Consider the following 54435-nt stretch of genomic DNA (forward strand, 5'->3'; position numbering starts at 1 on the left):
TCCGTCACGCCGTCGCAGACGGCATCGAGTCCACTGTTTGGTAAAGGAGCGCGTTCCCATGGCTGTCGGTCTTGGCCCCCTGTCCACCCTGCACCCGGTCCCCGGTTTCGAACTCGGCATCGCTTCCGCCGGCATCAAGCGACCGGGGCGCAAAGACGTGGTGGTCATGCGCTGCGCCGAAGGCTCCAGCGTGGCCGGGGTGTTCACCCTGAACGCGTTCTGTGCCGCGCCGGTGACCCTGGCCAAGCAGCGTTTCCTCGGTGAGGTGCGCTACCTGCTGACCAATACCGGCAACGCCAACGCCGGTACCGGCGAGGCCGGCCTCGCCGCCGCCGCGCAAACCTGCGCCAAGCTCGCCGAACTGGCCGGGGTCGCCGAGACTTCGGTGCTGCCATATTCCACCGGGGTGATCGGCGAGCCCCTGCCGGTGGCCAAGATCGAGGCGGCGTTGCCTGCGGCCCTGGCCGACCTGGCCGAGGACCGCTGGGCCGAAGCTGCCGCGGGAATCATGACCACCGATACCCTGCCCAAGGGCGCCAGCCGCCAGTTCGTGCACGATGGCGTGACCGTCACCGTCACCGGGATCAGCAAGGGCGCCGGGATGATCAAGCCGAACATGGCGACCATGCTCGGTTATATCGCCACCGACGCCAAGGTCGCCCAGGGCGTGCTGCAGGATCTGTTGCGCGACGCCGCCAACAAGTCCTTCAACCGCATCACCATCGACGGCGATACCTCCACCAACGACTGCTGCATGCTGATCGCCACCGGTCGCGCGGCGCTGCCGGAAGTCACCCAGGCCAGCGGCGCGCTGTTCGCCGCGTTGAAGCAAGCGGTACTGGAGGTTTCCATGGAGCTGGCCCAGGCCATCGTTCGCGACGGCGAGGGCGCGACCAAGTTCGTCACTGTCCAGGTCAACGGCGGCGCCACTCACCAGGAGTGCCTGGATGTCGGCTACGCCGTGGCCCACTCGCCGCTGATCAAGACCGCGCTGTTCGCCTCCGACCCGAACTGGGGACGCATCCTCGCCGCGGTCGGACGTGCCGGCGTGGCCAATCTGGACGTGAGCAAGATCGACGTGTTCCTTGGCGACGTCTGTATCGCCAGCCGTGGCGGCCGGGCGGCCAGTTATACCGAGGAGCAGGGCGCGGCGGTGATGGCCCAGGCCGAGATCGGCATCCGCATCGAACTGGGACGCGGCACCTGCAGCGAGACCATCTGGACCACCGACCTGTCCCACGAATACGTGAAGATCAACGCAGAGTACCGCACCTGAAGCCAGGCATTCCGATCCTTCATCGATGGATGAAAATCGGGAATTTGCCATCGGTCCGTGCGCCTCTTAAGTTCTCTGGTGCATGGCCGTCCGCGTCGGGCGGCCGAAGAGGAGAGGCGCATGGCCCTGACCATCGTGATTGGCAATCGCAATGACTCGTCCTGGTCGCTGCGGGGCTGGCTGGCCCTGCGCATGAGCGGGGCGGCGTTCGACGAGATCCTCGTCCCGCTGGGGCGGCCCGATAGCCGGGAGCGGATCCTGCAATATTCGCCGACCGGCAAGGTGCCCTTGCTGAAAAGCGAGGATGGCGACATCTGGGATTCCCTGGCCATCGCCGAGTACCTCGCCGAGCGCTTCCCCGAGGCCCACCTGTGGCCGCGCGGCGAGGCGGCGCGGGCGCTGGCCCGTTCGGTCTGCGCGGAAATGCACAGCGGTTTCGCCGCGTTGCGCGGCGAGCTGCCGATGGACCTACGGCGCCAGCAGCCATTGGTGGAATTGTCCGAGGCGACACGACAGGATATTCAACGTATCTGCGAAGCCTGGGCGGATTGCCGGCGGCGCTTCGGCCAGGACGGTCCGTTCCTGTTCGGCCACGCCAGCCTGGCGGATGCGTTCTACGCACCGGTGGCGGCGCGTTTCCGCAGTTATGCGGTGGAGTTGCCGGATATCGCCCGGACCTATGTCGAGACGATTTATCAGTGGCCTGCGTTCCGCACCTGGTACGACGCGGCATTGCGCGAGCAGGCCGGTAGTTGATGGCCGTCCGCCGCTTCCGGCGGTGCGTGACGGCAGTAGCGAGGAGATGATCCGTGAAACGAGTACATGTCGCCGCGGCCGTGATTCGTGGCTCCGATGGCCGGGTGCTGATCGCCCGGCGGCCGGAAGACAAGCATCAGGGCGGCCTGTGGGAGTTTCCCGGGGGCAAGGTGGAGGACGGCGAGCCGGTGCGCGCGGCGTTGGCCCGTGAGCTGGAAGAGGAACTGGGCATCCGTGTCGAGCGGGCCCGGCCGCTGATCCAGGTCCGTCACGACTATGCCGACAAGCACGTCCTGCTCGATGTCTGGGAGGTCGACGGGTTTTCCGGCGAAGCCCACGGCGTCGAGGGCCAACCGCTGGCCTGGGTGGAGCCGCGCGAGCTGGCGGACTACGAGTTCCCCGCCGCCAACGCGCCGATCGTCCAGGCCGCGCGCCTGCCGGCGCACTATCTGATCACCCCGGACGGCCTGGAGCCGGGCGAGCTGATCAGCGGCGTACGCAAGGCGGTGGAGGCGGGCATCCGCCTCATCCAGTTGCGCGCGCCGAACATGTTCAGTCCCGAATACCGCGATCTCGCCATCGATATCCAGGGACTCTGCGCCGGCAAGGCGCAACTGATGCTGAAAGGCCCGCTGGAGTGGCTGGGCGACTTCCCGGCTGCCGGTTGGCACCTGACCTCCGCTCAACTGCGCAAATACGCCAGCGCCGGTCGGCCGTTCCCCGAAGGGCGCCTGCTGGCCGCCTCCTGCCACGACGCGGAGGAACTGGCCCTGGCCGCCTCGATGGGAGTGGAGTTCGTCACCCTTTCGCCGGTACAGCCGACCGAGAGCCATCCCGGCGAGCCGGCGCTGGGTTGGGACAAGGCCGCCGAACTGATCGCCGGCTTCAACCAGCCGGTCTACCTGCTGGGTGGCGTCGGTCCGCAGCAAGCCGAGCAGGCTTGGGAGCATGGAGCCCAGGGCGTGGCGGGTATCCGTGCGTTCTGGCCGGGCGGCCTTTGACGGTGGAATGAAGAAAAAAGGAGGCTTCGGCCTCCTTTTTTCGTCTCGATGCCGAGCCCTCGCTCGCCGTCAGTCCGGTTTTGCCGCCGCCTCCCAGAGAATCTCCGCCACGCCCTGGCGCCGAGCGATGGCGCGGGCGGCGACGAACAGCAGGTCGGAGAGCCGGTTCAGGTAGCGCAGGCCGACGCCCTCCAGCGTTTCCTCCTGGTCCAGCGCCTGGCAGCGCCGTTCGGCGCTGCGCGCCAGGCTGCGGCAGACATGGGCCTGGGCGACCAGGCGGGAACCGCCGGGGAGGATGAAATTCTTCAGCGGGCCCAGCTCGTCGTTCCAGCGGTCGATGCAGCTTTCCAGGCGTGCCACTTCCGTCTCGTCCAGGGCCCGATACTCCGGCATCGCCAGCTCCCCGCCGAGGTCGAACAGGCGGTGTTGCACTGGCGCCAGCGCCTGGACGATCTCCTCCAGGCCGGGATGTGCGCCACGCGCTTCCAGCAGCTCGGCAAGGAGCAGGCCCAACTGGCTGTTCAATTCGTCCACCGCGCCGATCGCCTCGATGCGTGGATGGCTCTTGGGCACCCGGCGTCCGCCGGCCAGGCCGGTCTCGCCGCGGTCGCCGGTACGGGTGTAGATCTTCGACAATCGATTGCCCATGGTTTCAACCTTCCTCTTCGTCGCCCCGCCGCAGGCTGCTACCGGGTTGCGGCAGAGCGGGCGGCAGGGCCTTGGCTTGTGCCGGGGCGACCGCTTCGGAGCTTTCCAGCGGCAGGCGGATGCTGAAGCAGGTGCCGCGGCCCAGTTCCGAGCGTACTTCCATCTGGCCCTTGTGATTGTTGGTGATGATGAAATACGAGACGGACAGGCCGAGACCGGTGCCCTGGCCGACTTCCTTGGTGGTGAAGAACGGCTCGAAGATACGCTTGCGCACCAGTTCGGGCATGCCGCTGCCGTTGTCTTCCACCTGGACTTCCGCCCAGGGCGGCGTCAGGCGCGTGCGCAGGACGATCCGACCCTGTTCGCCTTCCTCTTCGTCGTCGCGCTGGTGGATGGCCTGGGCGGCGTTCTTCAGCAGGTTGAGCAGGACCTGCTCGACCTCGTTGGCGATCACCGGCACCGGGCCGAGGTTGGGGTCGAACTCGTGGACGATCTGCAACGACTTGAAGTCGAAGCCTTCGGCCAGGTCGAAGTCGTTGCCGGCGATTTCCACCGCCTGTTCGAGCAGTGCGGGCAGTTCGCAAGCGGTCATCTGCCGGTGGCTGCGGCGGCTGAAGGCGAGCATGTGGGTGACGATCTTCGCTGCCCGCGAGCCGGCGTGCTGGATGCCTTCCAGCAGGCGCGGGATGTCGCGGCCGTCGAGGTAGTGATTGATGTCTTCCAGCGGTACTCCGACCTCGGCCGCCAGCTCGACGTTCTTCGCCAGCTCCGGGGACAGGCGCCGCTTGATGTTCTGCACGTTGTGCAGGATCGCGCCGAGCGGGTTGTTGATCTCGTGGGCCATGCCGGCGGCGAGGCTGCCGACCGAGAGCATCTTCTCCGATTGCACCATCACTTCTTCCAGGCTCAGCCGCTGGGTGATGTCATCGATGCGGATCACCGCGCCGCGGCCGGTGCCGCCCATCAGCGGGTAGAAGGTCAGGGCGTAGTGGCGTGGCGTGTCGATCAGCGCCCAGGTGACCCGTTCGACACGCTCCACGCTGTGCTTCTCGGCAGCCCGGGTGAGCTGCGGAAGGAACGGCTTTAGCGAGGGAAAGGCGAGGAACACCGGCTGGTTGACCGCATCGTCCAGGCTGGTGCCGGAAAGCTGGCTGGCCTCCTGGTTCCACTGCGTGACGTAGAGTTGCTCGTCCACCGCGATCAGCGCCGAAGGCATGGAGTCGATGATGCTGTTGAGGTAGTGCTGGAAACCGGTGAGCTTCTTCTCGATCTTGCTGCGCACCTGCACTTCCAGTTCCAGCTTGCGGTTCGAGCGGCGGGTTTCCTCGGCCAGGCTCTGGGCCTGCTCGACCGCTTCCTGGGCATCGTCGCGGGCGCGCTTGAGCTGCTGCTCGCGGGCCTCGATGCGGGTCAGCATGGTGTTGAACGCGTCGGCCAGGCGGCCGATTTCGTCGCCGTTGCCGCGCTGGGCGCGGAGGGCGTAGTTCTCCTCGCGGGTGACCTGTCGCGACAGTTCCTCGAGATCGCGGATCGGCCGGGTGATCAGGCGGCGTATCTGCTGCGCCACCAGCAGCCAGAGCAGCACGCTGACGCCGAGGATCGCCAGGCTGGCGGTGAGGGTTCCGGTGTAGAACGCGCTCGGCAGTTCGCCGCTGGCCACCAGCAGCAGGTAGCCGGGGCGGGCGTTTTCCTGGGGCAGTTCGATCAGCGCGTTGAGGCGGTACTCGCCGCGCCTCCAGTGCTCCAGGCGGTCCAGGCGGGCCGGCAGCTTGAGGGTGTCGCCGCGTTGCAGGTCGGCTAGCATCAGCCCATTGCTGTCGTACAGGGCCGCGGCGCGCAACGGCTGGTAATCGTTGAGCTGGCGCAGCAGGACCTCGGCGGTCTGCGGCGAACTGAGTGCCGGCTGGCTGAGCGCCGGGTTGGCGATCAGCCGGCCGATGGTCTGCATCGCCTGGGGGGCGACGCTCTCCTGGGAAATCCAGTAGGCGGCGCTGATGAACGCCAGGTTGGCCACCAGCAGCACGGTGGCCAGCAGGATCAGCAGGGCGGCGAGCAGTTTCTGCCCTACGGGCAGGTTGTCGAGGCGCTGGCGCAGGTTCATGGGCTCTGGCGGTCCGCGGCGAAAAGGAATGGCGGGCAGGGTAACGCGCTTTAGCGGTCGGGCAAACCGCGCTGGCGCAGATGGGCCTGGAGGCGGGCGAGCAAGGTTCCCAGGCGCGGCAGCGGTAGTCCCAGGCGCTGCCCATGCTGGCAGGCGTAGCCGAGCAGATAGCCGATTTCCGTGCGCCGGCCGCGGGTGACGTCCTGATGCATCGAGGAATAGTTGGCCGCGGTGGCGTCGATCACCGCCCGGACATCCTCCAGCAGGCTCCTGGCGGCGGCGTCGTAGCCGCTGGCGTGGAGCAACTGGCCGAGTTCGTCGCAAAGCGCGGCGATCTCTTCCGGGTGCTGCCGCAGGCCGCCGTTGCGGCAATCGTGGAGGACGGTCAGCGGGTTGATCGCGCAGTTCAGGGCCAGCTTGCGCCACAGGCGTTCGAGGATGTCGTCGCTCCAGCTGTGCGGGATCCCGGCCTGGGACAGCTGCGTCAGCCAGGCGGGGGCGCTTGTGTCGCGCGGATCGCCGAGCCAGGTGTGCCCCCGGCCGGCGAAGACCACGCGGAAATCGCCATCGCGGAACGCGCCTTCGGTGCTGGAGGCGAACAGGCAGCGGCTGCGCGGCAGGCGGGCGGCGACCGCCTGCTGGCTGCCCAGGCCGTTCTGCAGCAACAGCAGTTCGGCGTTGCCGGCCAGGCGATGGGCCACGCTGGAGGCGGCTTCCTCCGCGTCGTAGGCCTTGCAGGCCAGCAGCAGGCGCTGGATGGGTTGCCCGCCGTCCGGGGTTTCCGCGGCGATCGGGTAGAGGCTGGCCTGGCCGTCTTCCACCAGGCTCAGTCCGCCGGCCTGTTGGTAGCGGCGCAGGCGCTGGCGGTCGCGCAGGATCAGGCGGACGGGCAGGCCGGCGCGCCCGAGGCGCGCGGCCCAGAGGCTGCCGAGGCTACCGGCGCCGAGGATATGCCAGGTCATGGTGGCTACTGCGAATGGCTGATGATAGAGCGAAGTCTAGCGCAGTGCCGGTAGCCGGCAGGTTGCGATCCTGCCGCTGGCATAGGCATCGGGCAACAGGGCCTCGGTGCGCTGCAGCAGTTCGTCGATGCCCAGCGGCAATGCCCCGCTGTCGAGGCCGAGCATGGCGATGCCGGCTTTCAGGCTGATGAAGCCTTCGCTGGTCTTGAAGGCCTTCAGGTTGAGCCCGTCGTGCAGCCGCTTGAAGCTGCTCGACGAGCATTCGTGCAGGTCCTCCACCAAGGTGATCAGGGCGAAATGCTGCTCGTCCAGGCGCACCAGCACGTCCAGCGGCCGGACCAGCTGTTGCAGGCGCCTGGCCACGCCGAGCAGCAGCTCGCGATGGAAGGCCTCGCCGTGCCGCTGGCGCAGGACCGGTGCCTCGGGCATGCCGACCAGCAGGTAGCACAACGCTCCACCGCGGGTTTCCACCTGGCGCAGGCTGTCGGCCAGCTTCTGTCGCAGGTAGCGGGGATTGCCGAGGCCGGTGAGGGTATCCACCAGGTTGCGTTCTTCCATCCGCGCGATGTTTTCGGTGAGCAGGCGGTTTTCCACCAGCAACCGTTGCAGGGTGTTGCACAGGCGGTCGGCTGCGTAGATGCGTGGCACCAGTTGCTCGTTCATCGCGGCCTTGCTGACGAAGTCGTCGACGCCGCGGTCGAAGGCCTCGCCGAGGACGTTCTCGCCTTCCTTGCCGGTGAGCAGGACGATGTAGGTGTAGTGGTTGATGCTTTCGTCCAGTTGGCGGACCCGGGCGGTCAGTTCCAGGCCGTCCATCTCCGGCATCAGCCAGTCGGCCAGGAGCACGCTGACCGGGCGTTGTTCGAGCTGCTGCAGGGCCTCGCTGGCGCTGCTGGCGAAGCGGATGTCCTGGTAGCCGGCCTGGCTGAGGGCGCGGCCGATCATGGCGCTGGAAAACTTGGCGTCGTCGACGACCAGGATGCTGAGATCGGGGTTGGGCATGAACGGACTCGAGAAGAGGATGGGCGCCGGTACGCTGCCGGCAAGGGCCCGGTTCGTCGCGGGAGGCCGGGTCCCGGCCGCGGTCGCGCGCGCCATCGGGAAGAAATCGTGGGTCTCCGCCACACCGGCGGGCATTCGCTCGCGAGGGCTCGGTTATAATGGGCGGGCATTTTTTACCGTCAAGCCAGGCGCGGTTCCGTCTGTGAACCCTGTCGCGCCGTCCATCTGGAGAGATGACATGCCTTCGTTCGACGTGGTGTCCGAACTGGACAAACACGAGTTGACCAACGCCGTGGACAACGCCATCAAGGAACTGGATCGCCGTTTCGACCTGAAAGGCAAATGCAGTTTCGAAGCCAAGGACAAGTCGGTGACCCTCACCGCCGAAGCCGATTTCATGCTCGAGCAGATGCTCGACATCCTGCGTTCCAACCTGGTCAAGCGCAAGGTCGACAGCCAGTGCATGGAGATCAAGGATGCCTACCCGTCGGGCAAGGTGGTCAAGCAGGAAGTGAACTTCCGCGAGGGCATCGACAAGGACCTGGCGAAGAAGATCGTCGGCCTGATCAAGGAGCGCAAGCTCAAGGTCCAGGCCGCCATCCAGGGCGAGCAGGTGCGCGTCACCGGCAAGAAGCGCGACGATCTGCAGGAGGCCATCGCCCTGCTGCGCGGCGAATCCCTCGGCATGCCGCTGCAGTTCACCAACTTCCGCGATTGACGAGGTTTTTCGGAACCTCTCGCCATCCCGGGCATCGCAATAGGGAGTAGCGCCGCCGCGACCTCTCCCGCGTTGTCCGCCCCTGTCGGCGCAGCGTCGGTTCGTCCGCGCTGCGCCGATTCGTATCCAGGCCCGGGAACGTCGGCCCACGGCGTCCGGGCAGGAATCTGCAAGCCCGTTCCGTTTCCGTTGCGGAAGGGAGGGGTGTTTTTTCGAGAAATGGAGGTAATGCATGGAATTGAACTACGACCGACTGGTGCAGCAGACCGAGTCCTGGCTGCCGATCGTGCTGGAGTACAGCGGCAAGGTCGCCCTGGCGCTGCTGACCCTGGCGATCGGCTGGTGGCTGATCAACACCCTGACCGGCCGGGTCGGCGGCCTGCTCGCCAGGCGCAGCGTCGACCGGACCCTGCAGGGCTTCGTCGGCAGCCTGGTGAGCATCGTCCTGAAGATCCTGCTGGTGGTCAGCGTGGCTTCCATGATCGGCATCCAGACCACCAGCTTCGTCGCCGCCATCGGCGCCGCCGGCCTGGCCATCGGCCTGGCCCTGCAGGGCAGCCTGGCTAACTTCGCTGGCGGCGTGCTGATCCTGCTGTTCCGCCCGTTCAAGGTCGGCGACTGGATCGAGGCGCAGGGCGTGGCCGGTACCGTGGATTCGATCCTGATCTTCCACACCGTGCTGCGTAGCGGCGACAACAAGCGGATCATCGTGCCCAACGGGGCGCTGTCCAACGGAACGGTGACCAACTACTCCGCCGAGCCGCTGCGCAAGGTGATCTTCGACGTCGGCATCGACTACGACGCCGACCTGAAGAATGCGCAGAACATTCTCCTGGCCATGGCCGACGACCCGCGGGTTCTGAAGGACCCGGCACCGGTGGCGGTGGTTTCCAATCTCGGCGAAAGCGCGATTACCCTGTCCCTGCGGGTCTGGGTGAAGAACGCCGACTACTGGGACGTGATGTTCATGTTCAACGAAAAGGCCCGCGACGCGCTGGGCAAGGAAGGTATCGGCATTCCCTTCCCGCAGCGGGTGGTCAAGGTTGTGCAGGGCGCGATGGCCGACTGAGGCCCGCACGATCCACGAAAAAGGCCGGCGAATGCCGGCCTTTTTCATTCTTGCCTCAGTGCTGCTCGGCGTTCTGGTGGCCCGGCGCCGGCGTCTCGCTGGACGGCGCGCGGCGCAGCCACAACCAGCCGATCAGCAGCAGGGTGGGAATGCCCATCACCGCGGTGACGTAGAAGAAGTGCTCGTAGCCGAGGCTCTCGACCATGGTTCCGGAGTAGCCGCCGATGAAGCGCGGCAGCAGGAGCATGGTCGAGCTGAGCATGGCGTACTGGGTGGCGGAGAACTTCAGGTTGGTCAGGCTCGACAGGTAGGCGACGAAGGCCGAGGCGGCGAGGCCGCCGCTGAAGTTGTCGAGGGTGATGGTCATCACCAGCATCAGCACGTGCGGCTCGAGCGCCATCACCAGGCTGATCACGTCATGGCTGGGCAGGGCCTCGGCGTGCAGCGGGCCGAGCTGGGCGAGCATGGCGAACAGCAGGTTGGTGGCAGCCGAAGCGGCACCGCCGATGAACAGGATGGAGAGGATGCTGAAGCGGGCGATCAGCACCCCGCCGGCGGCGGCGCCGATCAGGGTCATGAGTACGCCGAAGACCTTGCTGACACTGGCGATGACTTCCTTGGAGAAGCCCATGTCGATGTAGAAGACCCCGGCCATCACCCCCATCACCGTGTCCGACAGGCGATAGGTGGAGATCAGGCCGAGCAGCAGCAGGGCCTGCCAGCGATAGCGCTGGACGAACTCGGTGATCGGCGTCAGCACCGGGGCCATCAGCAGGCGTCCGGGTGCCGACAGGCAGGACGCGGCGATCAGCAGGAACAGCGTGCCGCGCGGCCAGGCACCGGAGTAGTAGGCGCGGCACATGGCGGTGACGGTGACGAGGAGGATGATCAGCACCATCACCGAGACCGCCTGGTGGACGAAATCGAACAGCGGCACTTCCTTGCCGCGCGCCGCCACCAGCAGCGGCCTGCGCACGGTGGCGAGCAGTTCGCGGACCGGGCGGATCTGCTGGCGTCCCCACGGCGACAGGCAGATCCCCATGAGCAGCGCGTAGAGGCCGGCGCGCGGCCAGGCGCGGTCGAGGAGGGCGGTGATCATCGCCGGCAGCGAGATCAGCAGGATCAGCAGCAGGAGCACCGAGAGCAGTTGGTGGTTGAAGTCGAAACGCGACGGGTTGACGTGGATCGGCACGTCCACCGCCGGCTCGCGGATCAGCAGGCTGGTGACCAGCCCGGGCAGGATCAGCAGGGCGAACAACGCATAGGTCAGGCCCCAGGCCGACTGGCTGTAGTTGAGGCTGGTGGAGCCGAACCATTCGGCGAGAATCAGCGCGCCGGCGCTGGCCAGCAGGATTGCCGCGCGGTAGCCGGTCATGTAGCAGGCAGCGAGGGCGGCCTGGCGGCTATCCTCGGCGATTTCCAGGCGGTAGGCGTCGATCGCGATGTCCTGGGTGGCGGAGGCGAACGCCACCAGCAGGGCCAGGCCGATCAGCCAGGGCAGGTGGCTCTGCGGATTGCACAGGGCCATGCCGAGCAGTCCCAGGGCGATCAGCACCTGCGAGAACACCAGCCAGGAACGGCGCCGGCCGAGACGGCCGACGAAGGGCAGGCGCCACTGGTCGAGCATCGGCGACCAGACCCACTTGAAGGCGTACACCAGCCCCAGCCAACTGGCGAAACCGATGGTATCCCGCGCCACGCCGGCTTCGCGCAGCCACACCGACAGGGTGTTGAACACCAGCATGGTCGGCAGGCCGGCGGCGAAGCCGAGCAGCAGGAGGGCCAGGCTGGCGGGAGACTTGTAGGCGACCAGGGCCTCTCGCCAGGATTGCTGAGTCATGGGGTAACCGTTCCGCAAAAAATAACGCGCACTCTAACCGCTCTACTTCGCTGTAAGCCAGCCATGCCGACGTATGTCCACCCTGTCGTTGTGCAGGAGAACGCCTTCCTCGCGCAAGCGTGCGCGCTGTTCGCGACCGCCGGGACTGTCCGCCGGCAGACTGATGCGACCGCCGGCGCCGAGAACCCGATGCCAGGGCAGGCGGGTATCCACCGGCAACTGGCTGAGCGTCCTGCCGACCCAGCGGGCGGCGCGGCCTAGGCCGGCCAGTTCGGCCAGTTGCCCGTAGCTGACCACCTGCCCCGGCGGCACCTGCGCCAGCACCAGGTACAGGGCCTCGCGGCGCGCCTGGGCACTTGCCGGGTCGCTGCCGGCCCAGGCATGCTCATCGGTTTTCCCTTTCCTGTCCGCCTTGTGAACGCCCATGTCGCTCAGAGCCCTCTGTTCAATCGTCGTGATGCTCCTGGCCGGCCCCGCGCTGGCCGACACCGTATGGCTGGACAACGGCGACCGCCTGTCCGGCGAGATCGTGCTGATGGACGGCGGCAAGCTGGCGCTGAAGACCCGTTATGCCGGCCAGGTGCTGATCGATTGGAAGGATATCGACACCATCAGTTCCGACAAACCCCTGCTGATCAAGCAGCAGGGCGTATCCGGGCAGCGTAGCCGAACCCTGGAGGCGGCGGGCAAGGGCATGGTGCGGATCGTCGATGGCGGCAGCCATACCGTCCCGCTGGCCAGTATTCGCCAGATGGTGCCGCCGCGACCGCTGGTGGAGGACCTGGTCTGGGAGGGCAATCTCGACGTCAAGCTGGATAGCAAGCGCAACGACAGCGACAAGGACGAATGGAAGCTCAAGGGTGATACCCGGCTTCGCCACGGTGCCTGGCGCCACGTGCTGGCGGGGGAAGTGGAGCGGGAAAAGAAGGACGGGCGCAAGGTCGAGGACAACTGGGAGCTGGACTACGACCTCGATCGCTTCTTCGACGAACACTGGTTCTGGCGCGGCAGCTATTCGCAGAAGCACGATGCGATCGACAACCTGGAGCGCCAGAGCGCGCTGGGAACCGGCCCCGGCTACCAGTTCTGGGACGACGAACTCGGGCGTTTCGACCTGGTCGCCGAGATCAGTCGCTGGCAACTGGAGTGGCGCGATCAGCCGCGCGAGGATTTCACCTCCTATTCGCTGGAGTGGGACTACAAGCGGCTGCTCGCCGGCACCCGGCTGGAGCTGTACAGCAAGGGAACCGTGCTGGTTCCCGGCATCGAGCGGATCGACTACCTGCTCGACAGCGAATACGGCCTGCGCTATCGCCTGAACAGTTGGGCGCGTCTTTCGTTCCTCTATGAACTGGACCAGTTGCGCACCGAGGGGGGCACCCAGTCCGACCGGCACTACCTGATCGGGGTCGGCGTCGGCTGGTGACGCGGCTCACCTTTCGGTCGATCCGGCTGAACTTTACCGCCCGTGCCCCGGTCCTTGCTCTGCCGCCCGGCATTTGGATAATGCCGGCCTCTTCGAACCCAACTCAGTTGATTTGTGCTCATGTTGTCGAGAATCCTGCTGTGCCTCGCTGCCCTTGCAAGTTCCACCTCAGCCCTTGCCGATACGGTCTGGATGAAGAACGGTGACCGCCTTACCGGCAAGATCACCCTGTTCGACGGCGGCAAGCTGCTGCTGAAGACCGACTATGGCGGCGACATCACGCTCAAGTGGGACAAGATCTCCACCTTCGAGAGCGAGCAGAACCTGCTGGTCAAGCAGGATGCCGAGACCGGCGAGCATTCCAAGGGCATCAGGGCCGCCGGGCCGGGCCAGGTGACCCTGGTCAATGGCGAGCCGAAGACCGTGGAGCTGGCCAGCATCCAGCAGATGATGCCACCCAAGCCGATCCTCCAGGACTGGGTATGGAACGGCAACGTCGATTTCTCGCTGGACCGCAAGCAGGCCGAGAACGATGTGTCCGACTACGACATCGATTTCAAGACCAACGCCCGCCACGGACTCTGGCGCCACAACGTGCAGGGCGAGTACAACCGCGAGAAGAAGAACGGCCTGGTCAGCACCGACAATTATTCCGGCCAGTACGCGCTGGACCGCTTCATCGACGACCACTGGTTCTGGCAGGGCCAGGTCGCCTACAAGCGCGACATGATCGAGGACCTGGCGAAGAAGCGTACCGTCGGTACCGGCCCTGGCTACCAGTTCTGGGACAACGAGCTGGGCGCGTTCTCCATTGCCACCCTGGTCAACCGCAACGACTACGAGTTCGCCGACGGCGAGAAGGAACACTTCTATTCGTCGAGCTTCAAGTGGGACTACAACCGCTACCTGCTGGCCAAGCAGTTCGAGCTGTTCACCAACGGCGAGGTCAGCAAGCCGCTGCAATCCGGCCTGGACTACGAGCTGCAGACCGAGGCGGGGATCCGCTACAAGCTGACCAGTTGGGCTTCGCTGAGCATGAAGGCGGAATGGGACAAGTTCAGCGGCAACGACGGCAACGTCAACCAGCGCCGCTATACCTTCGGCCTCGGGGTCGGCTGGTAAGCCGGCCTGCACGAAAAAGCCCCGCGATAGCGGGGCTTTTTCCTTGCCGGGCCGGGGCCTACAGGCGCAGGCCGCCGTCCAGTTCGAGAACGCGGCCGGTGTAGTAGTCGTTCTCGAAGATGTAGGCCACCGAGTGGGCGATCTCCACCGGCTTGCCCATGCGCTTCAGAGGGATGCCGGCGGTCATCTTCTCCAGCGCCTCGGGTTTCATCCCGGCGGTCATCTCGGTCTCGATGAAGCCCGGCGCCACGCCGGCCACGCGGATGCCGTAGCGCGCCAGTTCCTTCGCCCAGACCACGGTATCCGCGGCGACCCCGGCCTTGGCTGCCGAGTAGTTGGCCTGGCCCATGTTGCCGGCGCGGGAGATCGAGGAAATGTTGACGATCGCGCCTTCGTTCTTCAGCTCGATCATCTTCGCCGCCACTTCGCGGGTGCAAAGGAACACACCGGTGAGGTTGACGTCGATCACCGATTGCCATTGGGCCAGGCTCATCTTGCTCAACTGGCCGTCCTTGACCTTGATGGTCAGGCCGTCGCGGAGGATGCCGGCGTTGTTGACCAGGCCGTTGATCGCGCCGAAGTCGCTGGCGACCTGGGCCACCATGTGGGTAACCTGTTCCTCGTCCGCCACGTTGCACACGTAGGCGCGAGCGTCGCCGCCGGCGGCCTTGCAGGCAGCGACGGCTTCGTCGAGACGTTCGCGGTTGAGATCGACCAGGGCCAGCCTGGCGCCCTTGCCGGCGAGATATTCGCCCATTGCCCGACCGAGCCCCTGGCAGCCGCCGGTGATGATGATGACCTTGTCTTTCAATTGCATTGCTTGGAACCCCACGAGCAGTTTCTGGAAGCGGACCTTGCCGGCACCTGCGAACGTACTTTGATATGCCCGTCCGTTTACGACGGATTCTATGCAAGGAGTCATAAATTGAGCGTTGAAGCTGCAAAGAATGCCCGAGAATTGCTGCTCAAGGAATACCGTGCGGTCCTTTCCACCCACTCGAAGAAATGGCCGGGCTTTCCCTTCGGCTCGGTGGTTCCCTATTGCCTGGATGCCGAAGGCCGGCCGCTGATCCTGATCAGCCGGATCGCCCAGCACACCCACAACCTGCAGGCGGACCCGCGCTGCTCGATGCTGGTAGGCGAGCGCGGCGCCGAGGATATCCAGGCTGTCGGCCGCCTCACCCTGCTGGCCGAGGCGCGGCAATTGGCGGAGGAGGAGGTCGCCGCGGCGGCCGAGCGCTATTACCGCTATTTCCCCGAGTCCGCCGACTACCATCGGGTCCACGATTTCGATTTCTGGGTGCTGCAGCCGGTCCAGTGGCGTTTCATCGGCGGTTTCGGCGCGATCCACTGGCTGGCCGCCGAGCGCGTGCCGCTGGCCAATCCGTTCGCCGGAGAAGCCGAGCGCGGCATGGTCGAGCACATGAACAACGACCACGCCGCCGCCATCGCCCACTATGTGGAACTGGCCGGACTGCCGGCGCATGCCGCGGCGCAGCTGGCGGGAATTGATACAGAAGGTTTCCACCTGCGCATCGGCCAGGGCCTGCACTGGCTGCCGTTCCCCGCCGCCTGCGGCAACCCCGGGGCCGTGCGCCAGGCGCTGGTGCAACTGGCCAGGGCCGAGCGCTGGCCGACCGTCGAGCCGGAGCAGGGTTGAATTCTTCCCCGGCTGGCGCCAACTACTGGTGGTACCGGGGGCAAACGGGCCCCGCCAAGGACTCTGAAATGCGCGCTTTCCTCTTTCTGCTGTTGCTCTTCCCGCTGGTCGAGCTGGCCGTCCTGATCAAGGTCGGCAGTGTCATCGGGGTCGGCTGGACCCTGTTCCTGATCGTCGCCAGCGCCTTCATCGGTGCCGCATTGTTGCGCGTGGCCGGTGTGGCCACCGCCTGGCGCGCCCGCGAACGACTGGCCCGTGGCGAACTGCCGGAGCAGGAAATGCTCGAAGGCCTGTTGATCGCCGTCGGCGGCGGCCTGCTGATGCTGCCGGGTTTCATCAGCGACATCTTCGGCATCCTCTGCCTGATTCCTTTCACCCGTCGCCTGATGCTCGGCGGCCTGCGCCGCCGCGTCGAACAGCAGGCGCTGCGCCGGCGCGCCTTCGCCGACGACCTGAACGCCCGCTACGGACAGGGTCCGTCGCGGCCGAACGTCATCGAGGGCGAGTACGAGCGCCGCGACGATTCGCGCAACTGAAAAAAATTTTCACTGCATGCCCTTGAAATGGCTTGTGGCGACCTTATGTAACGGTCACCGCAAGGTCCCTGCCACAAGGGCAGGCTGTCTTACGCGGCTCGCGCGTCGAGTCGCAACCCGGCAACGCCGGCTTCAACAAAACCCGCCGGACTTCGATCCGGCCGTTGGAAACCACTGTTTGGGAGAGTTACGACTATGAAGCTTCGTCCTCTGCATGATCGCGTCGTTATCCGTCGCAGCGAGGAAGAGACCAAGACCGCAGGCGGCATCGTGCTGCCGGGTTCCGCCGCCGAGAAGCCGAACCGCGGTGAAGTGGTAGCCGTAGGTACCGGTCGTGTACTGGACAACGGCGAAGTGCGCGCTCTGGCAGTGAAGGTGGGCGACAAGGTGGTCTTCGGGCCTTACTCCGGCAGCAACGCCATCAAGGTCGATGGCGAGGAACTGCTGGTGATGGGCGAGTCCGAAATCCTCGCCGTCCTGGAAGACTGATCGGTCTCACCACTCCGTTTTCACCGAATTCGATTTAGAGGAAAGAGAACATGGCTGCCAAAGAAGTTAAGTTCGGCGATTCCGCTCGCAAGAAAATGCTGGTCGGCGTGAACGTGCTGGCCGATGCCGTCAAGGCCACCCTCGGCCCGAAAGGCCGCAACGTGGTTCTGGACAAGTCCTTCGGCGCTCCGACCATCACCAAGGATGGCGTTTCCGTCGCCAAGGAAATCGAGCTGAAAGACAAGTTCGAGAACATGGGCGCGCAACTGGTGAAAGACGTTGCCTCCAAGGCCAACGATGCTGCCGGTGACGGCACCACCACCGCGACCGTCCTGGCCCAGGCCATCGTCAACGAAGGCCTGAAGGCCGTTGCCGCCGGCATGAACCCGATGGACCTGAAGCGTGGCATCGACAAGGCCACCGTGGCCATCGTCGCCCAGCTGAAAGAGCTGGCCAAGCCCTGCGCCGACACCAAGGCCATCGCCCAGGTAGGCACCATCTCCGCCAACTCCGACGAGTCCATCGGCCAGATCATTGCCGAAGCCATGGAAAAAGTCGGTAAAGAAGGCGTGATCACCGTCGAGGAAGGCTCGGGCCTGGAAAACGAACTGTCCGTCGTCGAAGGCATGCAGTTCGATCGCGGCTACCTGTCCCCCTACTTCGTGAACAAGCCGGACACCATGGCTGCCGAGCTGGATAGCCCGCTGCTGCTGCTGGTCGACAAGAAGATCTCCAACATCCGCGAAATGCTGCCGGTGCTGGAAGCCGTCGCCAAGGCCGGCCGTCCGCTGCTGATCGTCGCCGAGGACGTCGAGGGCGAAGCCCTGGCCACCCTGGTGGTGAACAACATGCGTGGCATCGTCAAGGTCGCGGCTGTCAAGGCTCCGGGCTTCGGCGATCGCCGCAAGGCCATGCTGCAGGACATCGCCATCCTCACCGGCGGTACCGTGATCAGCGAAGAAGTCGGCCTGAGCCTGGAAGGCGCTACCCTGGAGCACCTGGGCAACGCCAAGCGCGTCGTGATCAACAAGGAAAACACCACCATCATCGATGGCGCCGGTGTGCAGGCTGATATCGAAGCCCGCGTCCTGCAGATCCGCAAGCAGATCGAGGAAACCACTTCCGACTACGACCGCGAGAAGCTGCAAGAGCGCCTGGCCAAGCTGGCCGGCGGTGTTGCCGTGATCAAGGTAGGCGCTGCCACCGAAGTCGAGATGAAAGAGAAGAAAGCCCGCGTCGAAGACGCCCTGCACGCTACCCGTGCAGCGGTGGAAGAGGGCGTGGTTCCCGGCGGCGGCGTAGCCCTGGTTCGTGCCCTGCAAGCCATCGAAGGCCTGAAGGGTGACAACGAGGAGCAGAACGTCGGTATCGCCCTGCTGCGTCGCGCCGTCGAATCGCCGCTGCGCCAGATCGTGGCCAACGCCGGCGACGAGCCGAGCGTAGTGGTCGACAAGGTCAAGCAGGGTTCCGGCAACTACGGCTTCAACGCTGCTACCGGCGTGTACGGCGACATGATCGAGATGGGCATCCTGGACCCGGCCAAGGTCACTCGTTCCGCTCTGCAGGCTGCGGCCTCCATCGGCGGTCTGATGATCACCACCGAAGCCATGGTTGCCGAGATCGTGGAAGACAAGCCGGCCATGGGCGGCATGCCTGACATGGGCGGCATGGGCGGCATGGGCGGCATGATGTAAGCCGACCGGCCCCTGTGGTTGGAAAAGCCCCGCTTCGGCGGGGCTTTTTTATTCCTCAGTGCGGGCAGTCCTGGCGGTAGCCCGGCAGCTCCCTTGCCGCCGGTTCGCAGGCCAGGCGCAGTGCCTGCTTCAGGTCGTCGGGCAGAGTGGCGCGGCTGATCGGCCGCCAGTGCATGCGTTCGCCGAAATAGCGCGCCCAGTGGAATTCGATGAAATAGCTCTGCCGATCCTTGTCGAAGGCGTTCTCGTCCTCGGCGTAGCCGGCCAGGGCGCGGTAGGGATCGTCGCCAAGCCCGGCGAGAGCGTCCGGCAGGGCCTCGGGCGGGATCTCCGCGCCACGCGCATCGTGCAGCCAGACCCAGTGGTTTTCCTGCATCTTCTCCCAGAAGTCGCTGGCCTGGGGTAGCCGGCCGATCACCTTCACCGGCACGCCCTGTTTCGGGTCCAGGCGCCAGAGCGCGCTACTCAGGTGATGGCGATCGGTGAGGTAGAAGCGGCCGCCGGGGCCGATCACCACCGGAATCTCCTTCTTGCGCAAGTAGCGCTCGAGAGCCTTGGGCTTCTTCCCGGCGAGCTTGGCCTGGTCATCCTCGACCTGCAGCAGGCCGACATTCTGCTGGGTCGGGTGGAGAGCCGCGAGCGGCAGCTCGCACCAGCTACCGACAGAGGTTTGCGGCGAGCAATCCTCGGCCTGGGCGGTGGCGGACAGGAACAGGCAGCAAAGCAGCAGGGCTGGGCGCATGGGGGACTCCGGCGAAGGAAGGGGAAAGGTTCCCTAGACTGGCACGCTTCGGGCGATCCGGCGTACTCCGGCCTTTGATAGGTGCCTCGCTTTGTGCCAATCTTGCCGACAGGAGATGGCATTCCTCCTTCAACCGCCCCTGGGGCTGATGATGCCTACGCATGAACCTGGAAAGGCGCGTAGGCGCTCGCCTGCCGCCTGTCCGAATCGCTCCTACAAGGACAGGACTATGTGGAAATCCATTCTCGCCATCGCCCTCGGCGCCGCCCTGGGGGCGTTGCTGCGCTGGTTCCTCGGGCTAAAGCTGAACAGCCTGCTGCCCAGCATTCCCCCCGGCACGCTGCTGGCCAACCTGGTCGGCGGCTATGTCATCGGCGCGGCGATTGCCTATTTCGCCCAGGCGCCGGGCATCGCTCCGGAATGGCGGCTACTTATCATCACCGGGTTCTGCGGCGGCCTGACCACTTTCTCCACCTTTTCCGCCGAGGTCGTCAGCCTGCTTCAGGAGGGCCGCCTGGGCTGGGCCGCCGGGGCCATCGCGACGCACGTCAGCGGCTCGTTGCTGATGACTCTGCTGGGGTTGTTCTCGATGAACTGGATGCTGGGCAAATAGCGCAGCGGGAGGACCGACCATGCAAGGCTATCAACTGACCTTCATCACCCAGCAGGGGCGCTGCCACCAGGGCCAGCCGATCTGCGACTGGCTGCTGCAAGAGGCGCGCCGCCTGGGCGTGCGCGGTGCCACCGCGTTGGCTGCCAGCGAAGGCTTCGGCCAGAGCGGCCGGCTGCATTCGATGCATTTCTTCGAGCTGGCCGACCAGCCGCAGGAAATCCTCATGGCGGTCGATCCCGAGCAGGCAGAACGGCTGTTCGAGTCGATCCGCCAGGCCGGCGTGCGGCTGTTCTACATGAAGGTGCCCATCGAGTTCGGCGTGCTGGGAGCGGACGAACCGTCTCCCTGAACGCGGTTTTCGTCGGCGCCGCCGTTGCGCTGTCCTCGCTTCTCCGGTCGGTAGAGCATCAGGCGGTACAGGCCGAGGCAGATCAGCCAGTCGAACAGCATCGTCCACAGGTTGTGCGAGAGGAAGTGCGCACCTTGCAGCATGCGCGACAGCGACAGCAGGCAGCCCATGGCGAAGGCGAAGGCCAGGGCGTAGCGCGCCAGCCTGGGCTTGCGGTCGCGCAGGGCGAAGAACAGCGCGAACAGGACGAATCCGGACGATGCGTGCCCGCCCGGCCAGCAGCGTCCGGGGTGCTCGGTCGGCGGCCGCGGGCTGAGCAGCGAACTGTAGGTTTCCTCGCCGCCGAACTGCGCCAGGCTCCAGGGGCACTGCACGGCGGTGAGCGCCTTGAGCGGAGTGACTATGCTGGCTGCAAGGCTCATGGCGAGGAACGCATAGGCCAGCGGCCTGCTCAGTGCGCGCCATGGCCGGTGGAACAGTCCGGCGATGGAGACCAGCAGGCCGAGGACGCTGATGGCGATCACCAGTTGCTTGACCCGGTCGTGCAGGATGTTCTCCAGGAACCAGCTGTGCCGGCCGATGAAGCCGGCGCCCGGCTCGTACATCAGGTTGGCCAGGGCGAGGTCGAGGGTCACCGGCTCGAAGGCCAGCAGCAGTGCCGCCAGGCCCAGCGGCAGGGCGAGGAACAGCCAGGGGTTGAACGGACGGGAAGGGGAATGGACGGCGGCCTGGGTCATGCGATCTCCAACGCTGGCGTTGACGTTCTCTTGACTTCGACGCTGGTTAAATCCACCGCCGGGGTTCGTGCGCATCCGCAAAGCCGCTATGATCGGCGGCCATGGAAGACGCCATGCAGTCTCTGGTGGCGAGCGTAGAGCCGGTGTGAATCGCCGGTGAAGAATCCGTAAATGCGCGAGAGGCGCTCGATCGGTCTTCCTGCGAAGGAGTGGGACATGCGAATACTGGTGGTCGAAGACAACCGCGACATCCTGGCCAACCTGGCCGATTACCTGTCGCTCAAGGGCTATACCGTGGATTGCGCGCAGGACGGGCTGTCCGGCCTGCACCTGGCGGCCACCGAGCACTACGATCTGATCGTGCTCGACGTGATGCTGCCGGGAATCGACGGCTATGCCCTGTGCCGGCGCCTGCGCGAAGACGCACGGCGCGACACCCCGGTGATCATGCTCACCGCCCGCGACCAGTTGGACGACCGCCTGCAGGGGTTTCGTTCCGGCGCCGACGATTACCTGGTCAAGCCCTTCGCCCTTTCCGAACTTTCCGCACGCATCGAGGCGGTGCTGCGTCGCGCCCAGGGTGGCGGCCGCCGCGAGCTGAGCGTGGCCGATCTGAGCTATGACCTGGACACCCTGGAGGTCAAGCGCGCGGGCAAGTCGCTCAAGCTCAACCCGATCGGCCTCAAGCTGCTCGCCGTGCTGATGCAGAAGAGCCCCCATGTGGTGCGCCGGGATGCCCTGGAAGAAGCGGTCTGGGGCGACGACTGCCCGGACAGCGACAGCCTGCGCAGCCACGTCCATCAACTCCGTCAGGTGATCGACAAGCCATTCTCCGTGGCCTTGCTGCATACGGTGCATGGCGTTGGCTACCGCCTGGCGGAGGAGCCGAATGGAGTATAAGCAGAGCCTCGCCCGCCGGATCGTCATCGCCTTCATGTTGATGACGGTCGCTGTGGGAGGACTGTTCTCCGCCGGCATCGTCGGCGTGGTCCACATCATCGAGGAGCGCCTGATTTCCCGCGACCTGGGCGGCGAACTGGAGCGCATCCTGCGCGACGACCTGGCCCAGGGACGCAACCCGGTGCTCGATCCCGGCATGCGCTTCTTCATCAGCGACGGCCAGGGCTCCTACGCCATGCCGCCGGCGCTGGACCAACTGGATGTCGGTTTCCACGAAGTGTTCGAGGGCGACTTGTCGTTCCATGCGCTGGTGCGCGATATCGATGGTCGCCGTTTCGTCCTGCTGCAGGACCAGAGCGATTTCGAAGCGCGCGAGCAGGTGCTCTACGCCTCGGTGCTGACCGGCTACGTGCTGAGCATCGCCCTGGCCGGCCTGCTTGGCTGGATGCTCGCGCGCAAGGTGATGGAGCCGGTGGTGCGCCTGGCGCGCCAGGTGCGGCATCGCGAACAGTTACTCGGTCTGGCGCCGCCGTTGGCGCCGGACTACGCCAACGACGAGGTCGGCGAGCTGGCCGCTTCCTTCGACGAGACCCTTGGCCGCCTGCGCGACGCGCTCAAGCGCGAGCAATTGTTCACCAGCGACGTCAGTCATGAGTTGCGTACGCCGTTGATGGTCATCGCCACCTCGTGCGAACTGCTGGCCGAAGAACCCAGCCTCGGCCCGCGCGCCCGTGGCCAACTGGAGCGGATGACCAAGGCCACCGAGGAGATGCGCGACCTGGTGCAAACCTTCCTGTTGCTGGCGCGTGCGCAGAAGGGCGAGGAAAGCCTGGCGCCCCACGGTAGCCTGGAGAGCATCGCCGACGACCTGGTCCAGGTCTGGCGCGAACAGGTCGAGGCGCGAGGACTGACCCTGCACTACCGCAACGAAGGTGCCTGCGCCGGCCAGTTCAACGCGCCACTGCTGCGCGCGGTGATGGGCAACCTGTTACGCAACGCGACCCACTACACCGATGCCGGGAGCATCACGCTGACCCTCGACGAGCATGGTTTCAGCGTCGAGGACACCGGGGCGGGCGTCCCGGAAGAACAACGCGAACGCATCTTCATGCCCTTCGTTCGCGGCAGTTCCAGCTCCGGGCGCGGCGAAGGCCTTGGCCTCGGGCTCTCGCTGGTGAAGCGGATCTGCGCGGCCGAGGGCTGGAGCGTAACCCTCAGCGCGGTGGAGCCGCACGGCTGCCGGTTCGAAGTTTTACTCGATGTTGCTTGACGAAAAATTCACCACCCCTTGACCCGAGCTTGACGGCTGGATTCATACCGTTCGTCTCATGAATCCTGGAGTTCCCGTCATGAACAATCCGCCTGTCGACCTCGACTTTTCTCACAAGTATGATCGCGAGCATGCTGAGGCCTACCTGAAGAAGCATCAGGACGGCCTCGCCCGGAAACTTTCCCACCGGCGCGACGTCCAACTCGCCCGGCACGCGCTGAAGCTCGCAGGGCAGCCCAACCTGGTGCTCGACCTGCCCTGCGGCGCCGGACGCTTCTGGCCGCTGCTGGCGGAAAAGGACAACCGGGTGATCATCGGCGCCGACAATTCCGCGGACATGCTGGCGGTCGCCTGCGCCGGCCAGCCGGACGGTGTGGTGAAACGGGTACGGCCCTTGCAGACTTCCGCTTTCGCCATCGACCTGCCGGACAGCTCGGTGGACAATATCTTCTGCATGCGGCTGCTCCACCACATCGGCGAGGCGGATGATCGACGCGTCCTGCTCCGCGAGTTTCACCGGGTCACGCGGGACAGCGTGATTCTTTCCCTCTGGGTCGATGGCAATTTCAAGGCCTGGAAGCGTAGGCGCATGGAGGCACGGCGGGTAGCGAACGGGGAACAGACCGGCTACCAGAACCGCTTCGTGTTACCAGCCGAAACGGTCGAGCGCGAGTTCCGCGACGCCGGCTTCGTCGTCCAGAAGCATCTCGATTTCATCCCGCTGTATCACATGTGGCGGGTCTATATCTTGCGAAAGGAATAACGATGGCTCCCGATCTGGCATCCCTGCAACGTATCTCCGGCGACTCCGCCATCGACCAGTGGTTGCAGGTACCCGGCAGCTGGGTCGAGGAGCCCAACGAGCGGCGCGGCGGGGCCAGCGGCGTGCAGCGGGTGTACACCGGCGATGGACGGCTGCTCTATCGCAAGCAGCAGACCGGCCACGTCTACCGCGACTGGCAGCGCCCTTTCGGCTATCCCACCGCCATGCGCGAGCGCGATGCGCTACGGGCCTTCGAGTCGCTTGGTATTCGCGTGCCGCGCCTGGTCTATTCCGGCTGCCGCAAAGTCGACGGACAGTGGCAGGCGCTACTGGTGACCGAAGCCCTGGAGGGTTTCTCCAGCCTCGACGAGTGCTATGCGCGCGGTGACCAGGACCGCTGGGGCGAAGCGAAGCACCAAAGAATTCTGCAACAAATCGGCGCTACCATTGCCCGGATGAATCTCGCCCACTGGCAGCACGGTTGTCTCTATCCGAAGCACATCTTCGTCCGCGTCGAGGGCGAGGCCATCGAAGTAGCGCTGATCGACCTGGAGAAGAGCCGCCGCCGCCTTACGGTGAACAAGGCGTCCCAGCACGACCTGAAGCAGTTGAAGCGCCGTTCGTCGTGGACTGGCGCGCAGTGGCAAGCCTTCATCTATGGTTACCAGACGGCGTTTGGCAGCGCCATCAAAGGGTTGCAGACATGAAACTAGAAATCACTCGAGGTTTGTTGCTGGTCGGCGCTCTCGCCGTGGCTACAGCCGCGGCTGCCGCCTGGCACGAACCCGCGCCGAACGTGGTGCAGATGAGCGGCGGTCATGAGTACTGCCCGACGCCTTCGGCGCTCAAGGCCGAGCGGCCGACGCGCCAGGAGGTCCAGCCGAACAAGGACATCCTGCTGCTGATGTTCGGTCTTTCCCAGGGGGGAGCCAGCCTGTCGCGCTGAGTCTCCTTGTCGAAAAAGCCCCGCCTTGGCGGGGCTTTTTCATGGGCGATGAGATCGTCGGAGGCATGGGCCGAATAAGGACCAGGCCTCATGCGCCACCTTGCCGCAGCGCGCCAGGCTTGCTCTAGGCGACCTGGAACACGTGCTTGAGGTAGTGGATGAAGTCAGGGTCCCGGCATTGCGCCTTGCCGGGCGTATCGGAGATCTTCGCCACCGGATGGCCGTTGCAGGCGCTCATCTTCACCACGATGTTCATCGGCTCGACGCCCGGCAGGTCGCAGGTGAAATGCGTGCCTATGCCGAAGCTGACGTTGATCCGGCCCTGCAACGCGCGATAGATCTTCAGGGCCCGCGGCAGGTCGAGGCCGTCGGAGAACACCAGGGTCTTGGTCAGCGGGTCGATGCCCAGCTTGAGGTAGTGGGCGATGGTCTTTTCCGCCCACAGCAACGGGTCGCCCGAGTCGTGGCGGAGGCCGTCGAAGAGCTTGGCGAAATAGAGGTCGAAGTCGCGCAGGAAGGCATCGGTGGTGATGCAGTCGGTCAGCGCGATGCCGAGCAGCCCACGGTATTCGCGGACCCAGCAGTCCAACGCGGCACTCTGGCTGTCGATCAGGCGCGGACCGAGCTGCTGGTGGGCCATCAGCCATTCGTGGGCCATGGTGCCGAGGGGCTTGAGGTCGAGCTTGCGTGCCAGGTGGACGTTGCTGGTGCCGACGAAGCAGCCCGGAAAGTCCTCCTTCAGACCGCTCACCACCGCCNGGGGCTTGAGGTCGAGCTTGCGTGCCAGGTGGACGTTGCTGGTGCCGACGAAGCAGCCCGGAAAGTCCTCCTTCAGACCGCTCACCACCGCCTCGTGGACCCGATAGGAGAAGCGGCGGCGGGTACCGAAGTCGGCCATCTTGAAGCCGGCCAGTTCCTCGGCGCTGGCCTCCCGGCGCAGCCAATCGAACTTTTCCTGCAGGCGTTCGCGCGCCTGCTCGACGGTGGCGGCCGGGTAGCGGGCGCGGTTGCGCACCTCGCTGATCATCGCCAGCAGCGGCACTTCGAAGAGGATCACGTGCAGCCAGGGGCCTTTCAGGCGCAGGAAGAATTCGTCGTTCTCGATGCCGGTCTGCACGTAGCGCGGGTTGAAGCGGAACAACCCGAGGAAGCGGATGAAGTCCGGCGCGAGGAAGGGAATCCGTTCGAGGAAGGCCAGTTGCTCGTCGCTGATCGCCAGGCCCGCCAGGTATTCCAGTTGTTCGCGGATGGCCGGCAGGTACAGGCGCAGGTCTTCCTGGTTGCGGCAGCGGAACTCCCACTCCACCTCGGCGTTGGGATAGTTGTGCAGCACCGCCTGCATCATGGTCAGCTTGTAGAAGTCGGTATCCAGCAGGTTCTGCACGATACGTTCGGAAAAAGCGCTCTCGGCCATGCTCGTCTCACCACTGCGTTTCAGCGGGCAGTCTACTGGAGGCGGCTGCCGGCGGACATAGGATCGCGCCCGGAGGGCTGTGGGATGGGGCGACAGCACCGGCGGACAGCGCTGTTGTCGCTATCCGCCGTTTCCGATCAGTGTGCGTTTGCCGCTTGCGTCACGCCTGGCGGAGCATCCGGCCTGGCCACCAGGGTGTAGATGCACGGCAGGACGAACAGGGTGAACAGGGTGCCCACCGACATGCCGGTAGCGATCACGATGCCGATGTCGAAGCGACTGACCGCCCCGGCGCCGGTGGCGAGGATCAGCGGGATCACCCCGAGCACCATCGCCGCGGTGGTCATCAGTACTGGCCGCAGGCGGATCGCGGCGGCCTGCTCGATGGCCTCGCGACGCTCCAGCCCCTGTTCGTGGCGCAACTGGTTGGCGAACTCGACGATCAGGATGCCGTGTTTGCTGATCAGGCCGATCAGTGTCACCAGGCCGACCTGGGTATAGATGTTCAGGCTCGACACGCCGAGGAACAGCGGTATCAGCGCACCGCAGATCGACAGCGGCACGGTGACCATGATCACCAGCGGATCGCGGAAGCTTTCGAACTGTGCGGCGAGGACCAGGAAGATGATCGCCAGGGCCAGTCCGAAGGTGACCAGCAATGCGCTGCCTTCCTGCACGTATTGCCGGGAAGCGCCGGCGTAGTCGACGGCGAAGCCGCGCGGGGCTTCCTCGCGGGCGATCTGCTGAACTGTCTCGATGGCCTCGCCCATGCTGACGATGGGGAAGCCGGAGATGATCGCCGAGTTGAGCTGCTGGAACTGGTTCAGTTGCCGCGGCCGTGCCCGTTCGTGGGTCTCGATCAGGGTCGAGAGGGCGACCAGTTGGCCGTTGCGGCTCTTCACGTAGTAGCTGCCGAGCCAGCCGGGATTGTCGCGATAGGGGCGTTCGACCTGGGCGATGACCTTGTAGCTGCGCCCGTCGATGGTGAAGCGGTTGATCTCGCCCTCGCCGAGCAGGCTGGCCAGCGCCACCCCCAGGTCCTGCATGGAGACGCCCATCTGCGCGGCCTTCTCGCGGTCGATGTCGACCACCAGCTCGGGTTTGTCGAACGCCAGGTCGAGATCGAGGAAGGCGAACTTGCCGGACTCGCTGGCGCGCTGCTTCACCCGTTGCGCCACTTGCAGCAGCGACTCGTAGTCGTTGGCGGTGTTGAGCACGAACTGGAATGGCAGGCCCTCGCCGGTGCCCGGTAGCGACGGCAGGTTGAAGGCGAAGATCTGCACGCCGGGAATCTCGTTGAGCTTCGCCTGCACCGCATGGAGCAATTCCATCTGGCTCTTTTCGCGTTCGTCCCAGGGCTTGAGCAGCATGCCGCCGATGCCGGCCTGGACGCCGTTGTAGCCGTTGATCTGGAACGCCGAGTAATACTCCGGGAAGCTGCGGAAGATGCCTTCGAACTCGGCGGTGTAGCGATTCAGGTAGTCGAGGTTGGCGGTTTGCGGCGAGTTGGTCATGAGGAACACGATGCCCTGGTCCTCTTCCGGCGCCAGCTCCTTCTTGGTGAACATCAGCAGCACCGGGATCAGCGCCAGTACCAGCACGGCGAACACCAGGACCACCGGACGGGTGTCCAGGGTGCCGTGGAGGGCGCGCTGGTAGCGTCGCTTCAGGCCCTCGAAGATCAGGTCGAGGCGATGTGCCAGGCCCGAGGGATTCTCCTCGTGGCGCAACAGGCGCGAGCACATCATCGGCGACAGGGTCAGGGCGACGATCCCGGAAATGATCACCGCGCCGGCCAGGGTGAAGGCGAACTCCTTGAACAGGGCGCCGGTGAGGCCGGTGAGGAAGCCGATCGGCGCGTAGACCGCGGCGAGGGTGATGGTCATGCTGACCACCGGTACAGCGATCTCCCGCGCGCCCTCCAGGGCAGCCTCGAAGGGCGGCTTGCCCTCCTCGATGTGGCGGTGGATGTTTTCCACCACCACGATTGCGTCGTCCACCACCAGGCCGATGGCCAGGACCATCGCCAGCAGGGTCAGCAGGTTGATCGAGTAGCCCATGGCCTGCATGAAGAACAATACGCCGATCATCGACAGCGGAATGGTCACCACCGGGATCAGTACCGAACGGAACGCGCCGAGGAACAGGAACACCACCACGATGACGATCAGCACCGCCTCGCCGAGGGTCTTCACCACTTCATCGATGGAGGCCTGAATGAAGCGCGTGGCGTCGTAGGCGATGGACACCTTGAGGTTGGGCGGCAATTGCTCTTCCAGTTCGGGCATCTTCGCCCGCACTTCCTTGATCACGTCCAGCGGGTTGGCGCTGGGCGTGCCCTTGATGCCGATGTAGACCGAGGGAATCCCATTGAACGAACTGATCGCGTCGTAGCTGGCGGCGCCCAGTTCGACCCGTGCGACATCACCCATCAGCACCCGGCGGTCGCCGTCGGTCTTCACCGGGATGGCGGCGAAGGCCTGGGGCGACTTGAGGTCGGTGGAAGCATTGACGCTGGTGACCACCAACTGGCCCTTCACCTCGCCGGCGGCGGCGAGGAAGTTGTACTGCTGCACCGCCTGGTTGATCTCGCCGGCGGTGACGCCGAACGCGGCCATCTTCACCGGGTCCAGCCACAGGCGCATGGCGAACACCTGGTTGCCGAGGATCTCCGCCTCGGCGATACCGGGCAGGGTCGCCAGCTTGGGCTGGATCACCCGCGACAGGTAGTCGGTGATCTGCGGGTTGTTCATCTGCTCGCTGTAGAAGCTGATGTACATCAGCGCCGAGGCGTCCGCGGCCTCCTTCTGCAGCACCGGGTCCTCGGCGTCCGGCGGCAGTTGGCTCTTCACTTCGTTGGACTTGGCCAGCAGCTCGGTGACCAGGCGATCGGTATTGGCGCCGATCCGCGCGTAGATGGAGATGGTCGAATAGTTCTGCCGGCTCACCGAGGTCATGTAGTCGATGCCTTCGGCGCTGGCCAGGCTCTGCTGCAGCGGTTGGGTGATGTAGCCCTGGATGGTCTCCGCGTTGGCTCCGGCGTAGAGCGTGGTCACCGTGATCAGCGCGTTCTCCATTTGCGGATACTCGCGGATCACCAGCTTGCTGAAGGCCTGCATGCCGAGCAGGACGATCAGCAGGCTGACCACGCTCGCCAGGACCGGACGACGGATGAACGGATCGGTAAAAGCCATGTTTCAGTCCCTTGGCAAGCCTTCCGCCTTGGAGCGGGAAGGCGCGCGACTCAGTGCTCTTGCTGGAGGTCCCGCTCGGCGACGATGGCCACCGCGGCGCCGTTGTCGAGCTTCAGTTGCCCGGAAGTCACTACCTGCTCGCCGCCCTCCAGGCCTTCGAGCACCACCGCCAGGCCTTCGCGGCGTTCGCCGATCCTGACGAAGCGGCGCTCGACGACCCGTTGCGGCTGGCCCTTGTCATCCTTCGACACCTGGCCCTGCTCGTCCTTCTTCTGCCCGACGACGTAGATCGAGTCGCCGTAGAGGGTGAAGGTGATCGCCGTCTCCGGCACCACGACGCGTTGTTCCTCGCCAGGCAACATCACCTCGAGGTTGGCGAACATGCCCGGCAGCAGCTTGCCGTCCGGGTTCTCCAGGGCGGCGCGGACCTGCAGGTTGCGGGTCTCGTTGTCGACCTTGGGGTTGATGGCGGCGATCTCGGCGTCGAACACCTGGCCGGGGTAGGCGGCGACCCGGACCTTCACCAACTGGCCGCGGCTGAGCAGGGGGAAGTCCTGCTCGGGCAGGTGGAAATCCAGGAGCAGGGTGGAAAGGTCCTGCAAGGTGGCGATCGGCGTCCCGGGCGAGACGTAGTCGCCGACGTCCACCTGGCGGATGCCGATGGTCCCGGCGAAGGGCGCGAGCACGCGCTTCTTCGCCAGCGCCGCCTTCAGCTCGGCGACGGTGGCGCTGGTCTTGGCCCACTGCGCGGCGAGACGGTCGAATTCGCTTTTCGAGATGGCCTTGCTGCCGATCAGTTCGCGGCCGCGCTGGTACTCGGCCCTGGCCAGGCCGAGATCGGCCTCGGCAGTGCGCAGGGTGGCTTCCTCGACGTCGCTTTCCAGCTGGATCAGCGGTTGGTCCAGCTTCACCTGGTCGCCGGAAAGGAACAGTACGTCGCGTACCGTGCCGGAGACTTCGGCGGTGAGGGTCACGCCCTGGAATGCCTTGAGGCTGCCGATGGCTGGCAGGCGGCTCTGCCAGGGACGCTTTTCGGCCAGGCTGGCGGTCACGCTGATCGGCGGTTTCGGTGCGCTGAAAAGGGCGATCTGCTGACGGATGGAGTAGACCTTGTAGCCGGCGAGAATCGCCACCACGGCGATCACCGCGGCGAGCATGATCAACATGCGGCGGAGCAACATAATCCTGGTCCCTGGTATGCCGAGAGCGCCCCGTTTCGGGGCGAATCCGACACATTACGTGCAGCTTTCAAGGCTTGTCAAAGCACAGGATTGGCGAAAGATTTCAAGCGTGTTGCAGGTCGCTTCCGACTTTCGCGGACCGGTATGGCGAGAGGTTGATGCCGCGCTCTCAGGCCAGGTGCAAGTGGTTGTCCCAGAGGCCGGCAGGCAGCTCCAGCGGTTGCGCGGCAATGCGCTCGCCCTGGCAGTCGTAGAAGCGGCAACGGCCCTGTCCGGACGTGACGACGAAGCCGTTCTTCACCGCGCCCACGCCGGCGCAGTCCGGCAACGGCGCGTCGAGGCGTACGGCACCGCTGTCCAGGTCCCAGATGAAGAAACGGTTGCCGCGCGGGGCGGTCAGGGCCACCAGGCGCAGGTCGTCGTGGATCGCCACGCTGGCGGTGTACTGGGCCATCGCCAGGCGCTGCTCCTCGGCCACCGGGAAGGCTTCGAAGGGACAGCCGGGGCGCTTGATCGCCAGCAGGTCGGCATGTTCGTGGGCATCGCCCATGAACTGCTGGCCGGCGACGATGGTGCCGTCGCGACCGATCGCCAGGTGGCGGACGCTGTTCATCTGCTGCGCCAGGGTTTCCTTGGACAGCAGGTTGCCGTCGCGGCGCATCAGCACCAGGCTGGGCTCCATGGCGTCGAGGTTCATCTCGACCCGGCTTTCCGCCTCGGTGCGAATGCCGCCGTTGGCCACTACCAGGGTCTCGCCGTCGGGCATCCAGGAAACCTGGTGCGGCCCGAGGCCGTGAGTAGATATCTCGCCGCTGTGCTGCAGTCGCTCGCCGTCGAAACGGTAGACGCCGAGCACGCCGCGACCGGGATCGGTAGTGTCGTTCTCGGTGGCGTAGAGCCATTCGCCGCTCTGGTGGAACACGCCGTGGCCGTAGAAGTGGCGGTCTTTCTGCGAGACCAGGGTCTGCAGCAGGCGACCGTCGTTCAGGTCGATCAGGTAGCTTTCGGTGCCTGGCCGGCGGGCGACGAACAGCGCCAGCGGCAGGCTCGGGTGCTGGACGATGTCGTGGCAGCGCTGGGCCACGCGGGTGGCGAACTGGCACTTGCCGTCCAGGCGGTAGCCCACCGCGTAATGCTGGCCATCGGCGTCGTCGCGCGCCGACAGCACCAGCGGTTGGCTACCCTGGCGGCTGAAGCTCCAGCCGCCGAAGGACAAGGCGCCGAGCAGCAGGCTGCCCAGGCCGATCACATGACGTCGCAGCATGGTGCCGACCTCAGTCGCCATCGTTGGCGTTGAAGCCCAGTTGCACGCCGAGGGCGCGGGCCAGGTCGCCTTCGTGCAGGCGGTGGACCACGTTCAGGCTGTCATAGAGGGCGTTGAGCTGGTTGCGCCCGTCTTCGCTGGCGAGCAGTTCGGAGAGCGGTTTCTGTTCCAGCGCCGCCAGCTTCGCGTGGCTGTCGGCGTAGGCGGCGTCGATCTTGCCGGCCAGGGCCTTCTGTTCGGCCGGCAGCAGGGTCTTCAGGCCCTTGCCGTCGATACCTTCCCAGAGCGCCTGGGCGCCGCTCAGGCTGGCGTCCAGGCTGGCCAGCGAGGCGTTGCTGCGCCAGGCCTCGGCCTGGTAGGGCTGGGGAATGCCCTTGCTCTGCCGGCCCAGCGGAGTACCGAGTTTCTTCTTCAGCATGTCCAGGGCGGTGACCTGGACCCGCAGCAGCTCGGCGATCGCCTCGTGGGCGTCGGCGTAGCGGTCGTTGGGGAACTTGCTCATCTGGGTGAGCATGCCGCCGTCGTTTTTCCAGCGCGCCAGGATGTCCTGGGCCAGTTGCTGCTGGTGGGTGCCGATGGCTTCCAGCAACGGGCAATAGCGGGCCTTGGTGGCGGCGTCGGCGAGGTCGATCTTGCTGTCGAAGAGGATGTATTCGTAGGCGGAGAGCCCCTGCACCACCACGCTGGCCTTGGCCAGGGCCGTGGCGTCGACCTGCGGGTTGTTCTTCAGCAACTGTTCGACCTGGCGCCCGACCAGATCCTTCTTGTCCGGCCAGAACTGCACCTGCCAGGCGCGGTTGCCCTCGGCCAGCGGGCCGATCAGCAGCGGTTGCAGCTCGGCCCAGGCCTTCTGCGCGGCGTGGAACGCGTCGCGGGCCTTGGCCAGGTCTTCCTTGCCCTGGCAGTAGGCCAGGGCGCTGCTGGCCAGGGCCTGGTCGGCCTCCACCCAGCGACTGTAGGTCGGCAGGATCACCTGTTGCGCCAGGGCGGCACTGGTGACGGCCTGCGGGTCTTGCGGCGAACAGGCGCCGAGGGCGATGGCGAGGCTGGTCAAGAGCAGTCGTGGGCGGAACATGTGGGCTCCTCAGAGTGAATTCAGGAAGGCCAGCAGGGCGCTGCGCTGGTCGGCGTCGAAGCCGAGCACGTGCCGCTTGGCCGCTTCGGCTTCGCCGCCGTGCCAGAGGATCGCCTCCAGCAGATTGCGGGCGCGCCCGTCGTGGAGGAACTGGGTGTGGCCGTTGACCGTTTCGGTCAGGCCGATGCCCCATAGCGGCGGGGTTCGCCAGTCCCGCCCGCTGGCGAGAAATTCCGGGCGATTGTCCGCCAAGCCGTCGCCCATGTCATGCAGCAACAGGTCGGAATAGGGACGAATCCGTTGGTTGGCCAGCTCCGGCTCGCTGGCGTCGGAACCGGTAGTGAAGGCGGGAACGTGGCAGGCCACGCAGTTGGCCTGGGCGAACAGACGCTTGCCGGCCAGCACCTGCGGGTCGTCCACCTTGCGCCGCGCCGGGACCGCCAGGTTGCGGCTGTAGAACAGCACCTGGGCGAAGATGTTGTCGCTGACTTCCGGCTCGCCGCCGTCGGGCGCCCGGCGGCACTCGACCTGGGCGGCGCTGCAGTCGTCGTGGGGCAGCAGGCTGCTGGTCAGGCCCATGTCGTTGGCGAAGGCGTGCGCGTTCTGCTGCGGGATATCCGGCTGGCCGGCCTTCCAGCCGAAGCGGCCGAGCGCGGTGCGCTGCCGTGCGGCATCCCAGACCTGGTTGGCGCGCCCGCGGATACCGTCGCCGTTGCGGTCGTCCGGATCGGCATTGGCCAGGATCGCCTCTTCGGGAATCGCCTCGAGCAGGCCGAGGCCGATCATCGGCGGGGCGACGCGGGCGGAAAACATCGTCTGCGGATGCATCGGCCCATAGCCGAGCTGGCTGATACGCAGGATCGGCTTGCGCAGTTCGACCTCGGTGCCGTCCTCGAACCTCACCTTCAGTGGCTCGTAGTCCACCCGCACCTTGCCTTCCGGGGCGACGCCGGGAATGCCGACGTCCTGCAACTGGCCGCCGTAGGTCGGCTCGGGAATCACCCCCTGGTGCAACAGGGTCTTGCCGTCCGCAGGGCCGGCCGGGATCGACAGGCGTACCAGCATCGACACCGCGCTGACCGCGTCCGCTCCCGGCGGGTGGCCGCGACCGTCCTTCACATGGCAGTTCTGGCAGGCGTTGGTATTGAACAGCGGCCCCAGACCGTCGCGCGCGGTGGTGGAGGAAGGGGCGATGACCCAGGGGTTGCGGAAGAAACTGTTGCCCACGCTGAAGTCCAGGCGCCGGCTCGGGGCGAGGTTGGCGGAGGGTAGAGAGAAGGCGTTGCGGTCGCTTTGCAGCACCGTGGTCGCGCCCCCGGACAGGTGTTCGCCGGGCTCGGCGCGCAGCGGTTCGTCGTCGGCGCCGCATCCGCCCAGAAGGAGCGCCGTCAGGAGACAGGCGAGCGGCATGGAAGGTGACGGCAACGACATCGGCGAACATCCCGGACTGCGTAGAAACAGCCCGCAAGCTTACCAGTTGGAGCTAATCAAAATAAGAGGGATTTGCGTTTGTAAAGGCCCGTGAAGTCCGCTTTCGAGGCCCTGAAACGCAGCGTGCGGCCATGGGCCGCACGCTGTTGGCGCAGGAAGGAATCAGAACTCGTGGTCGGCGTTGTCCGGCTTCAGGTCCTGGATACCCAGCTTGCCCGCGGCCTGCTCGATGGCGCCGGTCTGCTTGACCAGGGCGGCGATGGCGTCGCGGATCTTCTGCTGGCCGTCCTTGTTGTCCGGAGCGATCATCTGGTCGAAGTGCACGCCATCCTTCTCGGCGCTGTCGACGATGGCCTGCAGCTTGGCCTCGGTGTCGGCCAGGTCGGCCTTCAGGGTGTCGTTGGCGGCGGCGTCGGCCTTGGCGACCAGGTCGGCCAGGCTCGGGCCCTTGACCACGCTGCCGTCGATGCGCTTGTACTCGCCGAGGTAGATGTTGCGGATGCTCTTGCCGTTGAAGAACAGGGTGTGGTGGGTGTCGTCGCTGAAGCAGTCGTGCTCGTCTTCGGTGGAGTTGGCCTCCAGCGCGACCTTCATGCGCTCGCCGGCCAGTTCGCCGAGGGACAGGCTGCCCATGCCGAAGAACATCTTGCGCAGGCCGGTATCCACCGGTTCGGCCTCCAGCTTGGCGCGGTAGTTGTCGGCGACGCCGGCTTTCCACTGTCCGGCCATGTATTCGAGGTCGCTGACCAGCAGGTCGGTGACGGCCTTCAGGTAGGCGGCGCGACGGTCGCAATGGCCGCCGGTGCAGTCCTTGCCCTGGGCATAGTCGGTGGCCGGACGATTGCCGGCGCCGGGACCGGTGCCGTTCAGGTCCTGGCCCCAGAGGAGGAACTCGATGGCGTGGTAGCCGGTGGCGACGTTGGCTTCGGAACCGCCCAGCTCGTTCAGGCTGGCCAGTTTCTCGCCGGTGATTTCCTTGACGTCGATCTTGTCTTCGCCGACCTGGATCTCGGTGTTGGCGACGATGTTGGCGGTGGCGCCGGGGTTGCCCAGGGCGTGCTGGTAGTCCTTGGCGACATAGTCGATCAGGCCTTCGTCCAGCGGCCAGGCGTTAACCTGTCCTTCCCAGTCGTCGATGATCGCGTTGCCGAAGCGGAAGGCTTCGCTCTGGGAGTAAGGGGTACGAGCGGCGAACCAGGCTTCCTTGGCGGCTTTCAGGGTCTCCGCGTCAGGCTTGGCGAGGAACGCGTCGATGGCTTTCTGCAGGTCCTTGGCGGTGCTCAGGGCATCGGCGAAGGTGGCTTCGGCGAGGTCCGCGTAGTTCTTGATCACTGCCTTGGCGGCGGCCTCGTCGACCTTGGCGGCCGGGGCGGCGGCGGGCGCGGCGGGCTGCGTGCTGGCCGCCGGTGTTGCGGGCGCTTCGGCTTTCTTGTCGTCGCCGCAGCCGGCGAGGGAGATGGCGAGGGCCAGCAGACTGGCGGTGGCCAGGGGCATACGAGTCATGGCGGATTCCTTTGCTTTATTGGTGGCGTGCCGAAGCGGCGTGCGCTTGTCGGAAACACCCGCGAGGGCGTTAAAAAACCGCCACATAATGCGAAAGATTTGCATTTTTGAAAAGGGCGCAGCGTGATCGCTGTCGTGCCTGGACATGTCGGGCGCAGCTAGAATGCCAGTATCTTCGTCCGGAGCTCCGTCCATGAGTCTGACCGCTATCGCTTTCTGGGTTGTCCTGCTGCTGCTCGCCGGCTACGCGGTGGTGCTCTACAACGGCCTGGTACGGCTGAAGCACGCCGTGGGCAAGGCCTGGGCCAACATCGACGTGCTCCTCAAGCAGCGCCATGACGAGCTGCCGAAGCTGGTCGAGGCCTGCAAGCAATACATGCAGCACGAGCGCGCCACCCTGGAGCGGGTCATCGCCGCCCGCAACGCCGTCGCCAGCGCCCGCGAGCGCGCCGACGTGAATGCCCTGGGCAAGGCCGAGAGCGGCCTGCGCGCCGGCCTGGGGCAGCTCTTCGCGCTGGCCGAGAACTACCCGCAGCTCAAGGCCAACGAAAGTTTCCAGTTCCTTTCCCAGCGCATCAGCGGCCTGGAGAACGGGATCGCCGATCGCCGCGAGCTGTACAACGAGGCGGTGAACCTGAACAACGTGCGCATCGAGCAATTTCCCGACCTGCTGATCGCTCGTGTCGCTGGCTTCAAGGCCGCCGAGCTGTTGCAGTTCAGCGAGGCGGAGAAGGTCGACGTCGATCTCAAGGCCCTGTTCGGCTGAGATGGACTTCGACCTGCGCTGGCTGTTCATCGCCGCCAGCCTGGGGCTCTGCGCCTGGGCCGGCTGGCAGTTCGTGCACCGCCTTGCCCGGGCGCGTCTGCTCGGCGACGTACCGACCTCGCGGATCCGTTCGGCGGCGCAGGGTTTCGTCGAACTCTACGGGGTGCTCGAGGAGGGCCCGGAAGGCCCGCTGCAGGCTCCCTTGACTGGCAAGCCGTGCCTGTGGTGGCGCTACCGCATCGAAGTCGAGGAAAAGCGCAGCGGCCGCGAGAAGGCCTGGCGCACCGTCGACAAAGGTGCCAGCGAGTCGCCATTCGGCTTGCGCGATGCCACCGATGCCTGCCTGGTCGACCCACGCGGCGCCGAGGTGCGACCCTTGACCCAGCAGCGCTGGGAGGCTTTTCGCGAAGCACCGATCGATACCCTGCGACTGCTGGAGAGCTTCGGCACCCTGGTCGGCGGAGAGCGGCTCTACCGCTACACCGAGGAGCGCCTGCATGCCGGCGAGCCGCTCTATGCGCTGGGCGAATTCCGCAGCAGCGGTGGCGGTCGCCAGGGACTCGATGCCGAACGGGAGCAGGGTGCGGTGATCCGTGAATGGAAGGGCGATTTCCACGGCCTGCTGGCGCGCTTCGACAGCGACGGCAACGGCGAGCTGGACGAGCGCGAATGGAACCGGGTGCGCCTGGCGGCACGGCTGGAGGCCGAGGATCGGCATCGGGCAAGCAGCGCCGCGCCGACCCGCCACCGGCTCGGCAAGCCGGGGGAGGCGCATCCCTTCATTCTCTCCAGCCAGGGCGAGGACGATCTCGCCGTGCAACTGCGCCGCCAGGCGGCGGGGGCCGCGTTGCTCTGCCTGGGCAGCGCGCTATTGGCGGGCTGGCTGTTCAGCCGCCTGTTCTGATCAGGGCCGTTCGCTGCTGGTGGCCTGGCTCAGGCGTCGCGCCTGCTTGAGGTACTGGGTCAGTTCCCTGGCCGGCAGCGGCTTGCTGTACAGGTAGCCCTGACCTTCGTTGCAACCTTCGGCGATGATGTACGCCTCCTGCTCGGCGGTTTCCACGCCCTCGGCAATCACCTGCATGCCCAGGCTCTTGCCGAGCTGGATGATGGCGCGAACGATGGTCGCGTCGTCCTCGTCCTGCAGCAGGTCCTGGACGAAACTCTTGTCGATCTTGATCTTGTCCAGCGGCAGGCTCTTCAGGTAGCTCAGCGAGGAATAGCCGGTGCCGAAATCGTCGATGGCGATCAGCGCGCCGGCGCGGCGCAGGCTGAGGAGGTGCTGGGCGGCAGTGGAGATGTCCTCCATCAGGCCGGTCTCGGTGACTTCCAGCTCCAGGCTGCGCGCCGGCAGGCGGTAGACCTGCAGCAGGTTGCTGACCACCCGTGGCAGGGCGTTGTGGTGGAGCTGCACGGTGGAAAGATTGACCGCCATGCGCAGGTCGTCGAAGCCCTGGTCGTGCCATTCGCGCAACTGCCGGCAGGCCTGGTCGAGCACCCACTCGCCGATGCTGAAGATGCTGCCGTTCTGTTCCGCCAGCGGGATGAACAGGTCCGGCGGGACGAAGCCGTGCAACGGATGTTGCCAGCGCAGCAGTGCCTCGACGCCGACCACGCGGTGGTCGCGGTAGTCCACCTGCGGCTGGTAGACGAGGTGCAGCTCGTGGCGCTGCAGGGCGTCGCGCAGGTCCTTTTCCAGTTCCCGGCGGCGACGCATTTCGCTGTCCACGCTGGCGATGTAGAACTGGTAGCGGTTGCGCGAGCGGGTCTTGGCCAGGGTCATGGTCTGCTCGGCCTTCTGCAGCAGTTTCTCCGTGGTCTCGCCGTCCTCGGGGAACAGGGTGATACCGATGGTGGCGCGCAGGCGCACCTCGTGCTGGTCGATCTCGAACGGCGCTTCCAGGCCGTCGAGGATGCTCTGCGCCAGTTCGGCCGCCTCGTAGGGTTGCTCGATGTCGGCCTGGACCAGGGCGAACTGGTCGCCGCCCAGGCGCGCCAGCGAACCGAGCCGCGCGCTGTGCCCGCGCAGGCGGTCGGCGAGGGCGATCAGCAGCTGGTCGCCGAGCTGGTAGGTGTACTGCTCGTTGATCCCCTTGAAATCGTCGAGGCCCAGGCACAGCACTGCCACCCGGCGCTGCTGGCGGCCGGCGCCGTCGAGGATCTGGTCGAGTTGCTGTTGCAGCAACTGGCGGTTCGGCAGGCCGGTGAGGAAGTCGTACTGGGAAATGCGCAGCAGGTTGTCTTCGGCCTCGCGACGCAGGTGGCTGTTGCTTTCGATCGAGGCGAGCAACTGGTTGGCGGTGGTCACCCAGAGCCCCAGCTCGTTGCGTTCGTGCCCCTTGAGCAGCGGCAACTGGTGCTGGCTGGGGCGGTCGGGATTGATGCTGACCAGGTGTTCGATGATCTTCGACAGCGGCTTGGTCAGCATCCAGTGGTAGACCAGGAACAGCACCAGGCCCATGGCCAGGGCGCGGAGAATGCCGGAGATGAAGATGATTTCCGAAGTGGTGACGAAGTTCTCGCCGTAGGGCGCGGTGTCCAGGGTGATCTTCAGGTCGCCGTAGTATTCGCTATAGGGCGGGCGGCCGATCAGTCGAATGCTGAAGGTGCGTTCCTGGCCGAGGATCGGGTCGGTCAGCCAGCGCGTCGGCAGGTCCAGCAGCGGCCTGGATTTCTCCGCCAGCATCGGCTCGCCGGGATGGCCGATGCTCGCCTGGCGCACCGCCTCGTGCTGGAACAGGCCTTCGAGGACCTGCATCGCCATTTCCCGGTCGAGGCTGTAGACCGCCTGGGTGGAAGGGTCGCGGACCATCGCGAGGATGCGTTGGGCGTCGCTGCTCACCGCCTGCTTGGCCTTGTAGGCGTCGAAGACGATCTGCGCGCAACTGAGCACTACGCCAACGGCCAGCGCCGCCAGTAGCACGACACGCAGCAGCTTGAGCGAGAGGCTGTGTCGGGAGTCCAGTTTCAAGGGGCCTTCCTTGTTCGTCGCCAGGGCGAAAGACAAGCCGGTAGGAAGAGCTTGTTTACCTCAAGAGGCTATCACGAGCGAAGGTCTACCAGTTCCTGAGGGTAGACGATGGCTCCTGGACCGCAGATTAAAACGAAAAAGCCCGGCGAATGCCGGGCTTTTTCGTGGTTCTGATCAGACTCAGGCAGCGAAATTCTTCGCTACGAAGTCCCAGTTGACCAGGTTCCAGAACGCCTCGACGTACTTCGGACGCAGGTTGCGGTAGTCGATGTAGTAGGCGTGTTCCCAGACGTCGCAGGTCAGCAGCGGGGTGTCGCCGCTGGTCAGCGGGTTGCCGGCACCGATGGTGCTGGCCAGGGCCAGGGAGCCGTCGGCCTTCTTCACCAGCCAGCCCCAGCCGGAACCGAAGGTGCCGACGGAAGTCTTGGTGAACTCTTCCTTGAACTTGTCGAAGGAGCCGAAGGCGGCGTTGATGGCGTCGGCCAGGGCGCCGGTGGGCTGGCCACCGCCGTTCGGGCTCAGGCAGTTCCAGTAGAAGGTGTGGTTCCACACCTGGGCGGCGTTGTTGAAGATGCCGCCGGAGGAGCTCTTGACGATCTCTTCGAGGCTCTTGCCTTCGAACTCGGTGCCCGGGATCAGGTTGTTCAGGTTCACCACGTAGGTGTTGTGGTGCTTGTCGTGGTGGTATTCCAGGGTTTCTGCGGAAATGTGCGGCTCAAGGGCGTTCTTTTCGTAAGGCAGCGGCGGCAATTCGAAAGCCATGGTGTCTCTCCTATTCTTCCTCAGGTCAGGACTGGCGCGGCTAGCGCGCGACCGGTTCACGGGGCCGGTCCGATGCCTGTCCGGGAGCCCGTCCTGGATCCCCGGGGGGACGTTCGGCGGAGCGCTCCGGAAAGGGCGCCGGGTGCGACTCGGAGCCTAGGCTCCCAGTGCCGCGAACTCCGGATCATAGCACTCGTGTCGGGGCATATCCACGCAGCAACTGTAGGGGCAAAGGCCGGCGGCGGCGCGCTGCGACGGGCTTCTGCAAGCTCGCCGGCGAACACCGCCGCATTCTCTCTGGACTGCCTGGCGGCGCGAGGGTTCGCTCGGGAAGACGGAAACCGCGTTATCCCCGGAACAGCAGTTGCGCGGCCATGCCCAGCATCATGGCCGCCACCATCAGGTCGAGCAGGCGCCAGGTGGCCGGGCGCGCCAGCCAGGGGGCCAGCCACGCCGCGCCGAGGGCGAGGGCGAAGAACCACATCAGCGAGGCGCTGGCCGCGCCGAGGGCATAGGCGCCCGGCGCGGCCTGCTGGGCGCCGAGCGAACCGATCAGAAGTACGGTATCGAGATAGACGTGGGGGTTGAGCAGGGTGACCGCCAGTGCCGCCAGAAGCACCGCCTTGCGCGAGCGTGGCCCGGTTTCCGCGACGTTGCCGAGAGCGTCCGGGCGCAACGCGCGAAGCAGCGCCTTGAGCCCATACCAGGTCAGGAAGGCGATCCCGCCCCAGCGGGCGATGGCCAGCAGCGTCGGGTTTTCCAGCAGCAGCTTGGCCAGGCCGAACACGCCGAGGCTGACCAGCACCGCGTCGCAGAACACGCAGAGCGCGGCCACCGAGAGGTGATGCTCGCGGCGCAGGCTCTGCGCGAGGACGAAGGCATTCTGCGCGCCGATGGCGATGATCAGGCCGGCAGCCACCAGGATGCCGTTGAGATAGCTCTGCCACATGTCAGTGTGCCTCCGCCGCCAGCCGCTGGAGCACGGCGAGGGCGCGCCGGCCCTCGTCGCGGGCGACGAACAGGTGGTCGTGGAAATAGCCGGCCATCACGTTGCAACTGATCCCGGCTTCGGCCAGCGCCGTGGCGAAGGCGGCGGTCAGGCCCACCGCCGCCAGCGAGGAGTGCACCGTCAGGGTGATCCAGGCCGCCACGTATTCGTAGGGCAGGCCCAGGCGTTCGGCCTGCCGGCGTTCGAGCACCAGGGTCAGGCCCTCGCGCTCGCGGAAGCTGGCGAGCGGCTCGGCGCCGTTCGGCAGCGCGCCATCGGCGCAGGTACAGAACACATAGTCGCCGGGATTGAGTTCGGGAGTGAGCGTGCGCAGCAGGGTGCGCAGCGAGGTTTCGCCAGCCATGGTCGGTCCGCGTCGGGTGAATCGGAAAAGTGCTGGCGAGTGTGGCCGCGGGCGGTTTATAAGGAAAACGAATCCTGCTGATCTCTCATTAGGAAAACTGATTTTGTTCGACTACAAGTTGCTCGCCGCGCTGGCCGCGGTGGTGGAGCAGGGCGGTTTCGAGCGCGCCGCACAGGCGCTGGGGCTGTCGCAATCGGCGGTATCGCAGCGGATCAAGCTGCTCGAGGCGCGGGTCGGCCAGCCGGTCCTGGTGCGCGAGACGCCGCCGCATCCCACCGATCTCGGGCGCCGCCTGCTCAACCATGTGCAGCAGGTGCGGCTGCTGGAGGGCGACCTGCAGCGCTGGGTGCCGAACCTGGATGAAGGCGGTGCCCCGGAGCGCCTGCGCATCGCTCTCAACGCCGATAGCCTGGCGACCTGGTGGGCCGCCGCGGTGGGCGATTTCTGCGCCGAGCGGCGGGTGCTGCTGGACCTTGTGGTGGAGGACCAGGAGGTCGGGCTCAAGCGCATGCGCGCGGGCGAAGTGGCGGGCTGCGTGTGCGGTAGCGCGCGGCCGGTGGCCGGCGCGCGTTCGCTGCTGCTCGGAGCCATGCGTTATCGCGGCCTGGCCAGCCCGGATTTCATTGCCCGGCACTTTCCCCGCGGGGTCGAGGCGGCCGCCCTGGCCGGCGTGCCGGCGATCGTGTTCGGCCCGGACGACCTGCTGCAACACCGCTTTCTCAAGGACCTCGGCGTCGAGGGCGGTTTCATCCACCACCTCTGCCCATCCTCGGAAGGTTTCGTCCGCCTCACCGCCGGCGGTCTCGGCTGGGGCCTGGTGCCGGAGCGCCAGGTGCAAGGCGAGCTGGCGCGCGGCGAACTGGTCGAGCTGCTGCCCGGCCAGGTCATCGACGTACCGTTGTACTGGCACTACTGGCGCAACGGCGGCGAACTGCTCGCGTCGCTCACCGAGCACCTGCTCGCCCGCGCCGGCGACGGCTTGGTGCGGGTGTCAGGTTGATCAGCCGATGACGGTGATTCGTCCGGAGCCGGGCAACGATTCGACGCAGCGCGCGCCGAGCAACCGCGATGGCGTGAAGTAACCGCCGGGACCCTGGTAGTCCAGCAGGTGGCGCACTGCCAGGAGCACGCCGTGCAGGGTCAGGTCGTACACGTTGGCCGTCTCCAGGCGCGCCGTGCGGCGTTCGCCGCGGGCGTTGCGCGCCTCGCCCCAGACCCAGGTGCGCAGGCGCTCGCGGGCCGCCTGGTCGGGGCCGGCGATGCGTTTGTCGACCTGCCCCTTGAGCCAGTCCTGGACCCGTTGCCGACCGAGCAGCGGACGCAGCGGATCAATCAGGCGCATGCCCAGGGCCAGCAGCGGCGGCGCCGGCAGGTAGACCTCGATGTCCGGGATGCCGGTGCTGTAGTAGGCGGTGGCCACGTCGCCCCAGGGAATCGTCACGGCGTGCCGCAGGCCGCGGCCGAAATCGATGTCGCGGCGCTTGTAGCCCAGCGGCACGTCGCGCAGGCGGCCATTCTCGCGGATCTTGCCGCCGAACTTGAGGCCTTCGACGCTGGTCTTCGCGGTTCCCGTCGACAGCCCGCTGCCGGTGTCGAAGCCCAGCGCCAGCCGTTGCGCGTCCGGCAGCGCCTCCTTCAGGCAGGCGGCCAGGCAATCGGTGGGGATCACATCGAAGCCCACGCCCGGGCAGACCACGATGCCGGCCTCGCGGGCCTCGGCGTCGCCGGCGTGGGCCTGCTCGAACACCGCGATCTCTCCAGTGATATCCACGTAGTGGGTGCCGGCGGCACGGCAGGCGGCGATCATCGGCGTGCTGGTGGCGGAGAACGGACCGGCGCAATGGGCCACCACCTTCACCTGGTCCAGGGCTTCGCGGCAGGCCTGCGGATCCCCCAGGTCGAAGACCCGGCACTCCAGCCCGAGCTGGCTGCCGAGCGCGTGCAGGGCGGCCGGGTTGCGTCCGCCGAGGAGCGGCGTCAGGCCCTCGCGCTGCGCCTGTTCGGCGACCAGCCGGCCGGTGTAGCCGTTGGCGCCGTAGATCATCCAGTGACTGGCCATGGTGTGTCTCCCAGCGTGCAGGTGGCTTTCAGGTTAGACCTTGTAGCGCGCAGCGCCGCTTCTGTCGCCCAACGCAAGTCGTGCCGGCGGCCCGCAAGGTCGTTGTTCTGGCATGCTGTGCCAGTGGTGGCGCGGCTCCGGGTTGCTAGAGTCGCGGCACAAGAAGGACAACGGGAGAAACGCAATGCGGATTCTGGTAACGGGGGCGACGGGCTTCATCGGCGGGCGTTTCGCTCGCTTCGCCCTGGAGCAGGGCCTGTCGGTACGGGTCAGCGGTCGTCGTGCGGACGCGGTGGAGCATCTGGTGGCGCGGGGCGCCGAGTTCGTTCCCGGCGACCTCGCCGACCCGGCGCTGGTCCTGCGCCTCTGCGAGGATGTCGAGGCGGTGGTGCATTGTGCCGGCGCGGTCGGAGTCTGGGGGCCGCGCGAACGCTTCCTGGCGGCCAACGTCGGGCTTGCCGAGAGCGTCGTCGAGGCCTGTATGCGGCAAAAGGTGCGGCGCCTGGTGCATCTGTCGTCGCCGTCGATCTATTTCGACGGGCGCGACCACCTGGACCTGAACGAAGAGTACGTACCCCGGCGTTTTTCCGACCATTACGGGGCGACCAAGTACCAGGCCGAGCAACTGGTGCTCAGCGCCCGCGACCTGGGCCTGGAAGTGTTGGCGCTGCGTCCGCGCTTCGTGGTCGGCGCCGGCGACACCAGCATCTTCCCGCGAATGATCCAGGCCCACCGCAAGGGACGCCTGCGGATCCTCGGCAACGGCCTGAACCGGGTCGACTTCACCAGCGTGCACAATCTCAACGACGCGCTGTTCAGTTGCCTGCTGGCCGGCGAGCCGGCGCTGGGCAAGGTCTACAACATCAGCAACGGGCAGCCGGTACCGTTCTGGGATGCGGTCAACTACGTGATGCGCCAGCTCGACCTGCCGCCGGTCGGCGGTCACCTGCCGTATGCCGTCGGCTATGGCCTGGCGGCGCTCAACGAAGGCGTCTGCCGGATCCTGCCGGGGCGCCCGGAGCCGGTGCTGTTCCGCCTGGGCATGGCGGTGATGGCGAAGAACTTCACCCTGGACATCAACCGCGCCCGCGAATACCTCGACTACGACCCGCGGGTCAGCCTGTGGACCGCGCTCGACGAGTTCTGCGCCTGGTGGCGCGCCCAGGGACTCTGATCAGCCGCGTAGCGGGCCGGCGTATTGTCGGCTCGGCGCCTGCGCGGGCAACAGGGAAGGTTCCGCCGGCGGCAGCGCAACCCCGCTGAGCCTGCCGAGGCGCTGTCCCAGCTCCCGCGTCGTCGCATCGCCGGAGCGGGCGCAGGCCGCCTGCATCGCGGCGATCGCATCGCGTTGCTGGAAGTGGATATCCAGCGCCTGTTCCTCGCGCAGGCGTCGGCGCACGGCGCGCATGCAATCCAGCAAGGATTTGTTCAACTCCATGCATCCTCCGGCTCTCGAATCTGCCCGGCAAAGCCCAGGCAAGCGACGTGCCATGCGGGCCGCGGACCAGCGCCGGCGTGCGAGGCGGGGAACCGCTGGCGGCCTGCGGCGGTCTGTGCCGGACAGCGTTCGCTCCGTCTTGGGGCGCACGGCTTCGCGGTGGAGCGCCCCGGTCCGGCAATTTGCTTCGAGCAGACGCTGAAGGGGCGGGGCCGAACCGATATAATGCGCCATTCGGCCCTTTCTCCAGGCCTCCGGCAGGATGCCGTTCCCCTTCACAGGTTTTCACCATGCGTAACGATGCTTTCGACGAACTCGACGATGTGCCCAGCCTGACCACCGATGCTGCCGACCGTGATGAATTCGGCCACCACCCGCGGCACGTCTACGAACCGGAGCAGCGCCGGGTCGTCGACACCAAGGAGCGCCGTCCGGCCTCTACCGGCCCGCTCTGGGCCCTGCTCGGGGCGATGCTGATCGCCCTCGCCGGGGTGGGTTGGTGGAGCCACCAGCAAATCAGCCTGATGGAACAGCAGTTGGTGGCGACCCAGGAAAGCTTCGTGAGGATCAGCGAGGAAGCCGCCGGGCGCCTTGACGACATTCGCGGCAAGGTGGTCGCCAGCGAGTCCAGCGTCACCAGCGAACGCGAGGCGCTGCGCCTGCAGGTCAAGCAACTGCAGGAGAAACTCGGCAGCCAGGAACGCCAGCAGGCCGATGTGAGCAACCAGTTCGGCGGCCAGGGCAAACGCCTCGATCAACTGGCCAGCGATCTCAAGGCCCAGCAGGAAAGCGCGGCGCAACTGGTCGCGCAACTGGACGGCAAGCTGCAGACACTGGCCGCCGAACAGGAGAAGCTGAAAGCCCTGCAGGTCGAACTGGGCAAGACCAACGAGCAACTCAAGGCCCTCGGCGGCGATGTCGCGGCGCTGAAGAAGCAGGGCAACCCGAGCCAGACGATCAAGGGTATCCAGGACGACCTGCTGGTGCTGCGCAGCCAGCTCGACAACCGCCCGGCCCAGGGCGGCAATACCGCCGAGTTCGACGCCTTCCGCACCCAGGTGATGCGCAACATCAACACCCTCCAGGCCCAGGTGCAGAACCTGCAGCAGCAGCTCAATACCCGCTGACCCCTTGCGCCGCCAGCCGCCCCGTCGCACCGGGCGCTGGCGGCGACAGTTCGCCGCGCCCGGCGAAAATCCCCGCTTCCATTGCTCTGGATCAGCGAATCCGCTGCTCCTCCGCTCCGATACTGCGTCCTTAAGCGAGCCTTAAGTGAGAGTCGTTTAGATTCTCGGTCACCGGCCAGGAAGGCCATTGGTCCCTTCCTCTGCCTGGAATCCGCCATGAGCGCATTGCAACCGTCCCGTTCCTACCGCATCACCGGTTATTCCCCCGCCATCAGCAATGGCTATCGCCAACGCCTGTTCTCCATGGGGCTTCTGCCCGGCGCGGCGCTGCGCGTGGTGCGCATCGCCCCGCTGGGCGACCCGATCCAGGTCGAGACCCGCCAGACCAGCCTGGCGCTGCGGCGCAAGGACCTCGCCCTGCTGACCCTCGTCCCGCTCGACTGACCCCGCCCGGAATCCCCATGACCGCATTGACCCTCGGCCTGATCGGCAATCCCAACTCCGGCAAGACCACCCTGTTCAACCAGCTCACCGGCTCGCGCCAGCGGGTCGGCAACTGGGCCGGCGTCACCGTGGAGCGCAAGGAGGGTGCGTTCCACACCGCCCGCCACGCGGTACGCCTGGTCGACCTGCCCGGCACCTATTCGCTGACCAGCGTTTCCGCCCAGGCCTCGCTGGACGAGCAGATCGCCTGCCGCTACATCGCCAGCGGCGAAGTCGACGTGCTGGTCAACGTGGTGGATGCGGCGAACCTGGAGCGCAACCTGTACCTCACGGTGCAGTTGCGGGAGATGGGCATCCCCTGCATCGTCGCGCTGAACATGCTCGACATCGCCCGTAGCCAGCGCATCCGCATCGATATCGACGGTCTGGCGCGGCGTCTCGGTTGCCCGGTGGTGCCGCTGGTGTCCACCCGCGCCGATGGCATCGACGAGCTGAAGGCGGCCATCGACGAGTTGCAGGTCCCGCAGGCGGCGCTGGCGGTGGACTACCCGCCGGCCATCCAGGCGCAGGTCGGCTACCTCCTGGAAACGCGCGCTCCGGCGGCCTCGGCCATCGAGCCGCGCTGGCTGGCGTTGCAGGCGCTGGAAGGCGACATCTTCAACGGCCCGGCGCTGGGCTTGCCGCCCGCCACCCTGGAACAGGCACGCCGGGGCTGCGGCGAGGAGCCCGAGCTGGCGATCGTCGATGCGCGCTACCGGCTGATCGGCGAGATCTGCGCGGCGGTCTGCGACCACCAGCAGGCGCAGCCGCACCGGCTGACCCAATGGCTCGACCGGATCGTCCTGAATCGCTGGCTGGGCCTGCCGATCTTCCTGCTGGTGATGTACCTGATGTTCTTCTTCGCCATCAACATCGGCGGGGCGCTGCAACCGATCTTCGACAAGGGCTCGTCGGCGATCTTCATCGATGGCATCCAGTGGCTGGGCATTCGCTTCGGCCTGCCCGACTGGCTCACGGCGTTCCTCGCCCAGGGCATCGGCGGCGGGGTCAACACGGTGCTGCCGCTGGTACCGCAGATCGGCTTGATGTACCTGTTCCTCTCGCTGCTCGAGGATTCCGGCTACATGGCCCGCGCGGCCTTCGTCATGGACCGCCTGATGCAGGCGCTGGGCCTGCCGGGCAAGTCGTTCGTGCCGCTGATCGTCGGCTTCGGCTGCAACGTGCCGTCGATCATGGGCGCGCGGACCCTGGACGCGCAGCGCGAGCGGCTGATTACCATCATGATGGCGCCGTTCATGTCCTGCGGCGCGCGCCTGGCGATCTTCGCCGTGTTCGCCGGGGCCTTCTTCGGCCAGGGCGGCGCGCTGGTGATCTTCTCCCTGTACCTGCTCGGCATCGTCGTGGCGATCCTCACCGGGCTGCTGCTCAAGCACACCCTGATGCGCGGCGAGGCCTCGCCGTTCGTCATGGAACTGCCGCTGTACCATGTGCCACACCTTAAGAGCCTGCTGCTGCAGACCTGGTCGCGCCTGCGCGGCTTCGTGGTGCGGGCCGGCAAGGTGATCATCCTGGTCAGCCTGGTGATCGGCGGCCTGAACAGCATCACCCTCGACGGCAAGCCGGTGCAGGGCGACATCGGCCATTCCGCCCTGGCCAGCGTCAGCCAGCGTCTCACTCCGCTGCTGGCGCCGCTCGGGGTGCAGCCGGACAACTGGCAGGCCACCGTCGGCCTGGTCACCGGGGCGATGGCCAAGGAAGTGGTGGTCGGCACCCTGAACACCCTCTACACCGCCGAGCAGATCCAGGGCGAGGCCTTCGACTACGAAGGCTACGACCTGCCCGGGCAACTGCGCGACGCCCTGGTCGAGACCTGGGACGGCCTGGTCGATACCTTCAGCCTCAGCGTGCTGGCCAACCCGGTGGAGGCGAGCATGGCCGACGGCGACATGGAGACCGGCTCGATGGGCACCATGGCGAGCAAGTTCGGCAGCCCCATCGCGGCCTACAGCTACCTGGTCTTCGTCCTGCTCTACGTGCCCTGCGTGACCGCCATGGGCGCGATCGCCCGGGAAAGCAGCAAGGGCTGGATGGCTTTCTCGGTGCTCTGGGGGCTGAACGTCGCCTACTCGCTGGCGACCCTCTGCTACCAGGTCGCCACCTTCGCCGCGCACCCCGAGCGTAGCGTCCTGACCATCGCCGTGGTGCTGCTCTTCAACCTGATCCTGATGACCTGCCTGCGTCTGTTCGGCCGTGAGCAGGTACTGCAACTGCCAGGCCGAATGGCCGATGCCCCGAGCGGGCAGGGAGGATGTCACTGATGGCGACACTCATGCAGATCCGCGCCGCCCTGGAAGACGGCCAGGCGCGTGGGCTGAAACAGCTCAGCCGCCAGGTGGACGCGCCGCCGGCGCTGGTGGAGGCGATCCTGGAGCGGCTGATCGCGCTCGGCAAGGTCGAGCGGGTGGCTGCGCAAAGCTCGGGCGGTTGCGGCGGCGGTTGCAAGGGCTGCGCCCAGCGCGATCCGTGCGCGGAGCCGGAGCCGTATTTCCGCCTGCGCTAGACGGGCGAAGCACAGAGCCCGCCACGGCAAGCGTGGCGGGCTCTTCCTGGCTGGCGCGATCAGGCCAGGGTCGGATAGTCCAGGTAGCCTTCGGTACCGCCGGTATAGAAGGTTTCCGGGCGCGGCGGGTTCAGTTCGGCGCCCTGGCGCAGGCGTTCGACCAGGTCCGGGTTGGCGATGAAGGGGACGCCGAAGGCCACCGCATCGGCGTCGCCCTTGGCCAGGATGGCGTTGGCGCTGTCGAGGGTGAACTTTTCGTTGGCGATGTAGGGTCCGCCGAAGGCTTTCTTCAGGGCTACGCCGATGCTGTCGTCGGCCTGCGCTTCGCGGGCGCAGATGAAGGCGATGCCGCGCTTGCCCAGCTCACGGGCGACATGGCTGAAGGTTTCCAGGCGGTTGGAATCGCCCATGTCGTGGGAGTCGGCACGCGGCGCCAGGTGTACGCCGACGCGCTGGGCGCCCCATACGGAGATCGCCGCGTCGGTGACTTCCAGCAGCAGGCGCGCGCGGTTCTCGATGGAGCCGCCGTAGCGGTCGGTGCGCTTGTTGGTGCTGTCCTGGAGGAACTGGTCGAGCAGGTAGCCGTTGGCGCCGTGGATCTCCACGCCGTCGAAGCCGGCGGCCTTGGCCCGCTCGGCGCCCTGGCGGTAGGCCTCGACGATGTCGGCGATCTCCTCGGTGTCCAGCGCGCGCGGGGTGACGTAGGGACGCTTCGGGCGCACCAGGCTGACGTGCCCCTCGGCGGCGATGGCGCTCGGCGCCACCGGCAGCTCGCCATTCAGGTAGAGCGGATCGGAAATCCGCCCGACGTGCCAGAGTTGCAGGAAGATGCGCCCGCCGGCGGCGTGCACCGCCTTGGTCACGTTGCTCCAGCCACGGACCTGGTCATCGGACCAGATGCCGGGGGTGTCGGGATAGCCTACGCCCATCGGCGTGACCGCGGTGGCCTCGCTGAGGATCAGGCCGGCATCGGCGCGCTGGGCGTAGTACTCGGCCATCAGGGCGTTGGGCACGCGGCCTTCATCGGCGCGGCAGCGGGTCAGCGGCGCCATGACGATGCGGTTGGGCAGCTCGAGGTCGCCGAGCATGATGGGATCGAACAGAGTAGCCATGGAACATCCTCCACTAGGGAATAGACGGACAGGGGATCAATCGAGGACCGGCTGCGCCTGGGCGCGGCCGTTTCCGGAAAAGGCGATCAGGGTGGCCAGCAGCGCCAGCGCGGCCAGCGCGGCGGCGGCCAGCGGCACGCGGGTCAGGCCCAGGCCGTGGTCGATGACGCTGCCGCCGACCCAGGCGCCGAGCGCGTTACCGACGTTGAACGCGCCGATGTTCAGGGTCGCCACCAGGTTCGGCGCGGCATGCCCGACGCGGACCACGTTGACCTGCAGCGCGGGCACCGCGGCGAAGGCGGCGGCGGCCCAGAAGAACAGGGTGATCTCCGCCGGCAGCAGGGCCTGGCTGGTCCAGCTGAACAGCGCCGAGACCAGCGCCATGGCGGCGAACACCGCGGCCATGGTGGTGCCCAGGCGCCAGTCGGCGAGGCGGCCGCCGATCACGTTGCCGACGGTCAGGCCGACGCCGATCAGCAGCAGGGTCCAGGTCACGCCGCGCGGGCTGACCCCGGTGACTTCGCCGAGCAGCGGCGCGACGTAGGTGAACAGGGCGAACATCGAGGCGGCGAACAGCACGGTGGTGCCCAGGGCCAGCCACAGCGACGGGTTCTTCAGCGCGGACATTTCCTGGCGCAGGTCGACCTTCTCTTCCTCGCGGTCGTTTGGCAGCACCCTGGCCAGGCCGACGAAGGCGACCACGCCGATCAGGGTCACCACCCAGAAGGTCGCGCGCCAGCCGGCTTCCTGGCCGAGCGCGGTACCCAGCGGCACGCCGAGCACGTTGGCCAGGGTCAGGCCGGTGAACATCAGGGCCACGGCGGAAGCGCGGCGGTTCGGCGCCACCAGGCTGGCGGCGACCACCGAGCCGATGCCGAAGAAGGCGCCATGGCAGAGCGCGGTGACGATCCGCGCCAGCATCAGCAGGCCGTAGTTGGCGGCCACCGCGCAGAGCAGGTTGCCGACGATGAAGATGCCCATCAGCGCGAGCAGGGCTTTCTTGCGTTCCAGGCGGGCGGTGGCCATGGCCATCAGCGGGGCGCCGAAGGCCACGGCGAAGGCGTAGCCGCTGATCAGCCAGCCGGCGCTGGGAATGGATACCCGCAGGTCGCCGGCGACCTGCGGCAGCAGGCCCATGATGACGAATTCGGTGGTACCGATGGCAAAGGCGGATAAAGCGAGGACGAGAAGAGACGCCGGCATCGGTCGAGCTCCTGGACTGCGAGGTGGTGGGGGGGAAGCGAGTGCTGCTTACAGCTCGTCGCCGAGTTGGTCGAGGAAGGCCTGGATGGTCTCCTCGTTGCGCTTGAAGAAATTCCACTGGCCGACCCGGCGGCTGGTCACCAGACCGGCGCGTTGCAGGGTGGCCAGGTGTACCGACACGGTGGACTGGGAGAGACCGGTACGCTGGTCGAACTTGCCGGCGCAGACGCCGATCTCGAACGGGTGGTCCTGCTCGACGAAGTACTTCTCCGGTTCCTTCAGCCAGCGCAGCATGTCGCGTCGCACCGGGTGGGAGAGAGCCTTGATGATTTCGTCGATGTCCAGTGGCATGGCGGTGGTCCGTTGGCCGTCCATATCGGGTTGGGACGAACTATATATCGGTGTGGGACGATATGGGGATCGATTGCGACGATAGTCGCTATCGACAGGGCTGATGACGATGATCGAAACGACCGTTCCGTCCCTGGGGTAAGCTAGCCCGCATGAACTACCTCGCGCATCTCCACCTCGGCGGCCCGCAACCGGCCCAACTGCTCGGCAGCCTGTACGGCGACTTCGTCAAGGGCCGCCTGCAGGGACAATGGCCGGTCGAGATCGAGCGGGCCATCCAGTTGCACCGGCGCATCGACGCCTTCACCGACAGCCACCCACTGGTGCATGCGGCCAAGCGGCGCTTCCCGCTGGAGCGCCGGCGTTTCGCCGGCGTCCTGCTGGACGTGTTCTTCGACCACTGCCTGGCGCGCGACTGGAACGACTACGCCGACGAACCGCTGCCGCAGTTCGTCGAGCGGGTCTACGGCACCCTGCGCACCGCCTCGCCGCTGCCGGAGCGCCTGGCGCGCATCGCGCCGCGGATGGCGGCCCAGGACTGGTTGGGCAGCTACCGCGAGTTCGCGGTCTTGCGCGAAGTGCTGGGCGGTATGTCGCGGAGGCTGTCGCGACCGCACCTGCTGGACGGCTCCTGGGAAGAACTGGCCCAGCGCTACGATGACCTGAGCGCGGATTTCCGCGCCTTCTACCCGCAACTCCAGGCTTTCGCCCTGAGCCAGCGCTGAGCCTGGCGCAGCGGCCATTGGCCCGGCCGGCGGAATCACCTATCAATTGTTTCAGTCCGAAGCATCCGCTTGATGCACATCAACCGGCAGCGGTCGCGTCGATCGTTCAATGGGGCCGACGTTCAACGCTCTGCCAATGGAGGTGGAAGATGAAACGAATCCTGGTGGCGACCGACCTGTCCTCGCGTTCCGAGCTGGCGGTCATGCGCGCCGCGGCGCTGGCCAAGGCGAGGAATGCCGAACTGACCGTGCTGAACGTGCTCGACGACGACCAGCCGCCGGTGCTGATCGCGCCGCAACGGCTGGCCATCGCCAACCTGCTGGAAGTGAACGGACAGGCCCTGAAGGAGCGCCTCGGCGTCGAGTCCAAGGCGATCGTGCGGGTCGGCGATCCGGTGGTGGTGATCAACGCGGTGGCCGAGGAGATCGGTGCCGACCTGCTGGTGATGGGCGCGCACCGGCACACGCCGCTGCGCGACCTGTTCATCGGCACCACCCTGGAGCGGGTGGTACGCAATGCGAAGATCCCGGTGCTGCGCGCGGCCGGTGCGCCGGAAGAGGAGTACCGCCGGGTGCTGCTGGCGCTGGACTTCTCGCCGACCTCGACGCGCGCGGTGCAGATGGCCGGCCAGCTCGGCTTCCTCGACGCCGCCAGCCTCACCGCGCTGCATGCCTTCGAGCCGTTCGCCAAGGGCATGATGCGTTATTCGGGGATCAAGGAAGACCGCGTCGAGCATTACGTCGACCAGGAGGAACTCAAGGCCAACGTCGAGCTGCGCGACTACGTCGCCGGCCTGGGGCTGGGCCGCGAGGACATCCAGTTGCGCGTCGGCGAAGGCTTGCCGATCAACGTGATCATGACCGAGGTACGCCGCCAGGCGCCGCAGTTGACGGTGCTCGGCACCCAGGGCCTGACCGGCTTCCGCCGCGCGCTGATCGGCAGCGTGGCCGAGGCGGCCCTCGGCGACCTGCCGTGCGACGTGCTGGCGGTGCCGCCCAAGCGCGACTAGGCGGCGCGCCGGGTTTGCGTAGGGGCGGCAGTGCCGAACAGCGCCAGGCGCACCGCCTGCTGGGCCTGGCGGGCCAGTTCGGCGCGGTCCAGGCCCTGGCTGGGGATCGGTTCCAGCAGCTGGATATGCACGCTGCCGCGCTCGCCGCGCAGCAGGCGGCCGAGGTGGCTGAGCAGGTCGTCGTCGCCGATGAACGGCGCCAGCGCATCGGGCACGCCGTCGCGGCGGTAGCTGATCGCCACCGGCTGCACCGCCACGCCGGCTTCCAGGGCGCTGGCCATCAGGCGACCGTGGAAGGTGCGCAGGCTTTCGCCGTTGGTGGTGGTGCCTTCCGGGAAGATCAGCAGGTTGCGCCCACGGTGCAGTTGTTCGGCCAATTGCTGGTTGATCAGCCGGCTGTCGCCCGAGCCGCGGCGGATGAACAGGGTGCCGGCCTTTTCCGCCAGCCAGCCGGCCAGCGGCCAGGCACGCACCTCGGCCTTGGACAGGAAGGTCAGCGGCGCCAGGGCGCCGAGCAGTGGGATATCGGTCCAGGACACATGGTTGGCTACCCACAGCATGGGTTGCCGGGGCGCTTCGCCGCTGACCCTGACCTCGAAGGGCAGGGCCGCGCAGAGGCGCGCCAGCCACCAGCGGGTCAGGCGCTGGCGCAGCGGCGTGACGTCGGCGCCGGGCAGCCGCTCGCGCAGGCTGACCCAAGCGGCCAGGCCCAGTCCGAGCGCGACCAGCCCGAGCAGGCGGGCGCTGCGCAGCAGCAGGCGCAGCCGCGCCATCAGACCGCCGCCTTGAAGTGGCGGGCGTAGCGCGGGCAGAGTTCGTCGCGCTTGAGCAGGATGAACACGTCGGCGACCTGGAAATCCGGGTCCCAGCAGGGCT

55 protein-coding genes and 1 riboswitch (1 of these 56 running past the window's edge) are annotated in these 54435 nt (G+C 66.5%); of the genes, 28 read left to right on the top strand and 27 right to left on the bottom strand.

Annotated features, from left to right (window positions below):
* Positions 1-58: 58 nt before the first annotated feature.
* The 3 genes from argJ to LT948_RS19140 all read left to right on the top strand — a co-directional run bounded on the left by argJ (position 59) and on the right by LT948_RS19140 (position 3033).
* Positions 59-1276: a bifunctional glutamate N-acetyltransferase/amino-acid acetyltransferase ArgJ gene (gene argJ / locus LT948_RS19130; RefSeq protein WP_003110156.1), complete on the top strand. Its 1218-nt coding sequence runs from the start codon at positions 59-61 to the stop codon at positions 1274-1276.
* A gap of 120 nt (positions 1277-1396) precedes the next feature.
* A complete protein-coding gene (locus LT948_RS19135) occupies positions 1397-2032 on the top strand; it encodes a glutathione S-transferase family protein (RefSeq protein ID WP_003110157.1) in 636 nt (211 codons plus the stop codon).
* 53 nt (positions 2033-2085) lie between these two features.
* Positions 2086-3033, top strand: a complete 948-nt coding sequence (locus tag LT948_RS19140) for a Nudix family hydrolase (protein WP_003110158.1) — start codon at positions 2086-2088, stop codon at positions 3031-3033.
* Between the two features lie 69 nt (positions 3034-3102).
* On the opposite strand, the gene LT948_RS19145 is transcribed toward LT948_RS19140, so the two are convergent.
* The 4 genes from LT948_RS19145 to LT948_RS19160 are packed head-to-tail and all read right to left on the bottom strand — an operon-like array spanning position 3103 to position 7881.
* Positions 3103-3681, bottom strand: a complete 579-nt coding sequence (locus tag LT948_RS19145; RefSeq protein ID WP_003094089.1) for a cob(I)yrinic acid a,c-diamide adenosyltransferase — start codon at positions 3679-3681, stop codon at positions 3103-3105.
* A gap of 4 nt (positions 3682-3685) precedes the next feature.
* Entirely contained in the window at positions 3686-5782 is a 2097-nt protein-coding gene (locus tag LT948_RS19150; protein WP_003106517.1) for a sensor histidine kinase, read from the bottom strand.
* Positions 5783-5832: 50 nt separating this feature from the next.
* Complete coding sequence (locus LT948_RS19155) at positions 5833-6744, bottom strand: putative 2-dehydropantoate 2-reductase (protein WP_023092847.1); 912 nt, start codon at positions 6742-6744, stop codon at positions 5833-5835.
* 36 nt (positions 6745-6780) lie between these two features.
* Positions 6781-7881 carry a GGDEF domain-containing response regulator gene (locus LT948_RS19160; RefSeq protein WP_073657113.1) on the bottom strand — a complete coding sequence of 367 codons (1101 nt, stop codon included), beginning with the start codon at positions 7879-7881 and terminating at the stop codon, positions 6781-6783.
* A 103-nt stretch (positions 7882-7984) separates the two neighbouring features.
* Here LT948_RS19160 and LT948_RS19165 point away from each other — a divergent pair, with 103 nt between their 5' ends.
* Positions 7985-8464, top strand: coding sequence for a YajQ family cyclic di-GMP-binding protein (locus LT948_RS19165; RefSeq protein WP_003094081.1), 480 nt, complete (start codon positions 7985-7987; stop codon positions 8462-8464).
* 232 nt (positions 8465-8696) lie between these two features.
* The gene (locus LT948_RS19170) at positions 8697-9533 is read left to right on the top strand and encodes a mechanosensitive ion channel family protein (protein ID WP_003094078.1); all 837 of its coding nucleotides are present in this window, start codon (positions 8697-8699) and stop codon (positions 9531-9533) included.
* A gap of 55 nt (positions 9534-9588) precedes the next feature.
* Here LT948_RS19170 and ampG read toward each other — a convergent pair whose 3' ends face one another.
* Both ampG and LT948_RS19180 read right to left on the bottom strand, forming a co-directional pair.
* The gene (gene ampG / locus LT948_RS19175) at positions 9589-11373 is read right to left on the bottom strand and encodes an MFS transporter AmpG (RefSeq protein ID WP_003094076.1); all 1785 of its coding nucleotides are present in this window, start codon (positions 11371-11373) and stop codon (positions 9589-9591) included.
* 42 nt (positions 11374-11415) lie between these two features.
* Positions 11416-11799: an MGMT family protein gene (locus LT948_RS19180; protein ID WP_003112757.1), complete on the bottom strand. Its 384-nt coding sequence runs from the start codon at positions 11797-11799 to the stop codon at positions 11416-11418.
* Between LT948_RS19180 and LT948_RS19185 the strand changes: the two genes are divergently transcribed.
* On the top strand, positions 11798-12799 hold the full coding sequence (locus LT948_RS19185) for a DUF481 domain-containing protein (protein WP_003120893.1): 1002 nt from the start codon (positions 11798-11800) through the stop codon (positions 12797-12799). The genes LT948_RS19180 and LT948_RS19185 overlap by 2 nt on opposite strands.
* A 114-nt stretch (positions 12800-12913) precedes the next feature.
* The gene (locus LT948_RS19190; protein WP_003134709.1) at positions 12914-13921 is read left to right on the top strand and encodes a DUF481 domain-containing protein; all 1008 of its coding nucleotides are present in this window, start codon (positions 12914-12916) and stop codon (positions 13919-13921) included.
* A 58-nt stretch (positions 13922-13979) separates the two neighbouring features.
* On the opposite strand, the gene LT948_RS19195 is transcribed toward LT948_RS19190, so the two are convergent.
* Positions 13980-14738, bottom strand: a complete 759-nt coding sequence (locus LT948_RS19195; protein WP_003094072.1) for an SDR family oxidoreductase — start codon at positions 14736-14738, stop codon at positions 13980-13982.
* A 108-nt stretch (positions 14739-14846) separates the two neighbouring features.
* Here LT948_RS19195 and LT948_RS19200 point away from each other — a divergent pair, with 108 nt between their 5' ends.
* From LT948_RS19200 to groL, 4 genes are all read left to right on the top strand, one after another.
* A complete protein-coding gene (locus LT948_RS19200) occupies positions 14847-15581 on the top strand; it encodes a HugZ family pyridoxamine 5'-phosphate oxidase (RefSeq protein WP_003094069.1) in 735 nt (244 codons plus the stop codon).
* A gap of 68 nt (positions 15582-15649) precedes the next feature.
* The gene (locus LT948_RS19205) at positions 15650-16117 is read left to right on the top strand and encodes an FxsA family protein (RefSeq protein WP_003094066.1); all 468 of its coding nucleotides are present in this window, start codon (positions 15650-15652) and stop codon (positions 16115-16117) included.
* 195 nt (positions 16118-16312) lie between these two features.
* Complete coding sequence (locus tag LT948_RS19210) at positions 16313-16606, top strand: co-chaperone GroES (RefSeq protein ID WP_003094064.1); 294 nt, start codon at positions 16313-16315, stop codon at positions 16604-16606.
* A gap of 50 nt (positions 16607-16656) precedes the next feature.
* Positions 16657-18300, top strand: a complete 1644-nt coding sequence (gene groL / locus LT948_RS19215; protein WP_003094059.1) for a chaperonin GroEL — start codon at positions 16657-16659, stop codon at positions 18298-18300.
* Between the two features lie 55 nt (positions 18301-18355).
* Here the strand turns inward: groL and LT948_RS19220 are convergent, their stop codons facing one another.
* Entirely contained in the window at positions 18356-19042 is a 687-nt protein-coding gene (locus LT948_RS19220; RefSeq protein ID WP_023092845.1) for a ParB-like protein, read from the bottom strand.
* Positions 19043-19144: 102 nt separating this feature from the next.
* Positions 19145-19207: riboswitch (Fluoride riboswitch) on the top strand.
* Positions 19208-19271: 64 nt separating this feature from the next.
* On the opposite strand from LT948_RS19220, the gene crcB reads away from it, so the two are divergent.
* A complete protein-coding gene (crcB, locus tag LT948_RS19225; RefSeq protein WP_003094051.1) occupies positions 19272-19655 on the top strand; it encodes a fluoride efflux transporter CrcB in 384 nt (127 codons plus the stop codon).
* A 19-nt stretch (positions 19656-19674) separates the two neighbouring features.
* The gene (locus tag LT948_RS19230) at positions 19675-20004 is read left to right on the top strand and encodes a DUF190 domain-containing protein (protein ID WP_003094048.1); all 330 of its coding nucleotides are present in this window, start codon (positions 19675-19677) and stop codon (positions 20002-20004) included.
* Here LT948_RS19230 and LT948_RS19235 read toward each other — a convergent pair.
* Positions 19947-20741, bottom strand: coding sequence for a phosphatase PAP2 family protein (locus LT948_RS19235; protein ID WP_023126540.1), 795 nt, complete (start codon positions 20739-20741; stop codon positions 19947-19949). The genes LT948_RS19230 and LT948_RS19235 overlap by 58 nt on opposite strands.
* Positions 20742-20957: 216 nt before the next feature.
* Between LT948_RS19235 and LT948_RS19240 the strand changes: the two genes are divergently transcribed.
* From LT948_RS19240 to LT948_RS19260, 5 genes are all read left to right on the top strand, one after another.
* Positions 20958-21641, top strand: a complete 684-nt coding sequence (locus LT948_RS19240; protein ID WP_003094039.1) for a response regulator transcription factor — start codon at positions 20958-20960, stop codon at positions 21639-21641.
* Positions 21631-22911, top strand: coding sequence for a sensor histidine kinase (locus tag LT948_RS19245; RefSeq protein WP_003094037.1), 1281 nt, complete (start codon positions 21631-21633; stop codon positions 22909-22911). The genes LT948_RS19240 and LT948_RS19245 overlap by 11 nt, the downstream gene beginning before the upstream one ends.
* Before the next feature lie 79 nt (positions 22912-22990).
* Positions 22991-23674 (top strand): class I SAM-dependent methyltransferase, encoded by a 684-nt coding sequence (locus LT948_RS19250; RefSeq protein WP_003094031.1) that lies wholly within the window; start codon positions 22991-22993, stop codon positions 23672-23674.
* 2 nt (positions 23675-23676) lie between these two features.
* Entirely contained in the window at positions 23677-24381 is a 705-nt protein-coding gene (locus tag LT948_RS19255; protein WP_003094029.1) for a lipopolysaccharide kinase InaA family protein, read from the top strand.
* Complete coding sequence (locus tag LT948_RS19260; protein WP_003102660.1) at positions 24378-24620, top strand: hypothetical protein; 243 nt, start codon at positions 24378-24380, stop codon at positions 24618-24620. Before LT948_RS19255 ends, LT948_RS19260 begins: the two co-directional genes overlap by 4 nt.
* 124 nt (positions 24621-24744) lie before the next feature.
* On the opposite strand, the gene pncB is transcribed toward LT948_RS19260, so the two are convergent.
* From pncB to LT948_RS19295, 7 genes are all read right to left on the bottom strand, one after another.
* The gene (pncB, locus tag LT948_RS19265; RefSeq protein ID WP_232197111.1) at positions 24745-26034 is read right to left on the bottom strand and encodes a nicotinate phosphoribosyltransferase; all 1290 of its coding nucleotides are present in this window, start codon (positions 26032-26034) and stop codon (positions 24745-24747) included.
* A gap of 137 nt (positions 26035-26171) precedes the next feature.
* Positions 26172-29228, bottom strand: a complete 3057-nt coding sequence (gene mexW, locus LT948_RS19270; RefSeq protein ID WP_003110732.1) for a multidrug efflux RND transporter permease subunit MexW — start codon at positions 29226-29228, stop codon at positions 26172-26174.
* 50 nt (positions 29229-29278) lie between these two features.
* Complete coding sequence (gene mexV, locus LT948_RS19275; RefSeq protein ID WP_003102651.1) at positions 29279-30409, bottom strand: multidrug efflux RND transporter periplasmic adaptor subunit MexV; 1131 nt, start codon at positions 30407-30409, stop codon at positions 29279-29281.
* Positions 30410-30578: 169 nt separating this feature from the next.
* Positions 30579-31673, bottom strand: coding sequence for a DUF1513 domain-containing protein (locus tag LT948_RS19280; RefSeq protein WP_033956643.1), 1095 nt, complete (start codon positions 31671-31673; stop codon positions 30579-30581).
* A 10-nt stretch (positions 31674-31683) separates the two neighbouring features.
* The gene (locus LT948_RS19285; protein ID WP_023100210.1) at positions 31684-32748 is read right to left on the bottom strand and encodes an imelysin family protein; all 1065 of its coding nucleotides are present in this window, start codon (positions 32746-32748) and stop codon (positions 31684-31686) included.
* A 9-nt stretch (positions 32749-32757) separates the two neighbouring features.
* On the bottom strand, positions 32758-34179 hold the full coding sequence (locus LT948_RS19290; protein ID WP_003102642.1) for a di-heme oxidoreductase family protein: 1422 nt from the start codon (positions 34177-34179) through the stop codon (positions 32758-32760).
* Between the two features lie 162 nt (positions 34180-34341).
* On the bottom strand, positions 34342-35682 hold the full coding sequence (locus LT948_RS19295; protein WP_003112765.1) for an imelysin family protein: 1341 nt from the start codon (positions 35680-35682) through the stop codon (positions 34342-34344).
* Positions 35683-35875: 193 nt separating this feature from the next.
* Here LT948_RS19295 and LT948_RS19300 point away from each other — a divergent pair, with 193 nt between their 5' ends.
* Positions 35876-36448 carry a LemA family protein gene (locus LT948_RS19300; protein WP_003134692.1) on the top strand — a complete coding sequence of 191 codons (573 nt, stop codon included), beginning with the start codon at positions 35876-35878 and terminating at the stop codon, positions 36446-36448.
* A gap of 1 nt (position 36449) precedes the next feature.
* On the top strand, positions 36450-37352 hold the full coding sequence (locus LT948_RS19305; protein WP_009315955.1) for a GIDE domain-containing protein: 903 nt from the start codon (positions 36450-36452) through the stop codon (positions 37350-37352).
* Here the strand turns inward: LT948_RS19305 and bifA are convergent, their stop codons facing one another.
* The 4 genes from bifA to LT948_RS19325 form a co-directional block, all read right to left on the bottom strand.
* On the bottom strand, positions 37353-39416 hold the full coding sequence (bifA, locus tag LT948_RS19310) for a cyclic-di-GMP phosphodiesterase BifA (protein ID WP_003094007.1): 2064 nt from the start codon (positions 39414-39416) through the stop codon (positions 37353-37355).
* Positions 39417-39596: 180 nt separating this feature from the next.
* On the bottom strand, positions 39597-40178 hold the full coding sequence (sodB, locus tag LT948_RS19315; protein WP_003094005.1) for a superoxide dismutase [Fe]: 582 nt from the start codon (positions 40176-40178) through the stop codon (positions 39597-39599).
* Between the two features lie 346 nt (positions 40179-40524).
* Positions 40525-41127 (bottom strand): LysE/ArgO family amino acid transporter, encoded by a 603-nt coding sequence (locus LT948_RS19320; RefSeq protein ID WP_073657115.1) that lies wholly within the window; start codon positions 41125-41127, stop codon positions 40525-40527.
* A 1-nt stretch (position 41128) separates the two neighbouring features.
* A complete protein-coding gene (locus LT948_RS19325; RefSeq protein ID WP_003094000.1) occupies positions 41129-41530 on the bottom strand; it encodes an ACT domain-containing protein in 402 nt (133 codons plus the stop codon).
* Between the two features lie 97 nt (positions 41531-41627).
* Here LT948_RS19325 and LT948_RS19330 point away from each other — a divergent pair, with 97 nt between their 5' ends.
* Complete coding sequence (locus LT948_RS19330; protein WP_003120877.1) at positions 41628-42530, top strand: LysR family transcriptional regulator ArgP; 903 nt, start codon at positions 41628-41630, stop codon at positions 42528-42530.
* On the opposite strand, the gene LT948_RS19335 is transcribed toward LT948_RS19330, so the two are convergent.
* Positions 42531-43589: a saccharopine dehydrogenase family protein gene (locus LT948_RS19335; RefSeq protein WP_003093996.1), complete on the bottom strand. Its 1059-nt coding sequence runs from the start codon at positions 43587-43589 to the stop codon at positions 42531-42533.
* Positions 43590-43773: 184 nt separating this feature from the next.
* Here LT948_RS19335 and LT948_RS19340 point away from each other — a divergent pair, with 184 nt between their 5' ends.
* On the top strand, positions 43774-44763 hold the full coding sequence (locus tag LT948_RS19340; RefSeq protein WP_003103823.1) for an NAD-dependent epimerase/dehydratase family protein: 990 nt from the start codon (positions 43774-43776) through the stop codon (positions 44761-44763).
* Here LT948_RS19340 and LT948_RS19345 read toward each other — a convergent pair whose 3' ends face one another.
* The gene (locus LT948_RS19345) at positions 44764-45027 is read right to left on the bottom strand and encodes a hypothetical protein (protein WP_003103821.1); all 264 of its coding nucleotides are present in this window, start codon (positions 45025-45027) and stop codon (positions 44764-44766) included.
* Positions 45028-45317: 290 nt separating this feature from the next.
* On the opposite strand from LT948_RS19345, the gene LT948_RS19350 reads away from it, so the two are divergent.
* The 4 genes from LT948_RS19350 to LT948_RS19365 all read left to right on the top strand — a co-directional run bounded on the left by LT948_RS19350 (position 45318) and on the right by LT948_RS19365 (position 49158).
* Positions 45318-46154 (top strand): ATPase, encoded by an 837-nt coding sequence (locus LT948_RS19350; RefSeq protein ID WP_003093989.1) that lies wholly within the window; start codon positions 45318-45320, stop codon positions 46152-46154.
* 216 nt (positions 46155-46370) lie between these two features.
* Entirely contained in the window at positions 46371-46598 is a 228-nt protein-coding gene (gene feoA, locus LT948_RS19355; protein ID WP_003103819.1) for a ferrous iron transporter A, read from the top strand.
* Between the two features lie 17 nt (positions 46599-46615).
* A complete protein-coding gene (feoB, locus tag LT948_RS19360) occupies positions 46616-48916 on the top strand; it encodes a Fe(2+) transporter permease subunit FeoB (protein WP_003111342.1) in 2301 nt (766 codons plus the stop codon).
* The gene (locus LT948_RS19365) at positions 48916-49158 is read left to right on the top strand and encodes a FeoC-like transcriptional regulator (protein WP_003093982.1); all 243 of its coding nucleotides are present in this window, start codon (positions 48916-48918) and stop codon (positions 49156-49158) included. The genes feoB and LT948_RS19365 overlap by 1 nt, the downstream gene beginning before the upstream one ends.
* A gap of 59 nt (positions 49159-49217) precedes the next feature.
* Here LT948_RS19365 and LT948_RS19370 read toward each other — a convergent pair whose 3' ends face one another.
* Genes LT948_RS19370 through pyeR form a run of 3 tightly spaced genes read right to left on the bottom strand, consistent with a single transcriptional unit; the run spans position 49218 to position 51824 of the window.
* The gene (locus LT948_RS19370) at positions 49218-50270 is read right to left on the bottom strand and encodes an alkene reductase (RefSeq protein ID WP_065278215.1); all 1053 of its coding nucleotides are present in this window, start codon (positions 50268-50270) and stop codon (positions 49218-49220) included.
* 36 nt (positions 50271-50306) lie between these two features.
* Positions 50307-51473, bottom strand: a complete 1167-nt coding sequence (locus LT948_RS19375) for an MFS transporter (protein ID WP_003103801.1) — start codon at positions 51471-51473, stop codon at positions 50307-50309.
* 48 nt (positions 51474-51521) lie between these two features.
* Positions 51522-51824 carry an ArsR family transcriptional repressor PyeR gene (gene pyeR, locus LT948_RS19380; RefSeq protein ID WP_003093978.1) on the bottom strand — a complete coding sequence of 101 codons (303 nt, stop codon included), beginning with the start codon at positions 51822-51824 and terminating at the stop codon, positions 51522-51524.
* Positions 51825-51976: 152 nt separating this feature from the next.
* Here pyeR and LT948_RS19385 point away from each other — a divergent pair, with 152 nt between their 5' ends.
* Together LT948_RS19385 and LT948_RS19390 are read left to right on the top strand one after the other, a co-directional pair.
* Positions 51977-52549, top strand: coding sequence for an acyl carrier protein phosphodiesterase (locus LT948_RS19385; protein ID WP_073657164.1), 573 nt, complete (start codon positions 51977-51979; stop codon positions 52547-52549).
* Between the two features lie 149 nt (positions 52550-52698).
* The gene (locus tag LT948_RS19390; RefSeq protein ID WP_003093974.1) at positions 52699-53559 is read left to right on the top strand and encodes a universal stress protein; all 861 of its coding nucleotides are present in this window, start codon (positions 52699-52701) and stop codon (positions 53557-53559) included.
* Here the strand turns inward: LT948_RS19390 and olsA are convergent.
* Entirely contained in the window at positions 53556-54332 is a 777-nt protein-coding gene (olsA, locus tag LT948_RS19395) for a lyso-ornithine lipid O-acyltransferase (protein ID WP_023100206.1), read from the bottom strand. The two genes, LT948_RS19390 and olsA, sit on opposite strands and share 4 nt — an antisense overlap.
* Positions 54332-54435, bottom strand: the 3' portion of a protein-coding gene (gene olsB, locus LT948_RS19400; protein WP_003093970.1) for an L-ornithine N(alpha)-acyltransferase. Its footprint extends 652 nt past the window's final position; the window shows 104 of its 756 coding nt (coding positions 653-756); the start codon falls outside the window, past its right edge; it ends in the stop codon at positions 54332-54334. Before olsB ends, olsA begins: the two co-directional genes overlap by 1 nt.

Origin of the sequence: Pseudomonas sp. CP-1 (assembly GCF_021213715.1) — a bacterium.
Lineage (GTDB): Bacteria > Pseudomonadota > Gammaproteobacteria > Pseudomonadales > Pseudomonadaceae > Pseudomonas > Pseudomonas aeruginosa.

What these genes read in the sequence shown, in the direction of transcription:
- LT948_RS19160 (WP_073657113.1), bottom strand. Translation starts at nt 7,881, where the DNA reads ATGCCCGCCGGTGTGGCGGAGACCCACGATTTCTTCCCGATGGCGCGC.
- LT948_RS19320 (WP_073657115.1), bottom strand. Translation starts at nt 41,127, where the DNA reads ATGTGGCAGAGCTATCTCAACGGCATCCTGGTGGCTGCCGGCCTGATC.
- LT948_RS19205 (WP_003094066.1), top strand. Translation starts at nt 15,650, where the DNA reads ATGCGCGCTTTCCTCTTTCTGCTGTTGCTCTTCCCGCTGGTCGAGCTG.
- sodB (WP_003094005.1), bottom strand. Translation starts at nt 40,178, where the DNA reads ATGGCTTTCGAATTGCCGCCGCTGCCTTACGAAAAGAACGCCCTTGAG.
- LT948_RS19210 (WP_003094064.1), top strand. Translation starts at nt 16,313, where the DNA reads ATGAAGCTTCGTCCTCTGCATGATCGCGTCGTTATCCGTCGCAGCGAG.
- argJ (WP_003110156.1), top strand. Translation starts at nt 59, where the DNA reads ATGGCTGTCGGTCTTGGCCCCCTGTCCACCCTGCACCCGGTCCCCGGT.
- LT948_RS19250 (WP_003094031.1), top strand. Translation starts at nt 22,991, where the DNA reads ATGAACAATCCGCCTGTCGACCTCGACTTTTCTCACAAGTATGATCGC.
- LT948_RS19390 (WP_003093974.1), top strand. Translation starts at nt 52,699, where the DNA reads ATGAAACGAATCCTGGTGGCGACCGACCTGTCCTCGCGTTCCGAGCTG.
- LT948_RS19135 (WP_003110157.1), top strand. Translation starts at nt 1,397, where the DNA reads ATGGCCCTGACCATCGTGATTGGCAATCGCAATGACTCGTCCTGGTCG.
- groL (WP_003094059.1), top strand. Translation starts at nt 16,657, where the DNA reads ATGGCTGCCAAAGAAGTTAAGTTCGGCGATTCCGCTCGCAAGAAAATG.
- LT948_RS19260 (WP_003102660.1), top strand. Translation starts at nt 24,378, where the DNA reads ATGAAACTAGAAATCACTCGAGGTTTGTTGCTGGTCGGCGCTCTCGCC.
- LT948_RS19375 (WP_003103801.1), bottom strand. Translation starts at nt 51,473, where the DNA reads ATGCCGGCGTCTCTTCTCGTCCTCGCTTTATCCGCCTTTGCCATCGGT.
- LT948_RS19325 (WP_003094000.1), bottom strand. Translation starts at nt 41,530, where the DNA reads ATGGCTGGCGAAACCTCGCTGCGCACCCTGCTGCGCACGCTCACTCCC.
- LT948_RS19295 (WP_003112765.1), bottom strand. Translation starts at nt 35,682, where the DNA reads ATGACTCGTATGCCCCTGGCCACCGCCAGTCTGCTGGCCCTCGCCATC.
- LT948_RS19170 (WP_003094078.1), top strand. Translation starts at nt 8,697, where the DNA reads ATGGAATTGAACTACGACCGACTGGTGCAGCAGACCGAGTCCTGGCTG.
- LT948_RS19350 (WP_003093989.1), top strand. Translation starts at nt 45,318, where the DNA reads ATGCGTAACGATGCTTTCGACGAACTCGACGATGTGCCCAGCCTGACC.
- LT948_RS19385 (WP_073657164.1), top strand. Translation starts at nt 51,977, where the DNA reads ATGAACTACCTCGCGCATCTCCACCTCGGCGGCCCGCAACCGGCCCAA.
- LT948_RS19290 (WP_003102642.1), bottom strand. Translation starts at nt 34,179, where the DNA reads ATGTCGTTGCCGTCACCTTCCATGCCGCTCGCCTGTCTCCTGACGGCG.
- LT948_RS19220 (WP_023092845.1), bottom strand. Translation starts at nt 19,042, where the DNA reads ATGCGCCCAGCCCTGCTGCTTTGCTGCCTGTTCCTGTCCGCCACCGCC.
- crcB (WP_003094051.1), top strand. Translation starts at nt 19,272, where the DNA reads ATGTGGAAATCCATTCTCGCCATCGCCCTCGGCGCCGCCCTGGGGGCG.
- LT948_RS19245 (WP_003094037.1), top strand. Translation starts at nt 21,631, where the DNA reads ATGGAGTATAAGCAGAGCCTCGCCCGCCGGATCGTCATCGCCTTCATG.
- mexV (WP_003102651.1), bottom strand. Translation starts at nt 30,409, where the DNA reads ATGTTGCTCCGCCGCATGTTGATCATGCTCGCCGCGGTGATCGCCGTG.
- LT948_RS19280 (WP_033956643.1), bottom strand. Translation starts at nt 31,673, where the DNA reads ATGCTGCGACGTCATGTGATCGGCCTGGGCAGCCTGCTGCTCGGCGCC.
- LT948_RS19185 (WP_003120893.1), top strand. Translation starts at nt 11,798, where the DNA reads ATGTCGCTCAGAGCCCTCTGTTCAATCGTCGTGATGCTCCTGGCCGGC.
- LT948_RS19365 (WP_003093982.1), top strand. Translation starts at nt 48,916, where the DNA reads ATGGCGACACTCATGCAGATCCGCGCCGCCCTGGAAGACGGCCAGGCG.
- LT948_RS19305 (WP_009315955.1), top strand. Translation starts at nt 36,450, where the DNA reads ATGGACTTCGACCTGCGCTGGCTGTTCATCGCCGCCAGCCTGGGGCTC.
- LT948_RS19345 (WP_003103821.1), bottom strand. Translation starts at nt 45,027, where the DNA reads ATGGAGTTGAACAAATCCTTGCTGGATTGCATGCGCGCCGTGCGCCGA.
- LT948_RS19155 (WP_023092847.1), bottom strand. Translation starts at nt 6,744, where the DNA reads ATGACCTGGCATATCCTCGGCGCCGGTAGCCTCGGCAGCCTCTGGGCC.
- LT948_RS19255 (WP_003094029.1), top strand. Translation starts at nt 23,677, where the DNA reads ATGGCTCCCGATCTGGCATCCCTGCAACGTATCTCCGGCGACTCCGCC.
- LT948_RS19180 (WP_003112757.1), bottom strand. Translation starts at nt 11,799, where the DNA reads ATGGGCGTTCACAAGGCGGACAGGAAAGGGAAAACCGATGAGCATGCC.
- LT948_RS19165 (WP_003094081.1), top strand. Translation starts at nt 7,985, where the DNA reads ATGCCTTCGTTCGACGTGGTGTCCGAACTGGACAAACACGAGTTGACC.
- LT948_RS19195 (WP_003094072.1), bottom strand. Translation starts at nt 14,738, where the DNA reads ATGCAATTGAAAGACAAGGTCATCATCATCACCGGCGGCTGCCAGGGG.
- LT948_RS19150 (WP_003106517.1), bottom strand. Translation starts at nt 5,782, where the DNA reads ATGAACCTGCGCCAGCGCCTCGACAACCTGCCCGTAGGGCAGAAACTG.
- feoB (WP_003111342.1), top strand. Translation starts at nt 46,616, where the DNA reads ATGACCGCATTGACCCTCGGCCTGATCGGCAATCCCAACTCCGGCAAG.
- LT948_RS19145 (WP_003094089.1), bottom strand. Translation starts at nt 3,681, where the DNA reads ATGGGCAATCGATTGTCGAAGATCTACACCCGTACCGGCGACCGCGGC.
- LT948_RS19370 (WP_065278215.1), bottom strand. Translation starts at nt 50,270, where the DNA reads ATGGCTACTCTGTTCGATCCCATCATGCTCGGCGACCTCGAGCTGCCC.
- feoA (WP_003103819.1), top strand. Translation starts at nt 46,371, where the DNA reads ATGAGCGCATTGCAACCGTCCCGTTCCTACCGCATCACCGGTTATTCC.
- LT948_RS19335 (WP_003093996.1), bottom strand. Translation starts at nt 43,589, where the DNA reads ATGGCCAGTCACTGGATGATCTACGGCGCCAACGGCTACACCGGCCGG.
- LT948_RS19230 (WP_003094048.1), top strand. Translation starts at nt 19,675, where the DNA reads ATGCAAGGCTATCAACTGACCTTCATCACCCAGCAGGGGCGCTGCCAC.
- pyeR (WP_003093978.1), bottom strand. Translation starts at nt 51,824, where the DNA reads ATGCCACTGGACATCGACGAAATCATCAAGGCTCTCTCCCACCCGGTG.
- olsA (WP_023100206.1), bottom strand. Translation starts at nt 54,332, where the DNA reads ATGGCGCGGCTGCGCCTGCTGCTGCGCAGCGCCCGCCTGCTCGGGCTG.
- LT948_RS19235 (WP_023126540.1), bottom strand. Translation starts at nt 20,741, where the DNA reads ATGACCCAGGCCGCCGTCCATTCCCCTTCCCGTCCGTTCAACCCCTGG.
- LT948_RS19240 (WP_003094039.1), top strand. Translation starts at nt 20,958, where the DNA reads ATGCGAATACTGGTGGTCGAAGACAACCGCGACATCCTGGCCAACCTG.
- LT948_RS19285 (WP_023100210.1), bottom strand. Translation starts at nt 32,748, where the DNA reads ATGTTCCGCCCACGACTGCTCTTGACCAGCCTCGCCATCGCCCTCGGC.
- ampG (WP_003094076.1), bottom strand. Translation starts at nt 11,373, where the DNA reads ATGACTCAGCAATCCTGGCGAGAGGCCCTGGTCGCCTACAAGTCTCCC.
- LT948_RS19340 (WP_003103823.1), top strand. Translation starts at nt 43,774, where the DNA reads ATGCGGATTCTGGTAACGGGGGCGACGGGCTTCATCGGCGGGCGTTTC.
- LT948_RS19300 (WP_003134692.1), top strand. Translation starts at nt 35,876, where the DNA reads ATGAGTCTGACCGCTATCGCTTTCTGGGTTGTCCTGCTGCTGCTCGCC.
- mexW (WP_003110732.1), bottom strand. Translation starts at nt 29,228, where the DNA reads ATGGCTTTTACCGATCCGTTCATCCGTCGTCCGGTCCTGGCGAGCGTG.